This window comes from Methylobacterium komagatae, from assembly GCF_042661665.1.
GTDB lineage: Bacteria > Pseudomonadota > Alphaproteobacteria > Rhizobiales > Beijerinckiaceae > Methylobacterium > Methylobacterium komagatae.
This window is the reverse complement of sequence record NZ_JBHSWN010000001.1, coordinates 4199869-4256402: the sequence shown is the minus strand read 5'-3', so window position 1 is coordinate 4256402 and position 56534 is coordinate 4199869. Positions and strand designations below refer to the sequence as shown.

The window sequence follows — 56534 nt, the reverse complement described above, 5'->3', positions numbered from 1 at the left end:
GAGGAGGGCGCCCGCCGCCAGCCGACGCCGCAGCAACTCTGCGAATTGCGGTCGCGGATCGGCATGGTGTTCCAGAGCTACAATCTCTGGCCGCACATGACGGTGCTGGAGAACGTCATCGAGGCACCGATCCGGGTCCGGCGGATGCCGCGAAGGCAGGCGGTGGCGGAGGCCGAGGCACTCCTCCAGCGCATCGGCCTCTACGAGAAGCGGCACGCCTACCCGTCGAAACTCTCGGGCGGGCAGCAGCAGCGCGTGGCGATCGTGCGCGCCCTGGCCATGGCGCCCAAGGTGATGCTGTTCGACGAGGTCACTTCGGCCCTCGATCCCGAATTGGTCGGCGAGGTGCTGGCGCTGATGGGCTCCCTCGCGGCGGACGGGATGACGATGCTGCTCGTTACCCACGAGATGGCCTTCGCCCGGGACGTCGGGACCCGCACCCTGTTCTTCGACGGCGGGGTGATCGCCGAGGACGGCACGCCTGCGGAAATCATCGGATCGCCCCGGAGCGAGCGGCTTCGCCAGTTCCTCCGTCGGGTGCTGCACGAGCCGGCCGGGCTTGGGCAACCGGCATGAGCCGCCTTGAGGCCACCACGGAGTTCGGACGGCGATGAGCGGCACGGCATGGCAGGACTGGTGGCAGACTCTTACGGAGGAGTTCTTCACCTACGGCCCCGGTTTCGTCTCGGCGACGCTGGTCGTGCTCGGCGTCACGGTGGCGAGCATCTTGGTCAGTTGGGTCTGCGGCCTGCTTGGGGCGCTGGGCAAGCGCTCCACCTTCGCACCCTTCCGGGCGCTCGCGAGCTTCTACGTCTGGTTCATTCGGGGCACGCCAACCCTGGTACAGGTCTTCATCGTCTATTTCGGCATGCCGCAGATCGGCGTGAAACTCTCCCCCGTCACCGCCGGCATCATCGCGCTCGGCGTTAGCAGCGGTGCCTACGTGGCCGAGACCATCCGCGCCGGCCTCGCGGCGATCCCCCGGGGTCAGATCGAGTCGGCCCTCGCGCTCGGCATGAACCCGCGGATCATGATGGTCCGGATCGTCCTGCCGCAGGTCTTCCGCATGATCCTCCCCTCGCTGACCAACGAAGCGATCTCGGCGGTCAAGAACACCTCGCTCCTGTCGACGATCACGGTCGTCGAGTTGACGCTCTACGCGCAGCTGATGATTGCGACGACGTTCCGCCCGTTCGATTTCTACATTGCGGCGGCGCTGATTTACCTCGGCCTGACGTCGATCCTTTCGCAACTCTCCGCCTATTTCGAGCGGCGATACGCCCGCCTGTCGTGAACCTCCTCCGCCGCGGTACGGGCCGCGGCCGACACCTCCCGCCTCCTCGCCCGTACCGGAGATCGCCATGAACCGCCGCCACCTCCTCGCCCTTGCCGCCCTCTGCACGGGCCTTCTCGCCGCCCCGGCGCTCCGGGCAGCCGATGGCAAGCTGGAACTGATCGAGCCCGGCAAGCTGATCGTGGCCACCGACAGCACCTTCGCGCCCTTCAGCATGCGCACGCCGAGCGGCGAACTCGACGGGCTGGAAGTCCGGGTGATGCGCGAGATCTGCCGGCGGATCGGGCTCGAATACAACCCGGTCAACATCAAGTTCGACGCCTTGCTCGTGGGTCTGATGGCCGACCAATACGACATCACCAGCGAGTCGATGGACATCACCCCCACCCGGCAGAAGCAGGTCGCCTTCGCGGATGGGTGGCTCGAATCCGGCGCGCGGATCGTCACCCGCAAGGATACCGGGATCAAGGGACCGGAAGACCTGAAGGGCCGCAATGTCGGCGCCCTCTCGGCCTCGACCTTCGGCAAGCTCGCCGAAGAGCACGGCGCCAACCTCAAGAGCTACAAGACCGCCGCGGACGCCATGCAGGACCTCGTCGGCGGCAACATCGACGCGGTGATCAACGATGCAGTTGCCGGCAACTACGCGATCAAGGCGCGGAAGCTGCCGTTGGTGATGATCGAGACCCCGCTCAGCACTATCCAGAAGGGCTTCGCGATCAAGAAGGGCAAGCCGAACCTGCACGCCGCGGTCAACAAGGCGCTGGCGGAGATGGTCGCCGACGGTACCTACGCCAAACTGCTCACCCCTTTGATCGGCTACGACCCGGCGCCAAAGGAGCCGATCAAGACGTCCGCCATGTGAGCGGATAGGGGGAGGCCATAACAAGACATGATCGGGGGCGGCCCGGTGGGCCGCCCTGGGAGGAACCCCATGAAGACCCTCGACGCCTCGTCCTACACGACCGCGCTCGGCGCCCGTCGTGAGCAGAGCCTCGGCCAGATGGCCTATGATCGGCTGCTCGACCTGCTCGTGCGGCGCGACCTTCCGGCCGGGACCGTGCTGCACGAGCGCCGCCTCGCCGAGATGCTCGACATTTCGCGCACGCCGACCCGCGAGGCGATGTCGCGGCTGGAGACCGAGGGGCTGATCGAGCGGCAGCCCGGTGGGATGCTCGTGGTCAAGGAATTCTCTCTCCGCGAGCTGATCGAGATTCTGCACGTCCGCCGCCTGCTGGAACGGGAGAGTGTGACGCTCGCGACCGGACGGATACCGGCCGCCGCGCTCGAGGATCTGCGCGAGCAGAGCGAGGCACTGCTCGCGGCGGGCGATCCGGACGCGCCGGGCAACTGGGAGGTCGACCGCCGTTTCCACGAGCTGATCGCCGATAGCAGTCACAACGCGACGCTCGCCAAGACGATCAAGGATCTGCGGCTCAAGACGCAGATGTTCAATCTGAGCCGGATGCCCGAGCGGTTCGAGGCTGTGCATCGCGAGCACCTCGCTGTCGTCGCCGCCCTGCAGGCTGGAGACGCGGCGGCGGCGGCGGACGCCATCGCGACCCATCTCGAGAACTTCAAGCAGGGAATCATCCGTCGCCTGAGCGAGTTCTGAGGCAGGGGCGGCGCCATGCAAGAATTCGCGCATCTGCGCGGCGGCGAGGCCGCCTTCCCAGAGGAGGAATTCGCCGTCCGGCAGGCGGCGGCCCGGGCTGCGATCGCCGCCGCCGGCCACGATGCCCTGGTGGTGACGAGTCCGGAGACGATCTACTGGCTGACCGGTCGCCAGACGGCGGGATATTTCGCCTTCCAGGCCCTCCTCGTTCCCGCGGAGGGTGAGCTCTCCCTGCTGGTGCGCCAACTCGAACTGCCGGGTGCGGCGGCCAATACCTGGCTCAACGACATTCAGGCCTATCAGGACGGGACAGACCCTGCCGACGCCCTGGCGGCCCTCCTGCGCCGGCGCGGCTTCGTCCGGCCGGCGATTGAGCGGGACGGCTGGTTCGTCTCAGCCGCCCTCACTGCACGGATCGGCGGGGCGCTCGGAAGCGACCTCCTCCCCGACGGATCGGGGCTCCTCGGCCCCTTGCGCGCCGTGAAATCGGCGGCCGAACTTCAGGCGATCCGGGCGGCCGCCCGTTACACGCAGGCCGGGCTCGCCGCCGGCATCGCCGCCTGCGGCGCAGGCACCGATGAGAACGCCGTCGCCGCGGCCATGCTCGCAGCCGCGACGACAGCCGGGTCAGAAGCGATGGCGATGGAGCCTCTGGTCTCGTCGGGCCCCCGTAGCGGACTGCCGCACATGACGTGGCGTCGGCGGCGCCTGGAGTCGGGCGACGCGGTATTCCTCGAACTCGCGGGCAGCCATGCGCGCTATCACACGGCGCTGATGCGCAGCGTCTGGATTGGAGCGCCGCCGGTCGAGGCACAGCGGATGATGGATTGCGCCCTGCGCGCGCTGGACGCGGCCCTCGATGCGATCCGGCCCGGCCGCCCCTGCTCGGCCCCGCACGAGGCCGCGCAGGCCGTGATCGACGCGGCGGGCTACGGCCCGGCCTTCCGCAAACGCATCGGCTATTCGATGGGGATCGCCTTCGCCCCGGACTGGGGAGAGGGTGGTCTGTTGAGCCTGTTCACCGGGATCGACCGGCCGATCGAGCCCGGCATGGTGTTCCACCTGCCCGCGACCCTGCGCTGCTACGGGTCCTGGACGGTCGGCGCGTCCGAAACCGTGATCGTCACCCCACACGGCGCCGAACCGCTTTCCGATCTGCCCCGCGCTCTGACCCTGCGGTGAAGCGCTTCGAAGCCCATTCCAACTACGAGGATCGCGCGATGACCCGGACCGTCTACCTCAATGGCGACTGGCTGCCGGAGACCGCGGCGAAGATCTCGATCTTCGACCGCGGTTTCCTGTTCGCCGACGCGGTCTACGAGGTGACGGCGGTGATCGGTGGCCGTCTCATCGACTATCACGGCCACGCTGCACGCCTGCAGCGATCTACGGCCGAGCTCGGCATTCCCTGTGGCCTCGATCCCGAGGCGCTGCTCGCCGTTCACCGGGAGATCGTGCGGCGCAACGACCTCCGGGAAGGTCTGATCTACCTCCAGATCTCCCGCGGGGTAGCCGACCGTGATTTCGCCTATCCGAACGGTGCAGAGCCTACCTTGGTCCTGTTCACGCAATCCAAGCCGGTCTTGGAGAACCCCCGTGTGGCCGCAGGAATTACGATCGCCCTCGTGCCGGACCAGCGCTGGACCCGGCGCGACATCAAGACAGTGCAGCTCCTGCCAGCCTCCATGGCCAAGATGGAAGCGCTTCGGCGGGGCGCCGACGACGCGTGGCTCGTCGAGGACGGCTTCATCACCGAGGGGAGTGCGGCCACAGCGCATATCGTGACGCAGGCTGGAAGCTTGGTGACCCGGGGCCTCTCGAGCGCCTTGCTTCACGGCATCACCCGCGCGAGCCTCCTTGATATCGCTCGCTCCGAGGGTATCCCCGTGGAGGAAAGGGCCTTCACCCCCGATGAGGCGAAAGCCGCCGCGGAGGCCTTCATCAGCTCGGCGACGAACTTCGTTCTACCGGTTACGCGGATCGACGGGACGCCGGTGGGTGATGGGCGACCCGGACCGATCTCGATGCGGCTTCGGCAGCGATATTTAGAGGTCCGACTAGCCGATGCGGTCTAACACCCCACCGGAAAAGACGAAGGCGACGTCTGCTTCGACGGCTCCATGCTTTGAGAGCAGCCACTCGCTTTCGGCCAGGAGCGACCGGCAGCCGCGCGCCCATCCCCGGCCATTCGGCAGCTATTGCTATCCTCCCCAAAGCGGATATCGGCGTGGGGTAGATCGCATCGACGAAGATGCAGACGATGAACGGGAAAGCTGGCCCGCCAAGCGGACCAGAAACAGGACAGCAATCGATGTTCACATGCTGAGCGCTCGATAGCTTCGCTGTTTTCCGACCTCGTACGTCTCAGATTTACTATCAGAATAACTCAATATCCGGCAAAGCGTTCGCCATCGAAGCTTGTCTGCGTGCGAGACGATCATTGTCATGCTGAATCTGCGTGACGTAACCTGAGCGGATACGGTCCATGAGGATTGCCGGCGTTGCCGTGGGCGTCGTATCCAGCCCCGACAGCGCATCTCTCTGATCATCGAGTATCTGGTGCAGAAGGATTATGGCAGCACCGACGCCCTCTATTTGCTGACGCACGACATCCTGAAACTGAATTTTCCCGAAAGTCTCCATGATTTGAAGTGATATCGCGTGATTGCGCTCATCGATCGCGCCCAGCTCTTCCTGTGCCGCCCCCACCGCCGCGAAGGCCTGAGACAGCCCGCTGACCTCTTCGACCAGCTGCTCGATATGCGCTTGCTCGGCTTGGGCGCGGGCTTCGGTGCGGGAGGCCAGCAAGTTCACCTCGACGGACTCCTTGATCGCCAGCACCTTATGGCTCGCGTCGGTCACCGCACTGCGGGAACGCTGGGCCAGCGTTCGCAACTCGCGCGCGACGACGCCGAAGCCGAGCCCGGCCTCGCCCGCACGCGCCGCCTCGATGCTCGCGTTGAGGGCCAGCATGTTGGTCGCCTGACCGACCTGCTCCAGAACCTGGGTCAAGCCATCGAGGTCCTTCATCTGTTCGGCGATCGCGGCGAGATGCTCACGCTCGGAGCGCGTCTCGTCGAGACGGATTTTCAGATAGCCGTGCAGGGCGGCGGCGAGGGCGGAGTACGCCGTGTCGCCATGCGCCACCAGCCCGCCCATGCGCTGCCGCGTGGTTCCGATGAAGGCTGCCGCGTCGGAGAGGGCGTCGTCGAGCGCCCGTAGCTGGGTCAGCAATCCGGAGGCGGCCTCTTCGGTCTGTTCGACGATGCTGCGCAGCTGAACGTCGGCAATCGCGAAGAACGGTTCGAGTTCGGTCAGGGTGCGGCACGCCTCCGCGACGGCCCGCGGATCGCACGGCGAAGGCGCTTGGAAAATCTCGGCCGGAGCGACAAGGGGCGTCGGACGTGCTTCCGCGGCAAACGGCGCGACGGGCTCGGCGCGGTCGGCGGAACGCACGCGCCCCGCGATCTCGGCCGCGAGAGCGCCGAAGCCGGCGAGGAGGCCCGCCGCGACCCCTTGCGCTGGGGTCGCAAGCCCGAGGGCCCAGAGTACGCCGCCGACCGGCATGCCGGCGAGGGTGCCGAAGCGGGCGGGACGGAGAGCGGCGGCGTGGCGCATCGTATCTGACCGGTACGGGTGCTGTTGTTGGAAGGGGCGGGCCGGGCCGGCTCAGGCGGCCTTCGGCTGCACCGCCGGCGCGACCTGCTTGATCACCTGCAACAGCTTGTCGGCCTGAACGGGCTTGACCAGCCAGCCCGTGGCCCCGGCCTGACGGGCCGCGTCGCGCTTCTCCTGTTGCGACTCGGTGGTCAGCACGAGCATCGGGGTGAAGCGGAAGGCGGGGAGCTTGCGCAACTCGCCGATCAGCTGGACCCCGTCCATGCCGGGCATGTGGAAGTCGGTGATCACGAGCCCGGGGGCGAGGCCGGCGCGGGCCTTGTCGAGGGCGGCCTCGGCATGCGGCGCGCGCTCGACCGCATAGCCGGAGCGGCTGAGGATGTCGGACATGCTCGCCAGGATCGTCGGCGAATCGTCGACCAGCAGAACGGGCTTCATGGTTCCTCTCCGAACGGCATGTAGTTCTTGGGGGGAAAATCGCTGTCTAGTGCAAAATTTCACGACAGACGTGATTTGCGAGATCATCGAACTCGGCGACTGATCTTGTTCTAGGTCGATAATACTTTACGGGTTGTTGCTGTTCGAACGCTTCGGCGAGGGCAATATCTGGCCGGATCCCGGGGAGCATCCGTCCCGCTCCGAAGCGCGCGGTGAGCGGGCGCGCGTCTCACGTTGCATCGTCACGCGCAGATCGACCTGGACCGGCAGGAGACTCAGGCCCCTCAGGCGGGGGTTGAGCCCCGCCGCGACCCGGAAATAGGACCTCGCGAACTGTCCGACGCCGTCGACTGCCAGATGATGCAGGAGGGTCGGCACGATGACGTAATCGGCGGCCGCCAGGGCACTGACGAGGAGAGCATCGGCGGAGGGCGACGTGTCGATGATGATCGCGTCGTAGGCGGCAGCGAGCGGAGCGAGCGCACGGGCGAGGCCGAGGGGCGGCGTCGCCGTCGTCACGCCCGCGAAGCTGCGGTTGGCGGGCAGTACGTCGACATTCGCGAAGGCGGAGCGGCGTATCCCGGCGGCGAGCGGCGTGGCGGGATCCTGGAAATGGTCGTGCACCGTCGTATCCTTGGGCGCGGCGCAGATGCCGAACCCGAGCCCGGCATGCCCCTGGCTGTCGAGATCGACCATGAGGACGCGCGCGCCGTGGCCGCCGAGGGCTGCGGCGAGGTTCACCGCAGTGGTCGTCTTCGACGTGCCGCCCTTACGGTTCGACACCGCGATGACCCGCGCGGTCACGCCCGCTCCTCCCGACCGCATCCGGCGAGGCAAGCGGCAGCCACCGGATCGGCGGGAAGGCCGACGAGGCGCGCCGCACAGGCCATCAGCACCTGCAGGATCGCAGTGTGGGCGTGCTCCAGGCTGCGGACATCGACCGGGCGCGCCGGATCGGCCCGCAGGGCTTCCAGCAGCGGTTCCGCCTCCTCGATGGAACAGGCGCCGGCGAGCACGATGGGATCGGAGGAGAGATCGAGCGGCATCAGACCAGATCCGGCAGGTTGAGAACGAGGAGCACGCGGCCGTCGCCGAGCAGCGCCGTGCCGGAGAAGCCCGAGAGGCCCGACAGCAGCCCGTCGAGGGGCCGCACGATCACCTCCATGCGTTCGCGGAAGCCGTCGACCACGATGCCGACCCGCTCGCGCCCGATCCGGACCACCATCACGGCCTCTTCCTCGGGCGGCTCGGCGGCGCTGGGGGCGAGGCCGAGACTGTCGGAGAGCCGCACCAGTGGGATCACCGCGTCACGCAGCACGAAGGTCTCGCGCTGCTTGATCCGGTGGAGCTGGCTGCGGGGCACCTTCACGGTCTCGGCCACGGCCTCCATGGCGACGCCGTATTGCTGGCCGCGTACCTCGACCGTCACGATCCGCGTCACCGCCATGGTCAGCGGCAGCTGCACGGTCACGCAGGTGCCGTCGCCGAGCCGACTGGCCAGCCAGACGTCGCCGCCGGCCTTGCGCACGGCCGAGCGAACCACGTCCATGCCGACGCCCCGGCCCGAGAGGTCCGAGACCTGTTCCTTCGTCGAGAAGCCCGCCGCGAAGACGAGGTTGACGACCTCCTCCGGCGACATCTGGGCGGCCTGATCCGGCGTGATCAGGCCGACGCGCAGCGCCTTGTCCCGCACCGCCGCCGGATCGATGCCGCCCCCGTCATCGGCGACCTCGATGATGACGTTGTCGTTCTCCTGACGGGCCGAGAGCCGGAGCGTCCCCTGCGGCGGCTTGCCGGCCCGGCGGCGCTGCTCGGGCGTCTCGATCCCGTGGTCCAGCGAGTTGCGGACCATGTGGATCAGCGGATCGGCGAGGCTCTCCAGGACGTTCTTGTCGGCCTCCGTGTCTTCACCCTGGACGACCAGCTCCACCTCCTTGCCGAGCTTGCGCGAGATGTCGCGCACAAGGCGGGGGAAGCGCTGGAAGACCTGGCTGACGGGCATCATGCGGATGGCCATGACGCCGACCTGAAGGCTCTGGGCGATCCGGTCGATGACCGCGTACTGCTCCTTGATCTCGCGTCCGAGCTGGCGCGAGCCGCTGACCTGCTCGGCCCGCCCGGCGAGATAGGCGAGGCCGTTCTTGGCCACCGTCGAGCTCGGCCACGAAGTTCATGAGGGCGTCGACCTTGCCCTGCTCGACCCGCAACATGCGGGCCGGGCCCTTGCCGTCCGCGACCTCGGCGGGACCCGGCGCGGGCGGCGGAGGCGGGGAAGCCGGTTCAGGACGGGCGGCCGTCGCGGGCTCGGCCCGGCCCGTTTCCGGCACCGGGCGAGCGTCGGCGCTCCCGGCAAGCCGAGCCAGCAGCGCGGCCGCGTTCCCGTCGCGGGCCGCCGCCTCGATGGCGGGGGCGAGCCTCACCCCGGCCTCGCCGAGATGCGGGAGGCAGCGGCGCAGGACCGTCAGGGCGGATTCGAGGCGGCCCGCCGCGAGGCCCGGTTCCGCAGGGCTCGCGAGCATGTCGGTCTGGCTCGCGAGGATCCGCAGCGCGGTCTCGTCGGCCGAGCCCGGGACGGGCGCAGGCGCTTGCGCTGCCGTCGGCGCACCACCCTCCGCGATGCCGCCCCCTACCCCGGCGATGAGGCGGGCGAGCAGGTCCGCATCGCCACCGGCTTCGGCGACTTCGGCGATCCAGCGTAGGGCCGAGGCCTGCCGGGTATCGTCGGCGATGATCGCCAGAAGCGTTCCGGCCGTGCGGGCGAGGGCCGCCCGGTCGCCGGCGGCCAGCAGGACATGGGCTTGCGTCGAGAAGTCCGAGAACATCTCGGCCGGGTCGTCGCGTCCGGCCGGCACGGCGAGGTCGTCGGGGCGGATCGCCACGATTTCCACCTGGTCGGTGACGTAGCGCAGATGCTCCGTGAGCACTTCCGGGGTCGCAGCCGCCAGAACGTGGAATGTGAGGGCGCAGACGAAGGGATCGAAGGCCGAAGGATGCGGCCAGGGCTCGTGCGGCCGTGCGGCCACGGCGAGGAGGCCGGGCGACTGCGCCACCAGATGGGCTGGGTCGTCTCCCCGGAAGAAACACTCGGCATCGGGCCGGTAGCGCCACGCGGCGAGCGGCGCGCCGGAGGCCATGGCCTCGCGGTAGCAGGCCCGGCGCGCGGCCTCGGGCAGCATCGCGATCCAGGCCGGAGCGGCCCCAGCGGATCGAACCGCCTGATCGGATGCGCGCGCAGTGTCCTCGGGCGCCAGCCAGCGTCGCAGGGCCGCGACACGCGCGACCATCGTGGCCTCGGCATCCTCGGGCAGGCTTTCCCGGGTCTCTAACGCGTCGATCCAGTGACCGACGAGGTCGAGGCTGTCGAGGAGACCGTCGACGATCTCCGGGTCAAGGTCGAGGCTGCCGGCGCGCATCTCGACGAGAAGGTCCTCGGCCGCGTGGACGAGGTGCGTCAGCGGCGCGATGTCGAACAGCCCCGACGTGCCCTTCAGGGTGTGGACCGCCCGGAAGATGTCGTTGAGGGCGTCGGGGCTGCGCGACTTTTCCAGCTGCAGCATGCCGGTGCCGGCGAGCCCAGAAGTTCGCGTGCCTCGGGGATGAATTGGGCGAGAAGGGCGTTCATCGCGTGGCTCCCGCCATCAGGGTCGCGACCCGGGACAGGGTCTCCGGGCGCACGGGTTTGGCCAGGTAGAGGTTGGCGCCGACCGCGTAGGCGCGTGCGCGGTCCTCCGGGCCGTTCTCCGTCGAGATCATCACGACCGGCACCGCCTGGAGCTCAGGCATCGCCCGCCCCTGCCTGAGGAAGGCGTAGCCGTCCATTTTGGGCATGTTGACGTCGACAAGCACGAGGTCGAAGGCCTGCTCCATGGCCTTCTCCAAGCCCTCGAAGCCGTTGGCCGCCTCGTCCACCGCGAAGCCGGCGTCTTCGAGCACGTCGCGGTAGTACATGCGCACGGTCGTGGCATCGTCCACGACAAGAATACGGGCCATCTCAAGCCTCGGCGCTGAGGGGTTTCTGATACACGATCGCCTCCGGGAACTTGCGGATGGCGAACAGGGACGAGATCCGGCTCATCGATTCCGAGTGGCCGAGGCAGACGAAGCCACCCGGATCGAGCGCTTCGTAGATCGTCTGCGCCGCCTCGCGGCGGGACTCGTCGTCGAAGTAGATGAGCAGGTTGCGGCAGAACACGACGTCGAAGTTGCGGAACTGCCGGGTCGAGAGCGGATCGGAGAGGTTGACGCGGGTGAAGGCGATCGAGTCCCGGATGTCGGCGATCACCTCGTAGTCGCCGCGCCGCCGCCGCATGAACCGTTCGAGGGTCGGCTTGGGCACGTGCTGCACCGATCGGTCGCCGTAGACCCCCGACCGGGCCTGATCGAGCACGGTCGTGTCGATGTCGGAGGCGACGATCTCGACATCGTAGCGGTCGACGTCGGCCCAGTTGTCGAGAAGCTGGAAGGCGATCGAATAGGGCTCCTCGCCGGTCGAGCAGGGCACCGACCAGATCCGCACCGGATCGCCCTGGCGCTTGCGACGGGCGATCTCGGGAAGGATCGAGCGGACGAGGCAGCGGAACTGGTACTCCTCGCGGTAGAAATAGGTCTCGTTGACGGTCATCAGGTTGACGAGGGCCTGGAACTCCTCGCCGCTCGCCTGGAAACGCAGCATGTTGAAGTAGTCGCGAAACCCGTGCTGGCCGGCGGCCAGCATTCGTTCCTGCAGGCGCTTGTCGACGAAGTAGCGCTTGTTGTCGGCGAACATGATTCCGGTCTTGCGGTAGAAGAAGTCGCGGAACTTCGCGAAGTCGCCGTCCGTGACCACCGGGTCCGGCCGGTCCGGCTCGCGCCGGCTGGCTTGGGCGCTCATGGCGGAGGTCCCTCAGGCGATGCGGCGCAGGGCGGCCTTGGCCGCGAAGCGCAGGAAGGGCTCGTCGGGGAAGCGATCGACCGCAGCCGCGATCGCCTGCACCATGTCGGGCCTGCCGATCTCGGCAAGCACGTCGAGGGCGGCGGCGCAGACATTGACGTGCGCATCCCGCTCCAGCGCCCGCAGCGCGAGGTCGGCGGCGGCCGGGTGGCGCAGGCTCGTGAGCACGTTCACGGCGAAGATGCGGTGATCGCTGTCGGGATGATCGAGGTTGCGCTCCAAGGCCTCGAGCACGGCCGCATCCATGCCCTGAAGCGTCTCGATCGCGGCGTTGCGCAGCCAGACATCCTCGGAATCGAGGAGGGCGAACAGGTGGGCGACCGCCTCGGCGGTGCCGATCGCGCCGAGCGCTGCGAGGAGAGCCTCACGCACGCTGTCATCGGACTCGATCCGCAGGCGTTCGGCGAGCGCGTCCACTGCGTCCGGGTCGGTGGCGCGCGCGCGAGCCGCCTGCCGACGGACCGTCGCGCTAGCCGCATCGAGCGTCGGCTCTGATGGGGACGCTGTGGTCGCGGCGGGATCGAGTTTGGGGCGGACGAGAGCCATGGGAACCTCGGAAGGGCCGCGTCAGGACAGCCAGGACAGGATCTGGGCGGGGACGGCGCGGGCCGGCAGCGTGAGCGTGGCGCCGCCGAGCCGGATCAGCTCGGCCGGCATGCCGAAGACGACCGCCGTCTCCTCGGACTCGGCGATGGTGCGTCCCCCGCCTTGCGGAGCTCGGCCATCGCCGCCGCGCCGTCATTGCCCATGCCGGTGAGCTGGACGGCTACGAGCGCTTCGGGCGGGAAGGCGGCGCGGGCCGAGCGCACCAGCCGCTCGACGCTGGGGTGCCAGCGCATCTGCGGATCGGTGGGCACGCAGGTGACGACGTGGCGCCCGAGCCTGCGCTCGATCACCACGTCGGCATCGCCCCGGCCGACATAGACGCGCCCGGGCGTCAGCGGCATCGGCCCGGCGACCTCGGCGACGTCGAGGGCGCAGATCCGGTCGAGGCGCTGGGCGAAGGGCCCGGTGAACGAGCCCGGCATGTGCTGGGCGACGACGACCGGCCAGGGCAGGTCGGCCGGCAGCTCGGGCAGGATCTCCTCCAGCGTGCGCGGCCCCCCGGTCGAGACGCCGATAAGAATGAGCCCCTCGGTGCGGCCGAGCGCGGCCGCCCGGCGCGGTGCGGCGGACGGGGCCGTGCGAGCGCGGCGCACCCGGTCGAGGAGCCCACGGGCGCGGCGCGGCTTGGCACGCGCCGCGACCCGGACCTTCTCGACCATCTCGCGGCGGATCGCGTCGATGTTGAGGGAGACCGTGCCGCCGGGCTTCTCGACATAGTCGACCGCCCCGAGCTGCATCGCCTCCAAGGTCACTGCCGCGCTCTCGCTGGTGAGCGAGGAGACCATCACCACCGGGCGCGGGGCGCTGGTCATGATCTCTCCGAGGCAAGTCAGGCCGTCCATCTCGGGCATGTTGACGTCGAGGGTCACCACGTCGGGCTCGAAGGTGCCGATCTGCTCGAGCGCATCGCGCCCGTTGCGGGCGGTGCGGATCTCGAACGTGCCGGCCTCCTCGAACACGGTGCGCAGATGCTTCCGCATGAGGGCGGAATCGTCGACGATCAGAAGCTTCGTCATTGCGGGTCCGCTCTCGCTCAAGCCGCCTGACGCAGGTCCGCCACCTCGCTCCGGCTGAGCAGGCGCGCGACGTCGAGCAGCATGATGATGCGCTTGGACTCGGCGAGGTTCGCGATGCGGTCGACCGCCCCGCCTCCGTCCTGGCCGAGATCGGGTGCAGGCCCGATCACCGCGCGCGGGATTCTGAGGACTTCCGAGACCGCATCGACGATGAAGCCGGTGCGCACGCCCTCGATCAGGAAGACCATGATCCGCTGCCGGTCGTTGCGCTCCGTATCCGGTAATTGGAAGCGGCGCCGCTGATCGACCACAGGGAGCACCGCGCCCCGCAGATTCACCACGCCCTCGATGAAGGGCGGGGTCCTCGGCACGCGGGTCAGCTGCTCGGGCACCCGCACGATCTCATGGACCGCGTCGATCCGTACGCCGTATTCCTCGCTGGCGAGGCGGAACACCACGAACTGCTCTTCGTCCTCGGCCTTCTGGCTCATGCGCTCGTCCTTCGCCGTACCCGTTTGATCCGTGGTCGTTCCCTCGAGCCGCGTGGCCGCGTCGAACAGGCGCTCGGCCGAGAGGATCGAGACGAGGCGCTTGCCCTGGTCGATCCGGCAGATCGCCTCGACCTCGCGCAGCGAGCCGCCCCCCGAGAGCAGGTCGGGCAGCGGGTCGACGATGGCGCGAGGGACGCGCAGAACCTCCTTCACGGTGTCGGTGACGATGCCGACCGAGCGCGCGGCCCCCTGGCCGCCCCAGGAGACCACGACGATGCGGCTCTGGTCGCACAGACCGGTCTCCGCGAGCCCGAACAGGGTGCGCAGGCTCACGAGCGGCAGCAGCCGGTCGCGCAGGTTGATCACGCCGATCATGGAGGCGTCTGCACGCGGGACCGTGTTCACGACGTCCGGGACTTGAACGATCTCCTGCACGTGCTCGATGGGCAGCGCGTATTCCTGGCCGGCAAGCCCGAAGGACACGAGCTGGATCTCGTCCGAGACCGTCGTCTCGGCGCGCGCAGCGCCGGCCTCGGCGGGGATGTCGGTTCGCTCCCCTTTGCGGTCGGCCGGGCGGGAGGGCGCTCCGCTCTGCATGAGCCGCGTCGGATCGATGATCATCACCATCCCCCCGACCCGGCGGATGATGCCCGACAGCATGTCGGTGTCGACGGTGCTCTGCAGTCCCTCGGTGCCGTCGATCTCGGAAGGCTCGCTCGTCACGACGCTCGCCATCCGGTCGACCACGAAGCCGAAGGGCGTGCCCTGGCTGACGACGACGACCCGGGTGGCGTCGTCGTGCGCGCGTTCGGGCAGGCCGAAGACGCGGCGCAGGCTCGTGACCGGCAGCACCGTGCCGCGCAGGTTGGCGAGCCCCGCGAGGTTCTGGGGGGCCAGCGGCACATCGACCATCTCCGGCAGGCGGATGATCTCCTGCACCTCGGCCAGCGGCACCGCATAGGTCTCGCGATCGATCAGGAAGGTCACGAATTGCCGCGCGGTGGCGGATGCGGCGGACCGGTCGCCCGACTCGGACGGGATGTGGGGATCGTGGGACATGGCGGTTTTCCGGACTGAACGGGACGGGGCTGCGGCGGGGCCGCCCGGCAGGGGCGGCCCCTCGGTCTCACGGCGCGTCGCGCTCAGTCTTGGTTCTGCAGCTCGTCGGCGAGGGAGGCGATCTCCTCGATCGCGGCGGCGAGCTCCTCCGCCCCCTTCGACTGCTCGCGGGCCGCCTGCTGCGCCTCGACAGCGGCCTGCCCGGCCTGCTGGGCGGCCGCCGAGATCTGGTCGACCCCCTTCTTGGCCTCGCCGAGATTGTCCACGATCAGGCTCGACCCTTCGAGGATCTGGCGGTTGCCGGAGAGCACGGCGCCCATGTCCTCCGCAGCGGTCAGGAGGTTCTGGGTGATGGCCTTGTTCTTCTCGACCTCCGCCGCAGCGGCCCCGGAGATCTCCTCCAGGTCGCGGCGCACGAACACGATCTGGTCCTGGATCGCCTTCACCAAGTCCTTGATCCGCTCGGCGTTCTCGGAGGAATCCCGGGCGAGGTTCCGGATGTCGGTCGACACCACCATGAAGCCCTTGCCGAACTCGCCAGCCCGGGCCGCTTCGATCGAGCCGTTCACCGCCAGCATGTTGGTCTGGATCGCGACCGTGGTGATCGCGTCCACGATCTTGTCGATCTTCCGGCTCACGCCTTCGAGGGCGTTGATCTGCTCGCGGCTCTTATTGGTCTCGTCGAGGGAGTGACCGACGCCGCGCACCAGCTCGTCCACGGCCTGACGGTTCTCCTGCAGCTGCGTCGTGATCAGGTCGCCGCGCTCCAGGGCTTCCTGCGCGCGCTCCCGCGAGAACAGCGCCCCCTTCTCGATCTGGGCGATGGCGGCCGCCGATTGCTGTGAGGCGGCCGATTGCTGCTGCGCGCCGCGGTTGATCTGATCGAGCGCGGTCATGATCTGGGCGGCGGCGCGATTGATCTCCTCCACGGCGGAGGACAGCTCCTCGGCGGCGGAGGCGACCTCCTCCGGCTCTTGGCGATGTCGGTGGAGTTGCGCAGTTCCTCGGACAGGGCGGACAGCTCGCCCGAGGCCTGCTCGCTCTGGCCGAGCGCCGTGGTCTGCTGCTCGACGGTCTTCAGCGATTCCTGGCAGGCCGAGGATTGCTCCTCGGCGGCGGCGGCGATCGACTCGGCGCCCTTCTGGGCCTCGATGGCGGCCTTTTCGGATTCGACGGCGGTGCGCGCGATCGCCTCGGCGCCCTTCATCACCTCGACCATGGTCGAGCGCACGCTGCCGAGCTGCGCCGTGATGGCCTTGCCCTTCTCGACCTCCTGCAGGGTCCCTTCGGCCGAGCGGTTGATGCCGTCCGCGATCACCTTCACATCCGTCTGGATGCGACCGATGAGTTCCTGAATCTCCTGGGCGCTCTTCTCGGAGGTCTCGGCGAGCGTGCGGACCTCGTCGGCGACGACCGCGAAACCCTTGCCGTGCTGGCCGGCGCGGGCGGCCTCGATCGCCGCGTTCAGGGCGAGCAGGTTGGTCTGGTCGGCGATGCGCGCGACGGCGCGGACGATATCGCCGATCGTGGCGGCCTGACGCTCCAGTTCGACGATCATCGTCACCGAGGCCGCCTGCCGGTCGGAGGCGGTCGAGATCGACATGATGCTGGCCGCGATCTGCTGGCCGACGCCGGCGATCAGTTCCTGCAGGGCCTCGCTCTTCTGCCGCGATGCTTCCGCCTCACTCCGCGCCGTGCCGATCGCGTCGGAGACCACGGTGACGGCGCGCTGCGACTGCTCGGAGGCGCTGGCAGCCTGCTCGGCGCCGCTCGCGATCTGCTCCATCGCCCGGCGCAGCTCCTCGGCGGCCAAGGAGGCCTCGGCCACGCCGCTCGAAAGCTGAGCGGTGGCTGCGGCGATGCGCTCGGCCGCCTTCTGCTGCTTGGCGAAGGTCCGCGCCTTGCGTCGGTTCTCCTCGTTGAGGCGGCCGAGCTGCTTCATCGCAGCCTGTTCACCGCCGCGCGCCAGCGACTGCGGCCCTGGCAGAGCCGCCTTCTTCACGAGAGCCATCAAGTCTATCCTTGGAAAAAGCGATCTCGATCGTGACCTCGAAGGATCAGACCAAGGTGAGCGGCGTCTCAGTGGGGAGGCGCGTGTGTAATTTGGGCGCCCAATCGCTTAATGCATTCCTAAGATGCTGGCTCGGACGTTAGGGCTAACAGTTAGCTGCAGAGCGCGTCGGTTTCTGCTCTTGGACCTGCGGAGATCGTGCGTCTGCATGGCCCAAGATCACGCCCGCGTCCCGGAGTTGCGTGGAGAGGGCGATGAGCACGCCGGTGCGCAGAGCTTGTCGCTGATCGGTTTCCAGAATGGCCGAGTGCGCAACATCGCGGATTCGCCCGGCGAACTCGGCCTTGAGATCCAAGGCCTCGCGTATCGCTCCAGGCTCGGCGTCAGCCTGTCTTTCAGGCGTCGGTGGATGATCAACGATCGTGCCGACCCAGCCGCGGCAGGTTCCATCCGGCCGTTCGAGTGGCACCGCCCGCGCCAGCATCGCCTGGTAGCGGCCGTCCTGCTGCCGGACCCGGAAGCTCAGTTCGAAGGCGGCGCCCGCTCGGCAGCGCGTCGTCCAGCTCTGTGAGACACGTTCCCGATCCTCGGGATGCAGCGCTCCCAGCCATCCTGTCCCCCGGTACAGATCCTCCTCCTGCCCGGTTCGCTCGCTCCAGCCCAGACTCTGTGTGAGGTGGCCGTCAGGCTCTGCACGCCACTCGATGACCGCGCTCGCCTTGACCAGCGCGGCATAGCGTTCCTCGCTCTCGCGCAAAGCGGCAGCGAGAAACTCATCGGGCGCGCCGGCCGGGCCGGTCTGGTTCTGCGAAGGAGGCTGACGGAAGACGGGTTCGTAGCAGCCGACAGGAAGCTCAACGACGACTTGGCGCGGCTCAGGACCAGCATAGATCCGCTGCAAGGTGGCCCGAAGGCGGCGAATTTCGACGCGCACGATGGAATCGGTGACCGGATCGAAATCGTCCGGACGGCCCAGCGCCTCGGTCGCGATCGTGTAAGCCTTCAGGCGCTTACCGCGTCCGGCCAGGCTCTCGCGAACGAGATAGGCGAGGAGTTGGGCCAGCTTGGGCGATTTGCGGAGATGCGCATGCTGCTGGAGACGCGTGAGCTCAGCCTCGATGGCGGCTTGTCCGAGAGAAAGACGATCCATAATTCGACGAGGCCAAGCAAGATCGGTTGCCTACCGCATGAAAGCTGCCGAGAGAGACAACCGTAGTTGAGAGTGCGGGTTCACTCTCGATCACGCCACCGAGGCTTTGCGGGTGGTAAGTTGCACAAAGCTCGTTGGGTCATTGACTAGCGGTGCGCGATTGCTTTGCGTGGATTATTGCGCCCGCCTATCGCGCCCAAACCTGTTGCTTTGGCGATTTGCGAACGATGCTCGGCGTAACCTTGGGCGACCATCGGGTAGTCGGCGGGCAAGCCGTAGCGTTCGCGGTAGCTGGCCGGGTCGAGACCGTGGCTGGTCAGGTGTCGCTTCAGCGTCTTGTACGCCTTACCGTCGATGAAGCTGATCAGCGCATCCGGCATGATCGATTGGCGGATCTGCGCAGGCTTCGGCTTGCCGTAATTTTCGTCTGAAACGTCCGCCCCTGGATTCAGCGTCTTCATCAAGACCTCATGGACGCGCTGAATGAGGCTTGTCGAGCTCGGACATGGGAACCGGATTGTGCAAGACATACGCAGATACAAGTTCGGCCGTTAGCGCTATCGAGCGGTCTTTGTCCTCAATGTTTTCCGGCATCGTATTCTTTTTCTCCAGCAAATCGAGTCTATTTCTGCTGTCCATTCAAATGAATAGCGTGTAACACTGCCGCTCAGTTTTGAAAGTCGACAATATATTTCCTGAGTTGATGTCGTCGTGCGCCCGCTTTACATTGGCGTTGGGGCACCCAACTGCAACTCTTGCGCATTTTGGCATGCGGGCCCTCGATCGCGCAGAACTGCCTTGCGTCATAACCACAGCCCTCCTCGTTTTTGATGCAAACCGTGTAAGTTTGCATCTCGTCATTAGACACGTGTCTGGCCTCGATAATCCTGCAAATGTAGTCGGCGTCGTCTGCTTTGAGGTCGGATGCAGATAAGTTTTGGTTGCAAATCGGCCCTATGAATATGAATAATGAGACCAGCGTCGTTAATTTTGATAATTTCTTCATATCACTAGACGCCAGCAAGATGGCGTGAGTATCCGGAGATCTTCTTTGTTTCGACCTTGGCGATATGTGAGATATGCTGCGCAGGGCCCGATTTGAGTCTCATTTCCGGGTTAGGACACACGCGCCGGGGTGAGCGCGTACACATCGTAGTCAGGCGCAAGCACGGCCGAGGTCAGTGAAGCGACCCCTTTCGCTCTTGTGCGTGATCATCAGGCGTGCTTCGAAGAATTACCTACGCCATGCGAGCTTTCGCTCCTGAACCGGCCGAGATGAGAGCCACCGGTCTCTTGACGGGCGAAGAAACCATGACGATCAGGCTTCGGATCGGCCGGAACAGTGCTCATTGTCGGCTTTTTCGGACAGGCTGAGATCAGGTGAAGACGATCTTCTCGACCGATCACGTCCATCCGCGTGACCGGTTCGACTTTTGGCACGACGTGGCGCGAAAGGATGTCGCCGACCACGCATCGACACCGAGATGTCGGCAGACGTTCCGAGCTCAGCTCCGCTCAGGCTCGATCGGCGCCATCGGCTTGGTCTTGTTCGAGAATTCCGAAATGTCGGTGTCTCACACGCGCCATCATATTACGCACGCCGACACCGACGAGCTTTTCGTCTGCCGACAGTTCGCGGGCAGCGTGTCTCTGGAACAGGACGGACGTGAGGTCCTGCTAGGGGCCGGAGATATCACGCTGATCGACCCGCGCTTGCAGTATCAAGGGCGTTTTTCGGACGATTCCGAGCTCCTTGTGTTGAAGATCCCAAGGCAGCTCATGGAGGCCCGCCTCGGGCAAACGCGGGAGCTGACGGCGCGTGCGGTCAAACCATTGGGTGGCGAGAATCGTCTCCTGTCCGCGAGCCTCGCGATGCTGCCGTTTCAGACGGATGGTCTAAGCCCCGCTGCCGAAGCGCTGATGGAGCCGCACATCCTCGATCTGATCACTCTCTCGTTCAACGGAACGAGGGAAGAGACTGGCGTGCACACGTCGTCAGCCAGAGCACTCGTCCGCGTCAGCCTGCGCGCTGCCGTCGAAGCGCGCTTGGCCGACCGGACGCTCGACGTCGGCACGGTCGCGCGCGCCGCTGGCGTCAGCGTACGATACGCCAATGAGGTGCTGGCCGAAGAAAGCACGTCCATCGCGCAACTCATCCAAGCCCGGCGTCTCGCACGATGTCGGCAAGCACTGGAGGATCCCCTGCAAGCGGGTCGGACGGTCAGCGAGATCGCCTATGGCTGGGGCTTTTCGGACATGACCCATTTCGGCCGACGGTTCAAAGCCGCCTACGGCGTCTTGCCCAGCGAGTACCGCCGTCGCGCCCGGGCGAAGTAGCGGAACCGGGGTAAGGCCCCGGCACGCACGGTATCAATCCCCATACCCGCAAGCGGGGGCCCCTCGTAGCGACTGCTAGTCGAGGGAGGAGTGACCGACCTCGACACCATCGTCCTCCGGCGCGGATTAGGCCCGAAACTCATGGCGGCGAGAGGCCATCAAGGGCGCCGGGGTGGCAGGTCCCCGCCGTCGTGTGCGTCGAGCTCCTCCGAGAGATACGGTGCCGTGCGGCTCCCCCGCGCCCTGGCCACGATTTCGGGACGGCCGGCCGCCACGATCGTGCCGCCCAGGCTTCCGGCACCGGGACCCACATCAATGACGTGATCCGCCGCCGCGACGACGCGCATGTCGTGTTCGACCATGACGACCGTATTGCCCGCATCGACCAAGCCGTTGAGCTGGACCATGAGGCGATCCACGTCGGTCGGGTGCAATCCGGTCGTCGGCTCGTCGAGGACATAAAGTGTCCCCCCACGCTGCCCCCTCTGCAACTCGGTCGCGAGCTTGATGCGCTGTGCCTCCCCGCCGGAGAGTTCGGTCGCCGGCTGGCCCAGGCGCAGGTAGCCGAGGCCGAGATCCCGCAGCACGAGGAGCGGCCGCAGCACGGAGGGTTCGTCCGCGAAGGCCTCGCAGGCCCGCTCGACGGTCAGCCCGAGCACCTCCGCGATGGTGAGGCCGTTCCACGTCACCGCCAGCGTCTCCGGCGCGTAGCCGGAGCCATGGCAGGTCGGACAGGGGGCGTAGACGCTTGGCATGAACAGGAGTTCGACGCTGACGAATCCTTCGCCTTCGCAGGCCGGGCAACGGCCCTTCGCGACGTTGAAGGAAAAGCGGCCCGCATCGTAGCGGCGGCGGCGTGCCTCGGGGGTGGCGGCGAACAGTTTACGGACGCCGTCGAACAGGCCGGTATAGGTTGCGAGGTTCGAGCGGGGCGTGCGCCCGATCGGTTTCTGATCGACCTGCACCAGACGCCGGATACCGTCCATGCCGCCGACGATGCGCCCTTCGGTCGGGGCCGGCGCCTCGTCGAGGGGATCATCCGGCTCGTCGTCGGTAGGAACGGGTCTGCCGAGGTGGTCGCCGACGAGTTCCAGCAAGGCTTGGCTGACCAAGCTCGACTTACCGGAGCCCGAAATGCCCGTGACGGCGGTGAGGCATCCAAGGGGGAATGAGGCCGAGACGCCGTGAAGGTTGTTGCGGGTGACCCCTTCCAGGCGCAGCCATCCCGAGGGCTCGCGCCGTGGATGCATTACCGGCTCGGCCAATCCGAACAGGTGAAGGCGCGTGCGCGACGCCTCCACCTCTCGCAGTCCCTCCGGCGGGCCGCTGTAGAGCACGGTGCCACCATGCTCGCCCGCCGCCGGGCCGACATCGACCAGCCAGTCGGCGCGGCGCATCGTGCCGATGTCGTGCTCGACGACGAACAGCGAATTGCCCGAGGCGAGCAGCCCGGCGAGGGCGTCGTGCATGGCATCGCCGTCGGCAGGATGCAGTCCCGCCGTCGGCTCATCGAGCACGTAGGCCACGCCGAAGAGCTGCGAGCGAAGCTGGGTGGCCAAGCGTAGGCGCTGCAATTCGCCCGATGACAGCGTCGTGGTGACCCGGTCCAGCGAGAGGTAGCCGAGGCCCAGCTCAGTGAGTGTCGCGATCCGGTCGATGAGATCGGCGGCGAGGCGCTGGGCGGCGAGCCGCTTTTCGATGGAGAGGTTCGGGGTCGCGCGCACGTCCGGCGCCCCGGCATGGGCCGACGCCCCGGAGGCGGCACGCCGGGCCCGATCCTGACGGCCCGCGTCGCGATCCAGCGTCCCGGGATCGGGGCTCGCGGCTGCGGCATCCTCGGGCAGCCGGTCCTCGGCGGCCGCCCGCATCGCCTCGGCGAGGTCGGAGAGCGGCATGCGCGACAAGTCCCCGATATCGAGTCCGGCGAAGGTGACGGAGAGCGCCTCGGGCTTCAGGCGCTTGCCGTGGCAGGCGGGGCAATCCTCGCTGACGAGGTAGCGCGCCGCCCTTCGGCGCATGAGGGCGCTCTGCGAATTCGTGAAGGTCCCGAGCACGTGGCGGCGGGCACTCGTGAAGGTACCCATATAGCTCGGCTCCATATGGCGCTTGCGCGCGAGCCGTGTCTGTTCGGGGGAGAGTCCGGCATAGACGGGCTCCTGCGGCTGGTCGTCTGTGAACAGGATCCAGTCCCGGAGCGCCTTCGGCAGGTCCTTCCAGGGCGTGTCGACATCGACCCCCGGCTCACCAGGATGTCCCGCAGATTCTGCCCGCCCCAGGCCTGCGGCCAAGCCGCGACGGCGCGCTCGCGGATCGTCAGCGACGGGTCGGGCACCATGGAGGCTTCCGTGGCCCGGTAGACCCGCCCGAGCCCGCCACAGGATGGGCAGGCGCCCTGGGGCGTATTGGGCGAGAAGTCCTCCGCGTAGAGCATCGGCTGGCCCGGCGGGTAGGTGCCGGCGCGCGAGTACATCATCCGCACGAGGCTCGACAGGGTGGTGACGCTGCCGACCGAGGAGCGGGCGCTGGGTGTGCCGCGCTGCTGCTGCAGGGCGACGGCCGGGGGAAGGCCCTCGATGGCGTCGACATTAGGCACGCCGACTTGGTCGATCATGCGTCGCGCGTAGGGTGCGACCGACTCGAAGTATCGCCGTTGGGCTTCGGCATAGAGCGTGCCGAAGGCGAGGGAGGATTTGCCGGAGCCTGAGACGCCCGTGAACACCACGAGGGCGTCGCGCGGTAGCTCCACGTCAACGTCGCGCAGGTTGTGCTCCCGGGCGCCCTTCACCGTGACATAGCCCGCCCGCCCCGCACCGGATCGGGCGATCCTGACCGGTTCCCTGGGCGTCGGTTGGTCCATCCCATCGCCCTCTTGGTCAGTGCTCTCCGTAGGACGGCAAACGCTGCTGCGCCGAGGAGAGATTCAAACGAGGAGACCATCCTTAGGGACACCCCGTATCAAACCGAGGGCTACGGCCGACGTTTCCCCATCACCAGGGAGTCGAGACATGGCGGGGCCGTTTGGCGCTGCTCGCTCCGCATCCCCTACGCCGCCCAACCCTGACGCGAGTCCGCCTGTCGCAGCATTTTGACCAAGAGGGTGATCCATGGCTGATCAATCCGGCAACGGCAGACCAGCCGAGGACAGGCAGACCCGTCGCGTCTCGGCTGGCTCGCGCGAGCACGCGGGGTCCAGCCTCAGTGGCGTCGGTTGGGCGCTCGCCGGTGTCGCGGGAGTGGCCGCCCTTGCTGCCCTCGGGGCGCAACGGCGCGATGCGCCGAACCGAGGGCCCAGGCAAGAACCCGGCTCTGCGAATGGCTGGAGCGATGAGCCCGAGGTCAAATACTCCATCACCATCGAGCGCCCTGCCGAGGAACTCTATCGGGTGTGGCGAGATCCGCAGACCCTGCCGCGCATCATGGCGTTCCTGGCCGAGATCCGCCCGAGCGGAGACGGTCGGAGCGAGTGGCGCGCCGACGGCCCACTCGGCCAGAGCCATGCCTGGGTCATGCAGATCAGTGAAGAGCGGCCCGGCGAGCCATCCGCGCGACATCCGATGGCAACGGCGCCCTCGTCACCGAGAGCGAGATCCGCTTCCGCGCAGCGTCGGGCAAACGCGGCACGGTCGCCACGCTGCGTGTCCGCTTCGATCCGCCCGGGGGCATGCTCGGCGACGTCGCGGCGCGCTTCTTCAATGGCGTCGTGCCGAAGGAGCTGGCCTCGAAAGCGCTGCACGCCTTCAAGAGCCTCGTCCTGACAGGCGAGATCCCCACCACCGATCGTCAGCCGGCGGCCCGGCGCGACACCCGCTGAGGAGCTTATGCCATGCGCGCGCTCTATTGGAATGGCGTCAACGATCTGCGCGTCGGAACGGTCAAGGATCCCGAGATCGTCAACCCGCACGACGCGATTCTGAAGGTCAAGCTATCGACGACCTGCGGCTCAGATCTGCACTTCATCGACGGTTATATCCCGACCATGAAAGCCGGGGACGTCATCGGCCACGAGTTCATGGGCGAGGTCGTCGAGGTCGGGCCGAAGGTGAAACGGGTCAAGAAAGGCGACCGGGTCGTCGTCCCCTCCTTCATCGCCTGCGGTGAATGCTGGTATTGCCAAGAAAAGCTTTTCTCGCTCTGCGACTGCACCCACCCGAAGCCGGAACTGCAGGAGCCGCTGCTCGGATACCCCACCGCCGGTATCTACGGTTACACCCATGCCTTCGGCGGTTATGCGGGCTCCCACGCCGAGTATATCCGCGTGCCCCATGCCGACGTGGATTGCTTCAAGGTGCCCGATGGCGTCGCGGACGAGACCGCTCTGTTCCTCTCCGATGCCGCGCCGACGGGCTACATGGGCGCCGATTTCTGCAGCATCCGGCCAGGCGACACGGTCGCAGTCTGGGGCTGCGGTGGTGTGGGGCTGATGGCGCAACAGAGCGCGCGGCTGATGGGTGCCGAGCGAGTGATCGCGATCGATCGATACCCCGAGCGGCTCCGGATGGCACGGGAGCACGCCGGCTCGGAGACGCTCGATTACACGCAGGTGCACAGCGTCCTGGAAGCCTTGAAGGAAATGACCGGCGGTCGCGGGCCGGATGCCTGCATCGATGCCGTCGGAATGGAGGCCCACGGTACCGGCTCCCAATACGCCTACGACCGCGTGAAGCAGGCGCTGCGCCTGGAGACGGACCGCGGCCAAGCGCTCCGCGAGGCCATCATGGCCTGCCGCAAGGGCGGCACGCTGTCGGTGCTCGGCGTCTACGGGATGATCGACAAGTTTCCGATGGGCGTCATCATGAACAAGGGGATGACGGTGCGCACCGCCCAGCAGCATGGCCAGGCCTATATGGACCGGCTGCTCGCGCATGCCGCGAAGGGCGAACTCAACCCGGCCTACCTCGCCACGCACCGCTTCAGCCTCGAGGACGGACCGCGCGGCTACGACATGTTCAAGCACAAGACGGACGGCTGCGTGCGTGCGGTGTTCGCCCCGTGAACGCCGGCACCCCCGCGGCGGCGGCTGCCTCACGGCTTTCGCGCGGGCGGTGATCAGGCCCGCCTCCGGCGACCGGGGGCGAGCCTGCCGTGGGGGACCTGCGGCGCACGAAGACGCGGGGCAGGATGATGATGGTGTCCGTCCTCGAACGCGCGTCAGGCGTCCTCGTGATGGGTGTCGTCCTTCTCGACGTCTTCCTCACCGTCCTCTACGCGCGCATCGGCACCGGCCTGATCGCCGACCGTGCCGCCCATCTCACCTGGAGGGTCTTTCGCCGCGCTGCCGATGCGGCCGGGACGCATCGCGGGGCAGTCCTGTCCTTCTGCGGGCCCGTCATCCTGCTGCTCTACGTCCTGCTCTGGGCCGTCGGCCTGACGCTCGGCGCCGGGCTCATCATCCATCCCGCCCTCGGGTCGGGCGTGCAGGCAAGCAACGGCCAGACCCCCACGGACCTCCTCACGGCGCTCTATGCCGGGGGCAGCAGCATGGCGATCGTCGGGGCCAGCGATTTCAAGCCGACGACCGATGGCTATCGGCTCGTCTACCTCGCAAATTCGCTGATCGGGATGTCGGTGACGTCGTTGGTCCTGACCTACGTCATGCAGGTCTATGGCGCCCTACGGCAGCGCAACGCCCTCGGCCTCCAGCTTCATATCCTTTCGGCGGAAACCTCGAACGCGGGTGAGTTGCTGGCACGGCTCGGCCCAAGCGGGCAGTTCAGCGCCGGCTACAGTCACTTGGTTTCGCTGGGGGCCGCGATGGCCGAGATGAAGGAGACCCATCACTTCTACCCGGTGCTATTCTACTTCCGCTTTCAAAAACCCTACTACTCAGTCTCGGCGCAGGCTCACCTTGCTCTCGATACCGTGTCGCTCATCCGCAGCACGCTCGCGGGCGAGGATACCGCATGGTTGAAGGAATCCGCAGCGGTCGAAGGGCTGTGGCGCGTGGCCCAGATGCTGGTCATCACCCTCGAAACGACGTTCCTGCCGGGCAATCCCCCGGACACGGACATCGCCAATTCGAATGACCGGCAGCGATGGCGTGTCCACTGGGAGCGGGCTGCAAGCCGGCTTGCCGAGATGGGAATCTCGGTCGACCGCGACGAGGCGGCGGCACAGGCCTACATCGATCTGCGCGCAGCCTGGTGGCCGCACATCGCCCGGCTCGCCCCCGCGATGGCCTATCGAAGCGAGGAGATCGAAGCATAGGGATCGGAGCTGTTTTGAGGAATGGGCCGAGGAAAGCGCTGGGCGGGGTGGCTGAAGGGGTCCCTTTTCTCCGCGCGGGTGAGGGAATGCGCTTTAATGGCCCTGGTGACTGGCGGGGCGCACGCCGGCGGCCGTCGCGATCAGCACAGCCTCCGGCAGAGTGTGAGCGCCGAGCGCTTCCATGACCCGGGCCCGATGGATTTCCACCGTACGCGGGCTGAGGCCCAGCGTTCGGGCGATGGCCTTGTTGGTGCCGCCAGCGAGCAAACCCTCCAACACCTCGCGCTCGCGTGCGGAGAGCAGCGCGATCCGGCTGCGGGCTTCGTCGCCACCGCGCACCCGATCCGCCTCGGCGCGGATATCGGCAAGCGCCGTTCTCACTGCGAACAGCAAAGCCTCCGGAGTCCACGGGGCTTCAAGAAAATCGGCCGCTCCGGCCTTCATGGCTCGGACCCCGAAGCCGACATCGCCACTGCTTGAGCCGAGCGCGACCACGGGAAAATGCCCACGTGCCGCCTTCAACTCCTTCAGGGCAGCAAGGCTGCTGGCGTCCCTGAGGGAAAAGACCACGCAGCCTGGAATCAGAGAACCCACTATGTCCAAAAAGGCTTGACCACTTGCAAAGGCGCGAACGTCGTAGCCTGCAGCTTGCAGAGCACCAAGGAGGTCGCGGCGGGCGCCATCCCCGGCCCCGACTACATAGACAAACAAGCCCATATCGACGGTGACGTCCTGCGCGATCCCACCCGCCGACCGGATCCGGCCGTCGCGGCTTCGGATCGGGAAAAAGGTATCGCGGATACGGCGCACGGCTTGGTCGGTGGCGCGTTGGATACGGTACTCCAGCAAGAGCGTCTCGCCTTCGCTGACGCGTTTCAGCGCCAGTACGGCGTCGTCGCGGTCCTCGGGATGGACGCTCGCGAGCCAGCTCGCGAGATCTCGCATATCTTCGGGGCGCTTTCCCCAGACCTTTGTAAATGCTGGGTTGAGATAATCGAGTTCTCCGCTCTCCAGATTGGCGAGCCAGAGCACGTTTCCCGTATTTGCGGCGAAGCACCGAAAGCGTTCCTCTCGTTCGCGCAGCGCCTTGTCCTCGGAGCGCTGTTCGATCCGGTTCGCGGCTTGCTGGTGTTGCGCGATGATGAGCGCGGCGGTCCTGGACAGAGCGGCGGCGAGTTCGTGATCGCGCGGTGTAGCCTCACGCGGATCGCGAAAGTACAAGGCGAAGGTGCCGACGACCCGCCCCGCTGCGGTTTCCGCCGGGAACGACCAGACAGCGCGGAAGCCATGCTGTTCCGCCAACCACAGCCATGGCTGCCACCGTCGCTCTTGTCTCACATCGGCTGTGATCACCGGCTGGCCGGTAAAAACCGCTAGACCGCATGCGAGCGAGTCCGGCCCGATCGTGATGCCGGTCACGGCCCCAGCATAGTGCTCGGGCATGCCGATGACGTGCCGCAGTCCGGTGCCCTCTCGGTCGGTCAGGTAGAAGGCGGAGCGAATGCCGCCGCCGGTCTGAGAGCAGGCGATATCCACGAGTATGCCCAGCGATTCGGCAAGTGGCGCACCATCGACGGCGGCCTGAAAGGCCGCCTGCTGGGCCGAAAGCCATACCGTGTGTTCGACCAGACTTCCGAATGCGTCGGTGCCATCAGCGGGTCGCAATAGGTCGTCCGATACGTTACCCATGGTTGTTCAAGGCATATCGAGGAGCCAGCGACGTGTACCAAATGCCGGCGCGCGCCGGATGCGCGGATGTCTCACTCAGGATGTCATAGACCTCATCACCAAGACTGAATAGAACTTGGATCAATATTTTGTCGTCACTTCCGAGAATCGCTCCCCGGTCTCGCTCTGGTCAGAGGCGCATGAGATGATGCGCCTCTGTTGAGCTGGCCGCTATCGACACAACGATCGCTTCGCTGGTCGAAGCCGGCCTCTCGAGGAGCGAGGCTTTAACCCGGACAGGGCTGCCTCATGCGGCGGACGTGCTCGGCGACACCGCCGCGAGTGTTGGAGCATGCCGCAGATCGGCCGGCGTCTTGAAGTCCCGGGCGGCGCCGCGGGATGCCTGGACGCCGCGCGGGAAACCGCTGCGATCCCGGTAGGATCGCTTCCGGCCGACCGCGCGGCTGTGCCGTGCCGTGCTGGCCTGGGCATCGATCAGATCGATCGCGGTCACGCCGAGCAGGACAGCCAAGGCAATGGTGACATTGCCGCGCTTCGGATTGTCCGACCGGAGCGCCGTGAGCACGGTGGCGATGTCGAGGCCGTCCCCCGCGACCCGACTCCACAGGCCGAGATTCTTGTCGACCGAGAGCGAGAGGACGCCGCTGGCGATCTCACGAGCGCCGTACACACGCACGAGGGTTTCCTTGCCCTCCATTCCGAGCGTGCGCGTGATGCGTTGGGGCGCCAAGAGTTCAGTGAGGCCAAGGCCGAGGCTGAACCAGCCGAGCGCCTTCGCGAGGCCGTCAGGGACGCCACTCGAACTCGGCCCGGACTGGAGGACCTTCGGATCGCCCTCGGATCGCGTGATGTGCGAAAGACGCGCAAAGCTTGCGATGTTCGTCATAGTCTTTTTCCCGCAATGTCAGGGTTTGAGAACGACTTTGATGCAGCTGTCCTGCTTGTCCCGGAACATCCGGTACATCTCGGGCCCCTTCGTGAGCGGAACCTCATGCGTGATGACGAAGGAGGGGTCGATCTGCTCCTCCTCGATTCTCCGCAGCAGGTCGGCGGTCCATCGCTGGACGTGAGTCTGCCCCATGCGGAAGGTCAGGCCCTTGTTCATGGCCGCACCCATCGGGATCTTGTCGACTAAGCCGCCGTAGACGCCGGGAATTGAGATCAGACCGCCCGGGCGGCACACGTAGATCATCTCGCGCAGTACGTGCGGCCGGTCGCTCTCGGCCAGGAGGATCTGCTTGGCCCGGTCATAGACCGTATCGGGCATACTGGGTGAGACGTGGCTCTCCATGCCGATGCAGTCGATGCACTTCTCGGGTCCCTCGCCCCCGGTCAGATCATTCAAGCGCTCGACGACATTCTCTTCCTCGAAATTGATGGTGATGGCGCCCCCCGCCTCGGCCATCTCCAGACGCTCCGGGATATTGTCGATGGCGATGACCTGCTCCGCGCCGAGGAGAACGGCCGAGCGGATCGTCATCTGGCCAACGGGACCGCACCCCCAGATCGCCACGGTGTCGGTCGGCTGAATGTCCGCCTGCACGGCGGCCTGCCAGCCTGTCGGGAAGATGTCCGAAAGGAAAAGCAGTTTCTCGTCGGGGATGCCCTCGGGCACCTTCTGCACTGTCGTATCGGCGTATGGCACGCGCAGGTATTCGGCCTGCCCCCCGGATAACCGCCGGTCAGGTGTGTGTAACCGAACAGACCCGCCGTCGTATGACCGAAGACCTTGTCCGCCAGGTGCTTCTTGCGGTTGCTCTTTTGGCACACGGAAAAGTAGCCGCGTTTGCACTGGTCGCATTCACCGCAGACGATCGTGAAGGGCACCACGACCCGGTCGCCCTTCTTCAGCTTGTTCTTGAGCCCCCGCCCGGTCTCGACGACCTCGCCCATCGTCTCGTGGCCCATGACGTCGCCGGGAAGCATGGCGGGGACGAAGTTGTGAAACAGATGAAGGTCGGAACCGCAGATCGCGCAGCTCGTGACCTTGATGACGATATCCCGCCCATCCTCGATTTCAGGATCGGAGACGGTATCGCAGCGGATGTCTTCTTTCCCATGCCAAACCAGGGCTCGCATGCCTTGTTCTCCCATCTGCTGAGGTGCGGGAGCCAGATCCGGGCTTTGCAGCCTTCCCGGATCGGGTCCTCGCGAGGATGGTGGTCGGGTGTGCAAGGGGGTGAACCGGACCTGGGGCAGGACCGTTTCTGCGGACGATCCCCTAGGAAACATCCGGCGTGGGCGGAGCGCTCGAGAGGATCCAGCACCGTCTCCGCGTGATCAGGGCACTCGATCAGTCAGCCAAGATCCATGTCAGGCCGCCGCACTACTTCTATTATTATTTACTGATATTATTAAGATATAATGTTTGCTTTTTCGACCGATCGGCGCCGCACAGCAACAATATTCACAAAATTTACTTGCGGGATTTTTGACATGTGTAGATTTCACTACGTCCTGTTTTGGTTGCAAATTCTAACCTGTTTGATTTCTGCCGGCCCCGAATAAGCCTCCAACAGCGTGGCGGACGACGGAAAGAGTGGGCTCGAACGCCGATGGGACTTCGAGAGTGTAATCGCGGACAGACCTGATGGCCGACGCAACCTTGTCGCCGCCCTGCAGGCGGCTGGATATGAGGTCAAAACCTTCGCGAGCGGGCGCTCCTTGCCATGGCGAACGCCCTCATGCCGGGCTGTACCGTGCTCGACCTAAGAGGCGGTGACGGACCAATGGCCATCAGTGAACTGAAAGCCCATCGGGAGCGCCTGCCCATCGTGGCGATCGGTAGTAGCGGCAGCGATGTCGCCGTCGGTGTTCGTGCGATGAAGGCGGGAGCGGTCGATTGTCTCGAAGCGCCCTGGACAGCGGAGGTCCGGCTCTTCGCGGTGAGGACGGCGTTGGCTGAAGTTCGCGACGCCACCGAGCGGACGCGTTCACGCGATGTGTCCCGTGAGCGGATCGGAACACTGACGGTGCGAGAGAGCGCAGTGCTGGAGGGTTTGCTGGCGGGCGGCACCAACAAAACCATCGCCTGCACGCTCGGTCTGAGTCTACGAACTGTGGAGATTCATCGGGCTCGAGTCATGGAGGCGCTGGGCGCTCAGATTCTCCTCGAAGCTGTCCTTATTGCAGCGGGAGCCGGCGTGCGCTCTGCAAGCCCCGACGGCGAATAGATCTTGGTCAAGAGGGCGAGAGCTGAGATCCGCCCCGGGCCTTGCGAGTATCCGGCAGGGGTTAGAGATACCTCGCCTCGAATTCTCCGAGCTCACTCAGCCGCCGTGGCGCGAGGATTCGTAGGCGACGCCCGCGTAGCGCAATCAGTCCATCCCGCCGCAGCGCCTGCAGCACGCGGTTCACGTGAACACTCGTCAAGCCGAGCGCGTCAGCCAGATCCGCCTGAGTCAAAGGGAGATCGAATTGATCATTGGTGACTTGGCCGATGGACCCGTGACGCTCGAGCAGTTCGCACAGAAGATGGGCCATGCGCTCCGGACCAAGGCGCATGCCGATATTGGTCATCCATTCGCGGGCCGTTGCTTCCTCGGCGAGTTTCGCACGTTGGAATGCAAGCGCGATACGAGGATGGCCTTCGAGCATATCGAGATAGTGCCCGCGTGGAACCTTCGCGATCTGGCCGGGGGTCAGCGTCTCGATCGTGTGGTCGAGCGGATAACCATAGAGTGCGCCCCGATCACAGTGATCACCCGGGATGAGGTAGGCAAGGATCAGGCGTCGGCCTGAGATGCGGCGCTTATACCGGCAGGCGAACCCGGAACAGACGATGAGGGCGTGGTCGGCCGCGCATTCCTGCTCCACAAGGACGGTGTACCGTCCCACCGAGCGGACATAGCTCGCCAACCCCGCGAGCGCCTTTCGATCCTCATCCCTGAGCACGGCATAGCCGTCGAGCTTGCGGACCAGTGCCCCGATAGGTCCGACGGCCTCCGACGGAAGGCTCCACTCACGGCAATCCGTTCTGGATTTTACGGGGTCCAATGCGATCTTGAGGGTGGAAGACGCCATAGGGCTTACTCCGGAATGAGTGCTCTATTGATCCGCCTCGGCCAGGCGCGTGCATCAGGCCCCTTCCTTAGGATCGCTCCGGTTCACACGCTTCGATAGCCCACCCGGGACGCTATCGCGGGGTACGACGCGTGAGCTGCGCTCACCTCCGCCTCCGTATGACGAATTCGGGACAGCCCCTACCGAGGGCTGGCAGGGCATCGATCGGCGAGGTTCACCCCCGGCGCGGCGGGCGGCCCTTCATCGGGCTCGGTGTTCCGCCGGTAGTATCTCTCGACGGCGCGCCAGAAGGCCAACTTCAACTCCGGGCACCGCTGATCGAGCACCACGTCGATCGCCGCAGCGGCTTCGCGTGCACAGACATCGCAGCCTTCATCCTGGAAGACATCGGTCATGGCGCCCCTCCGGATCGACTACTCACTCTTTCCACAAGCGCGGAGGTGGCAGGTCGTGGCGCATGTGATGACCCGGGCGTCCCCTCAGGTTCGATGCAAATTCTAGCGGCGCGACCAGTAAGCTCCGCGATTATCTAATGAATTTGCGCGCGACGGACAATTCCTAGGGATTGCTCCTGAGGAAACTCATGCAATCCGGTCCGGTTCGTCCCTACGTTCCTAGAAGGAGGTCTTGATGAGACTCAAAGAATTCTTCCTTGTCGGCACGATGATCACTGCACTGGCCGGTGGTTACGCTCAAGCCCAGCAATCGGCCGTCAGCAATCAGCGTGTGACCCAGGATCAAGCGGATGGGCAGGGCACGCAGATCTACGTCAGTTCGGCCGGCGTACGTCAGATCCAGCAGGCTTTGACCCAGAAGGGCTACAGCACCGGCACCGTCGATGGGCGCTGGAACCCGCAGACCGCGGCGGCGGCACGCAGCTACCAGCAGGCTCAGAACATGGAGCCGACCGGTACTCTCACCATCCCGCTCGTCTACGGGCTCGGTCTCGATCGGGATATCATCCTCGGCAATCGGGATGAGCGCGGGGCTGGCCAAGCCGGCGATCAAGGGACCAAGCAAGCCGACAATCAGCGCATCGTCGTCGAGCGTGCCGATAGCCGCGGCACGCCCCTCTATGTCAGCCCGGCGGGCATCCGGCAGATCCAACAGGCTTTGAACCAGCAGGGCTGGAACACGGGACAGGTGGATGGACGCTGGGGACCGGCGACCGTTCAAGCCTCGCGCAGCTACCAGCAGGCGCATGGGCTCGAGCCCACGGGGCGGCTCGAAGTCGGCCTCGTCGCCGCCCTCGGTCTGACCGATGCGATCTTCTCGGCAGCACACGGAACGGGGCCGCAGGCTGCCAACGCGGCGCGGCCTCAAGGGACGCAGGCGGCCGGCCCCGGGGGCGATCGGCAAGTCGACAATCAGCGGATCGCCGTGGAGCGCACGGACACTCCCGGCGAGCCGATCTGGCTGAATGCCGATGGCGTGCGGCAGATCCAGCAGGTGCTGAACCAGCGGGGCTATGCTGCGGGCCATCTGGACGGCAACTGGAACAACGACACGGCGATCGCCGCCACGCTCTTCCAGCAGGCTCAGGGGCTTGAGCCTACCGGCACCTTGACCACGAACCTGCTCGCCACTGTCGGGATGTCGCGCTGGGAGCGGGGCGAGTTCCTGGGCGGCATGACGGCCCGGGCGAACACCCCGGGCAATCCGAACGCGGAGACGACGGGGTCCTTCACGTCAGCCAGCGGCCGAGACACCTCCGCATCGAGTGCTTCGGACGGAGGCAGCGCCACAAAGTCCGACACATCAGCCCCGCAAGGCACGCGCGACACGCCCGCCGCAGGCACGCGATAGTCGAGCCCTGAGCGGCAGGAGCCCGTTCTGTCGCTCCCTGGCCCGCTCGGCACTTCGGCCGGGCGGGCGTTCCGAGGACCCTACGCGCTTGCCGCCGCATCGCGCTCGGCGCCGTTCGAACGAGGAGTGGCGCTGAATGCGCGATCCGCCGATCCCCACCGCTGATCCGATGATGCGGAGGCTGGTCGCCCTTGTGGATGAGCAATTGCCAGACTCGACGCATCACGCCCGCCTCAGCCTTCTGGCGCAGCTCCATGCGCTGGAACAAGAGGCTGTGAAGGACAACTCGGATCCAAGCACCCTGCGCTCAATCCACGCCGTGCAGGATTTCGTCCAGAGATGCGATGGAATGAAGAGCTTGGCATGACGCCGGGACAATTTAATTCTAAGGTATAGCCATGGATATGCCGGCAAGCAAGAGATAGACAGAGATTATCGCTCTACTTTGCTATATATATAAGCAATCATTTACTGCCGCGGCGCCGGCCGGCCTAAGCTGGGCAGGTGCAGCCCGTCCGTTCTTTCGGCAGATCATATTCGAACTGGAAGAGCTCCTCTCGGCCGCTTCCAGCCTCGCTGGCTAGAGCCACTGAACGGCTAGGTTGGATGGGCTTTTGCCCGTCCGCTTTTGGATGGAAAGTGGTGAGAGTCGACATGGGATGAGCAGCGGGAGTTCGGCGATTGGCCGTCACTGCGTCAGCGTCCGAAGCTCCCCACGAGCTAAGCCGATCAGGGTTCGGACGAACAGCCAGCCAATGACGAGCGTGGCCAGCCCGAGCAGGGCCAGGGCGAGGCCGTCGGTCGCCAGAGCCCACTCCGCTGTCGCGATGCGCAGTGCCGCGACGGCGACTGCGGCGAGCGGGAAGCTTACACCCCACCAAGAGACGCGGAAAGGACAGGCGCGACCGAACCGGGCCAGCTTCGGCAGCAGCACGGTGAGCAGGAACAGTGCGACCGCGAAAAGTGACTCCGCGAAGAGATCAAGTGTGCCCGTTGTGGCGACATACGATGAGAAGCCGACCGCGAACGGCGCGGCGAGGATCAGGAGTGACGGCTGCAAGGCGGCGGGCAGCGGCGCCTCGAACAGAAGGCGGGACAGGATCAGCGTGAACAGAGGCACGGCGAAGAAAAGCCCTACCGCCAGCGCGAAGATCATCACCCCCTGCATCGGCGGCAGGCCGAGTCCCGGAAGGGCCAGGGGCACATCGAGCAGGCCGACCACCGGCACGATCCAGGCCGGTGTCGCATGCGCCGCCTGCTGCCGGTCGCTGAGCCAGCGCGTCACTATCAGCCACGCGAACAGCATCATGCCGAGGGCGCCGGCGATCCACAGCACACGCGCCAGCGTGAGGCTGAAGGGCGCCAGGGTGATCGGTAGCAGGAGGAGGCTGATGAGAGGCGTGCCGAACAGGTTGCCGGCGATAGGGTGGCGAAACTCCGCCCGCACGGCCTCAGGAGCGATGATGGCCTTGGCGGCATAGGCCGCCATGAGAGCGAGGAAGGCCGCTGCGGCGATCAGCCCGATGGCCTCCCCGAGCCAGGGCGGCACGCCATACCGCACATGGGCGAGCCGCCATGCGACGCTCAGTCCCGTCAATCCCATCACCGCCGCGAACAGGCCGACCGGCAACGCCTCGATATGCCGCCAGCCTCCCGGCAGAGGGGGCTGGTCCGGGACACGATGGGCAGTCAGCGTGGCTTCGCTCGGCTCGCCTTCGACGACCTGCAGCATCGACGAACTCCCACTCAACGAGGCATCGAATCCTTCGCGATCTCAGCCGAGACCATAGCGGGAGGCCGGTATGCTGCGGGAGAGGTTGGGACCAAGGCGGAAGCGGGCGGCTTCGAGGGACTGCCAGTCACCGAGATCGGGGAGCGAGGGAATCGTGACGGTCTCGCCCGCATCGAGGCCGGCCAGTGCCGCCGCCACAAGGTCGCTCGCCTCCATGATCATCTCGGAGGGAATCTGCCCGATATCCGCGCCTGTCCGGTCGAAGAAATGGGTTCGGGTGACGCCGGGCAGCACCGCCTGGAACCGCACGCCCTTGCCGGCGAGTTCGGCCCCGAGCCCCTGCGTCAGCGCCAGAACGAAGGCCTTGCTCGCCGCGTAGGAAGCGTTGAAGCGCTCAGGGATGATGGCGACGGCGGAGGAGATGTTGATCACCGTGCCCGCTCCCCTCTCGCCGAATGCCTTCGCCGCCGCGAGGGACAGGGTCTGCAGCGCCCTGACGTTGAGGTCGAGCAGCCCGTCATAGAGGCTGACGGGGCTGTCGAGGGCGGGGCCGAGCGGCCCGAGGCCAGCGCAGTTCACGAGGACGCGCAGGGCGGTATCCGTGGCGACGCGGTCCCGCACCGACGCAAGATCCTCTGGTCGGGTCAGGTCGGCCGACAGGACCTCCACAGTCACGCCGGCCTCTCGGCCGAGACGCTCCGCCGCTGCCCGCAGCCGGGCCTCGTCGCGCGCGACAAGGATGAGGTCGTGGCCCCGGGCAGCCAATTGGTTGGCATAGGCCGCGCCGATCCCCGAGGAGGCGCCCGTCACGAGCGCCGTGCCTGTGTGCTGGGTCATCGAGGTATCCTTGTCAGACGCCGGAGAGCTTGGTGTTGGCGACCGGCAGCGCGCGGACCCGCTGGCCGGTGAGCGCCGCGATGGCGTTGAGGACGGCGGGCGGCACGCCCGGCAGACCCGGCTCGCCGACCCCGCCCATCGGCGCGCCGCTCTCAACGATGCGCACATGGACCTTCGGCATGTGCTCGCGGCGCAGGACCGGATAGGTGTCGTAGTTCTGCGATTGCCGCACGCCGTCGCGGTAGACGATCTGCTCGAACAGGACCGAGGACAGGCCGAGCGCCGCCGCCGATTCCACCTGCGCCTTGACGATGGCCGGGTTGACGATGCTGCCGGGATCGAAGGCGATCCAGAGGTTGTGGACGCGAGCCTCGCCACCCTCAACCGAGACCTCCGCGATGGTCGCCGTCTCCGAGCCGAAGGGCGAAGCCATGGCGAGGCCGCGGGCGCGCATCGCGCCCTCCGCACGGTAGGGCCCGCGCCGCCAGCCGCCGGACATCTCTGCCACCGTCGTGAGCAGCGTCCGGTGCCGGGCGCTGCCCTGGAGAAGCGCCATGCGCAGCGCGAACGGGTCCTGCCCGCCGGCCTGGGCGATCTCGTCCAGGAAGCTCTCGTAGAACGCATCGTTCATCGAGTGTCCGACGGAGCGCCAGAAGGCTATGTTCACCGGGTGGGCGACCTTCGTGAAGGTCATGCGCCGGTTCGGCACCGCGTAGGGCTTCTCAACGATGCCCTCGACCGCCGAGGGATCGACGGGGGTCTGCATCATCACGCTGAAGTAGCGGCCGATCGGGCCCTCCCCCACGGTGCGGACCTCGATGGCTGTCGGTTGCCCTGCTGCGTTGAGGGCCGCGCGGAAGCGGCTGAAGCTCAAGGGGCGCACGGCGTCTCGAGCGAACTCCTCCTCCCGCGACCACAGCACCTTCACGGGCCGCCCGGTCGCCTTGGCGAGGAGGATCGCCTGCGGGAACGGGTTACCCGCCTCGTAGGTGAAGTGGCGGCCGAAGAAGCCGCCGAGCATCGGCGAATGGATGCGGACCTGGGCCGGCTGCAGTCCGGCGACCTTGGCCGAAACCGCCTGGAACACCTCAGGCATCTGGTTCGGGAGCCAGACGTCGAGGGTGCCGTCGCTGTCGAAGCGGGCAATGGAAGAGGGCGGCTCCAGCTGGGCGTGGGCGAGGTAGGGGGCCTCGTAATCGGCCTCCACCACCTTGGAAGCCTGGGCGAAAGCCGCGGCCACGTCGCCCTGCTCCTCCGCCACGTGTCCCGGTTCGGTCGAGGTCTTGAGGGCTGCGAGCATGCCCTCGGACGAGAAGTCGGCCGCGACCGTGTCGATGCCGCTAGCCTTGGGCGCCGACCACTCGACCTTGAGGGCCTCGACGGCCTTGCGCGCCCGCCACCAGCTGTCGGCGGTAACCGCCACCGCACCTGGCAGGCGGTGCACCGAGTGGACACCCGGCATCGCCTTCACGTCGGCCTCGTTGGCGAGGCTCGTGGGCTCCGTGCCGAGGCGCGGGGCGTGCTGCACGGCGGCGTAGAGCATCCCCTCGATCGTCTGGTCGATGGCGTAGACCGCCCTCCCCGTGGACTTGTCCCGCACGTCGAGGCGGGGGACCGGCTGGCGGATGTAACGGAAGGTCACCGGGTCGCGCAGCGGAACGCTCTCGTTCGGCTTGAGCTTCAGGGCGTCGACGGCGAGGTCACCATAGGAGAGCGATCGGTTCGTGGCCGCGTGCAGCACCATCCCATCGTGGGTGGTGAGTTCGCCGTCCTGAACCTTGAGCCGGGCGGCCGCCGCGCGGATCATCAGATCGCGGGCGGTCGCACCGAGGCGGCGCATGGTCTCGTAGCTCGACCGGGTGGAGAAGCTGCCGCCGGTCATGCGGATGCCGTTGACGACGGCATAGTCGGGGCCCGGCGGCGCGCATTCCACGACGAAGCGAGAGGGCGGAACGTCGAGTTCCTCCCCGACGATCTGCGCCATGCCGGTGGCGATGCCCTGGCCGCCCTCCACGAAGGGGCTCAAGAGCTTGATGGTGCCGTTCGGGTGGATCTCCAGGAAGGCGGCCACCCGCGTTCCGGGCTTCGGCGCGAGGGCACCCGCCCCCTCGCCGGGGCCCTGCGCCTCGGCGCGGGCCATGCGCGCCGGCAGGAATACGCTGAGGACGAGGGCGCCTCCCGCACCGGCGAGGAAGCGGCGGCGGGAGGGGGCTACGGGGCGGAGGAGCGGATGCATGGCAGGCTCCTCAGGCGGCGGCCTGCCGCACGGCGGCGGCGATGGCGTTGTAGGTTCCGCAGCGGCAGAGATTCGTCATCGCCTCGGCGATGTCGCCGTCGCTCGGGTGCGGCGTCTGCTTGAGCAGGGCGGTGGCGGCCATGACCTGACCGGACTGGCAGTAGCCGCATTGCGGCACCTGCAGCGCAACCCAGGCCTCGACGACCTTCCGGCCGACCGCGTCCTGCTCGATCGCCTCGATGGTGGTGATGGCCTGGGTGCCGACGCTGTCCAGCGGCACTTGGCAGGAGCGCGTCGCCTGGCCGTCGAGATGCACTGTGCAGGCCCCACACTGGGCGATGCCGCAGCCGTATTTCGTCCCGGTCAGGCCGAGCGTGTCGCGCAGGACGAAGAGCAGCGGAGTATCGGGCTCGGCATCGACTGAATAATGGCGGCCGTTGATTGAAAGGTTCACCATGTTCGCGAACTCCCGCCAGTAAGCAGCCCCCAAGGTCATGCTTAAGCAGAGGTCTCGGAACGACCTACGTCATATTTGCCACGTTTCCGGCCATGTCGGCGGATCAGACGACGGCAAGTGGCCCAGCCGCCCGGCGGATCGCCCGTGGGACCTCTCCCTGGACGCGGAGGAACGCCCGACGCATCCGCTCGCGATTGGCGAAGCCGGTGGCATCGGCGATCTCCTCAATGGGCAGGCGGCTCTGCTCCAGCATATGCTTGGCCGCCTCGACGCGCATCACCTCGATGGCCTTGGCTGGTGAGACGCCGGTCTCCGCGCGGAAGGCCCGGGTAAACTGGCGCGGGCTCAGGCAAGCAATCGCCGCAAGTTCCTCGGTTGTCAGCGGAAGCCGCAGATGTTGCCGCGCATAGGCGAGCACGCTCTGGATGCGGTCTGACGGAGCGTCGAAATCGAGCAGGGCCGAATGCTGGGCCTGGCCCCCGGCGCGGCGACGTTCCATCACCAGCCCGCGCGCCACAGTCTGAGCCAACTCCCGGCCGTGATCGCGCTCGACCATGCCGACGGCGAGATCGATGCCTGCCGACATGCCGGCGGAGGTCCATATGTTGCCGTCCGCGACGTAGATCTTGTCGATGTCGAGGTGACAATCGGGATAGCGCGCGCGGAACTGGGGCGCGTAGTGCCAGTGGGTCGTGGCTCGCCGTCCGCTCAAGAGGCCGGCATCCGCGAGGATGAAGGCCCCGAGGCACAGGCCCGCCAGACGGCGCGCGGAACGGGACGCCTCCCGGAGGAAGGCGAGAAGGTCCTGGCTCGGCTCCGGTACGCCGATCCCGGCGGCGACCAAGATCGTGTCGAAGGAAGATGGGTCGTGGAGCCGTTCGGTCCTGACATCGGGTCCTAGGCCAGAGCGAACGAGGCCGCCGGCTTCGGACAGGAGGTGCATGTCGTAGGCCGAGCCGCCGGCGTATTTGTTGGCAACGGCGAAGGGTGATGTCGCCGCCAACCCCATGAAATCGAAATCCGCGCAGATCACGAGGCCAATGCGACGGACGCCAGCCATCACCGATCACTCCCCATCAACTTTCGCGACTCTGGATTCTACATCAAGCTTTGGTCGATCCGAGACAAGCGGAGTGGCCGAAAACGAAGGTGGCAAAGTGGGTGCGCGAGACGGCCAAGTTGGGCCCAGACGTGGCCCCGAACCACAGCTGGCGGCACACGTGAAATACGAGAACATACGGTTCAAGACGACGGCGCGCGAAGACATGTGCCGGCCCAACTGGGTCTCTCCATCCTGAGACACCCGACGCTGGATCGCACTGGTGACCTCGGGTGGTGCATGAAGCACGGCCCGTCACGCAGGGCGCTTGCGGGTGTGATGGGCCGAACTGTGTCAGTGTCGGGTGGCAATCTCTCCCGAACCCCAGACGGCCCGGAAAGAATCGGCCTTTCCGAGGGCACTCCAGCCCCACCCGGACGCCGACCAGACATCCCCTACGCGCTGGAACTGCGTCGCACGGGCTATCATCAAGCCCGGCAGACCGAGAAGCCAGACGGCGCCGCTCTCAACGAACCAATGTCCGATGAGCGACTGGCTCTCCGACGCCAGCACGCCGCCCTCCAGGAATATCACATTCTCGACACCCCGGATCGTGTCGATCCGGCAGGATCCGACAAGATTCTCAGCCGACAAGGCAATCTCCGGCCTCCTCGCGTCGGCCGTGGGCCAGGACTCGCGGCACTCGGCAGAGGCCCGCCCCCAAACCCAGACAGCCCGGCCGTCCGCGAAGCTCACCGAATGAAGGCGACTCAACACCGGATAGGCATCCACGGCACACAGAGCCATCCCCTGCCCGGCATCGCCGCGAAAATCGATCACCTCCACGCCGGGCCGCGAGAACGCCGCCGGGTAACCGTGGGGATCCCTGCGCTCTAGGCTTGCGAGAAGCGCGATCTCCCAAGAGCGCGACGCCACCCATGACGTTTCCGCCGAGGGGTGCAGAGTGTTATCGAGGACAAGGCGGCTGGCGCGGCGCGCGAGCAAATCCGCCAAGTCGATCTCCATGAATAGGCTCCAGCCGTTGCGAACGGAGACGATCTCGGAGGGCGGCAGAATCAGAACAGAGCCGTCAGTTGCGATCTGCTCGTAAATCTTGGTTCCCCATGGGAACGTGATCGATAGACTCGAATCGGTGACCGACCAGGTTCCATCCGCAACCGTGCCGTCGGCGTGGACGAGGCGGCCATCCGGTCCGAAATATCCCAGGAAGTGCGGCGTCCCGCGCAGATCCCGGAGGCGAATGCGCAGATTCGCCAGGTCGGATCCCAACAGGTCCAAGAGGGTGGGCGGCACGCACGCCCGCACCGACGGGTCTTCGGCCGAAGTGGCAAGGAACGACGTTGCAGCTCCCCGTTCCTCGTTGCACCGTTCGGCGAAGTTTTGAATGAAGGGCCCGGACAGGTCCGGCTCCATCTTGCGCATGAAGAGAAGCTTTTGGACGTCGGCCGCGAACGTCGCCGCAGGAATATCCTTCTCCGCTCCGACGTTCGTTTCAGTTCTGAAGTAATGATGAAGTATTTCATTTCCCATATCATACTCTGGCGTGTATGCGATGGTATCGAAAAATTCATCTCCGGGGCAAATCCAAGGTCGCTCGCCGCGAACAATTCATTGCAATTCGAATTGTGCAGGATGGTGTCGACGAAGCGGCGACTCATCAGCAGGAATGGGTCTCCGGTCCGCATCTTGTGCTTGACCAGGACCGAGTGAGCCCATTGCATCACGCGCGGATGCATGCGCCGCGAATATGTGCTCCCCGCTTCATTCATCAGATCGATAAAGTGGGTGAGGCGACCAAAGGACATCCAGCGCATGTCGGCGGAGTGCCCCGCGATCATGTACTGCTGTCCACCGCCCTTGTACTGGCCCTCGAAGGTTTCAGCCCGAGGAGAAAAGTTGAATGCAGACATATTCAAGCGAAAATCGCTCGAATCATAAATCATCGGGAATTTTGCCAGGTCCGAGAAGCGATCGAGCTTCGCGTTCCGGAAGACATCGTCAAGGGCTTGATTATAGACAGTCGGAAGCTCCGCCACCACGGCGTCCGGCCACTCCATGTGCCATGCGGGCGGCGGCACAGAGTAGCGACGCTTCGCGTAGATCGCCCGATGACCGGGCTGACCCATCAGCGTGGCGAACTCGATCGGGCCGGTGAGCGGATATGTCTTGTTGCAGATGATCTGGAAGACCGCGTCGTCATTCGTGCGGGCGCTAAAGCATTCTAGGATGTCGAAGACATTCTGGAACAAAAGTTTCTGGCCGCCCCAGCTCGACGGATGGGCGATAATGCAAATTTACATTGCCCGCCAGCATGAGCGCCGACACCTGAGGGAAGCGCTCGATCGGCTCGCTGCCACCGACCGAGATAACATAGGTGTTCGCAGCGCGGGACAGGCTTCCAAACAGACGGAATAGACGCTCGACCTCGGCGTGCCACGTTATGAAGTACCAAACGGCCGGGCCGTTGTCGGTCGGAACTCCAAGACTTGAGACTTCAAAGGCTGCGTGCCAACGGTCATGCAACGGATCAGATGCGTGCCGGGACAGGGGATCGTCATGCCGTCCACATGGCGCATGGGCCAGGAGCCGTTCGAAATCCGCTGCTTCGTAAGACGCATGCCAAACTGCTTCGGCAGTCTCCAGCGTGGGCCTTGCGCCAAACGTCTTCAACGATGCCGCAAGATCGTCGGATCCAGCAGCCGGCTCCAGGAAATCGGCCTGGGAACGACGCAGGACTGCAAGGTCATCACGCCGGTACCCGGACACCACGTCCTTCGCCATCGCGCCGGTCAGAAGGGCATGTAGAACAGGGCCCGAGGCGTTCGATGCCTTCAAGCGCAGAGTGGCCGCTTCAACATCGCGAGTGGAGGCGAGAAGCCGGGAAACCAGACGACAGGCGGCCCGATAACCCCGCCCCCATCGATGCGCCGCGGCAACCTGCGCCGCGACCCATGCCAGTTGAACGGCCCTTGTGCCGACCCCATCGGTCACCGAGCGCTCGGCTTGAGCGACCCCAGTCATGAGATCATACTCGTCGAGGGCGAACAGTGCCCCGATCAGAAGGGGCTCCGTTCCGCCCTGATCGTACGCCAAATTAACATCTACGAGGTCGGACGCGGCAAGCGTCTTGAGCAGCTCGAGGCGATCCAGAATGGCAATCGCACTCTCGTCACCTCCGTCGAGCAAACTCTGAGACGATCCGACAGCCTTGTAGATGGCAAGCGCAGAACCGAAATCATGGCGTACGAAGGCATGGCGACAATAATGACCTAGGATTCTCCCGTGCAAGACGGGATTTTCCAAGAGCATTGGTATGGCGGGCGTCAGTAAATTGGCAAACGTATCGTGGTCGTGACTTTGCAGCGCGTAGTCAGCAAGCACCGCCCGCACGTTGTAGTCGGATGGCACATGTCGAAGAATGCGCTCGAAAACTGATTTTGCTTCTGCGTGTTGCCCCTGGCCACGATATTCATTGGCTGCCGTATGCAGGAGGGGGAGTACCGTCTCAAAATCGAAGCCAACATCGCCCTTCAGCAAGCTATCGCTTTGATGGATGGCTCTGGAATCCCGACCCTCTTCAAAAGAGCGATTGCTTCCGGGCTGTTAGCTATGATCGACAACGTATCTCTCGCAACTTTGGGTGAGAATCTCACGATCTCAACCAAGAGACATTTCAGACTGTGTCGTCGTCGGAAGCCTGCTGCCGAGCGACGGTAACCAATTGCCGCAGCCCCGAATCAAGGTCGACCTTGGGCGACCAGCCGGGCAAGGTAGCATGGGTATCCCAGGGCTTCATGACCTCACGGTCACGGTAGGGACGCCCTCCAAATTTCGCATCGACCGTCATGCCCAAGGCCGTCGCGATCCGGTCCACCAAGTCACGGACCGAGACGACCTCACCTGAGCGAACCGGGAAAACTTCCATGCCCCGGGCACTGGTCAGGAGCCGCTCGGCGGCTGCAAGGAAGGCGGATGTCACATCGCTGACGTGGACGAGATCGAGCGTCTGCAGACCGGGAGAGAGGACGACGGGTTCGTTCCGCAATGCGGCGCCGACGAGGTAGGGCAGCAGCTTCCGCCGTGGATCGGCGGGGCCGTAGACATCAAACAACCGCAGTGTCAGGACGTTAAAAGCTTTTGCCTCGACGTAGTAGCGAGCGACATCTTCAAACGCCTGCTTCGTGGCGGCATAAAGATTGGTCGGACTGTATGTGTCAGTCCCGTCGAAATGCTGCCATGACGTGCCGGTGTTGACGAAGCTGCGGCACCCGAGGGACGCCATGGCTTCTAAAATCAGCGTCGGGAACGTGATGTTGGCTGCCAGGATCTCGGCTACGCCGTCGGCCGTATGGTCGATGGCGACGGCGGAGGCGAGGTGGAAGACGACGTCGGGGGCGGCGGCTTCCACGGCGCACGAGACCGAGGCGATGCCGCCGTCGTAGAGATGGGTGACCACGCCAGGGTGATCACATGCCCGCCGTCCCAATGTGTGAACGCTCCACCCGCCGCGAAGGAGTTCGGCGAGCAGCCATCCCCCTACGTAGCCAGTCGCCCCTGTGAGGAGAGCCCGCCGCTGGTGCGGCGGGACATTCTTCGGACGTGCGGTGTTGAGGGGCATTCGAGGGATCAGCGACTCGCTCTGGCACCTTGCCGAAAGAACGCGGTGAACATGTCGGCCATGTAGTCGATGTGGTCGCGGCCGAGGCCTGGGTAGACGCCCACCCAGAAGGTCCGGTTCACGATGATATCGGCGTTGGTGAGATCCCCAACGACCCTATAGTTCCGGCCTTCCATGTACGGCTGCCGAATAAGATTGCCGCCGAACAGGAGCCGGGTCGCAATCTTCCGCTCGTTGAGGAACTTCACCAGATCGTCGCGGTCGAAGGGCGCATCCTCACGAAGAGTCAGGACATAGCCGAACCACGACGGCTCGCTGCGCGGCGTTGCCTCCGGCAGGATCAGGTACTCTTGGAACTGCGCCATGACTTCGTTCAGGTACGCGAAATTGCGCCGACGAATGTCGATGAAGGAGTCCAGCCGGTCCATCTGTGCGAGACCGACCGCCGCCTGCATGTCGGTGATCTTTAGGTTATACCCGAGATGGGAATATGTGTACTTGTGATCATATCCATGGGGCAGGGTGCCGAGCTTCCAGCCGAAACGCTTCTTGCAGGTGTTGTCCACGCCCGGCGGGCAGTAGCAATCACGGCCCCAATCGCGGATCGATTCCATGGCGCGAAGCACGAGCGACTGACCGGTGAAGACAGCACCACCCTCGCCCATCGTGATGTGGTGAGCGGGATAGAAGCTCAGGGTTCCGACATCGCCGAACGTCCCAACCGGCTTGCCATCGTAGGTCGCGCCGAGCGCGTCGCAGCAATCTTCGACCACCCAAAGATTGTACTTCTTCGCGACTCGCATCACCTCGCCCAGGTCGAACGGGTTACCCAGGGTATGGGCCACCATGATCGCCCGGGTCCGGTCAGTCACGGCCTCCTCGATGCGCGAGGGCATGATGTTGTAGGTCGGGATATCGACATCTACGAACACCGGAACCAAGCCGTTCTGCAGCGTCGGGTTGACCGTTGTCGGAAAGCCCGTCGCGGTGGTGATGACTTCGTCGCCGGGCTTCAGGGCACGGTCGCGATGCAGGTGCGAGGTCAGGGCGGTCAGCGCGAGGAGATTCGCGGATGACCCCGAATTGACTGTGAGCACCTTGCGGCGCTCGCCGATGAAGGCGGCCAAGCGGCTTTCGAACGCGTCGTTGAAGCGTCCGGTCGTCAGCCAGAAGTCGAGCGACGAGTCCACGAGGCTCATCATCTCGGCTTCGCCGTAGACCTTGCCCGACACCGGCACAGCGGACACGCCCGGCTCGAAAGCCTTGGTTGCATGGGCAATCCGAGCGTACTGCGCCGTCAGCTCAAGAATCTTCGCACGCAGGGCGTCGGCGTCGAGTGCGGTAGCGTCGTCCGTCTGCATTGACTTTCCTTAGATGCCAGGGGCCGCAAGGTAGCTCGTGATCTGATGCCGCGTCACGTCCCGCATGTTGCGACCCTCGGTCCGAGCCTTGTACCACTCCGTCGTCCGGGCGATCGTGTCCTCGAAATCCCATCGCGGTCGCCAGCCGAGCCTGAGGCGAGCCTTTGAGGAGTCGAGTTTCAGGTAATGGGCCTCGTGCGGCTGGGCTGCCTCGTCGCGTTTCCAGGCCCCCGCCCCCCAGTGGCGATAGAGGGCCTCCGTCACGTCGCCGACGTTGCGATCACCGCTCGAACTCGGACCAAAATTCCAGCCTTCGGCGAATGCGGCGCCGTCGGAAGCCGCCAGACGCTCGGCCAGCATCACATAGCCCGACAACGGCTCCAAGACATGCTGCCAGGGCCGAATGGCGCTAGGGTTGCGGATCTGTGCGCTCTCGCCCACCGCGACCGCGCGGATGAGGTCAGGCACGAGCCGGTCCTCGGAGTAGTCCCCTCCGCCGATGACGTTGCCGGCCCGCCCGGAGCCGACATTTATATGCGCCCCGCGCAGGAAAGAATCGCGGTACGCGGCGGTCACAAGTTCGGCGCACCCCTTGCTGTTGCTATAGGGGTCATGGCCGCCCATGGCCTCATTCTCGCGATAGCCCCACTCCCATTCACGGTTTTCGTAGCACTTGTCGCTGGTGACAACGAGCACAGCCTTGACATGCTCGACCCGACGGCAGGCTTCGAGGAGATGGACTGTACCCATGACGTTGGTGGAATAAGTGTCCACCGGATCCCGGTACGAGAGGCGCACGAGGGGCTGCGCGGCCATATGAAACACAACGTCCGCCTCGCTCCGGCGGAGCGCCGCCGTCAGGGCTTCGGCGTGGCGAATATCCGCGATTTCCGACGAGGCCATGACATCCTCGATGGCGCCATGGCGGAACAGCGATTCTTCGACGGCTGCGAGGGCGTAGCCATGGACCTCGGCGCCCCAATCCGACAGGAGGAGCGAGAGCCAGGAACCCTTGAATCCGGTGTGCCCCGTCAGGAAGACTTTGCGGCCGTGCCAGAAATTAGGGTCCATGATCACCACACCTTCCATGGGGCCTTCCCGCCCTCCCACATACCCTCGAGCGTGATCTTGTCACGTAGCGTATCCATCGGCTGCCAGAAGCCTTCGTGCAGATACGAGTGCAATTGCTGGTCCATGGCGAGGCGCCGGAGCGGCTGCTGCTCCCAGACGGTCTCATCGCCCTCGATATAATCGAACACGCCTTGGCCGCAGACGAAAAAGCCGCCGTTTATCCAGGATCCGTCACCGACCGGCTTCTCCTCGAAATGGTCGACGAGCGTGTTCCGGAGGGTGAGCGCGCCGAAGCGCGCCGGCGGGCGGACGCCCGTCAGCGTCGCCATCCCGCCGTGCTGCCGGTGGAAATCGACCAGCGCCGTCAGGTTCAGGTTCGATACACCGTCGCCGTAGGTCATGCAGAAGATGTCTTCGCCTTTCAGATAAGGCTTCACCCGCAGAAGGCGGCCACCCGTCATGCTGTTTTCGCCGGTATCGACCAGCGTTACACGCCACGGCTCCGAAGTATTGTGGTGGATCGTCAGATTATTATTGGCCAGATCGAACGTCACATCCGACGTATGGAGAAAGTAATTAGCAAAGTATTCTTTGATCACGTAGCCCTTGTAGCCCAGGCACACAACAAAATCATTGATTCCGTAGGCGCTGTAGATTTTCATGATGTGCCAGATGATCGGCCTGTCGCCAATCAGGACCATCGGCTTGGGACGCGATCCCGTCTCCTCGCCCAACCGCGTTCCCAGACCACCCGCCAGTATGACTGCCTTCATCGTACGTCTCACGGTTGGATGAACAGGGTGGACCGGATCGAACAGGCCGCACGAGCGGCGACCAGACGAGTTTCACAGCGAGGCCGAATGCAGGAATTTGACGGGCGAAGCAAGCAATACAGCACCGCTGCTACAGGCAGATTCAGGGCCTACCCCGTATCGACCGACCGCCAACGACGGCGCGAGATCTACACATCGGAATCGCGCCAATCAAGGCTTACGAACACAACTCGAAGGTCATCGGGAACGGCCCGGCCGACGATACGCCAGTGCATGCAAAATCTTGAAGGTGTAGAGTGATTTGAACCCCGCCTGGTTTAAGCGCCTCGATTGGCAAGGGAGGCACGAACGGGGAAGCGATAGCCTCATTTTTGTCAGATTATCACAAGATTGAGGCAAAAGACGGCCACAGCCACATGTCTAGGAATTATTTCTAAAGCGGGCGGCGTTAGCGGCGAGCGCATCGGGATTGAATGAACCAGACCACAATCCAAGTGCCGTCATCGCGCGCGTGCGTCAGCCAACTTGCCCTCAGAAACAGTAGGATCATGACCGTTGTGTGAGCGCGCAACAGAAGTGGCGTACAAAATACATGGCTCCTCCGGTAGGCGCCGGACAAAGGTTGATTTCTCCATACCAAAGCGGCATCATGGGCCATCTCAGTGAATTTGTGCATCAACGATTGGCCCTAAACTGTGGTCAAGCGTCAAACTTTGGCGCGCTGGCTGTGAGTAATCTCTGATTATTCATAAGGTTATTGGATTGCGTGAATTGTAAGTTCGAACTCTTCATAAATCCATTGCAGCACGATGTTTCGCTTGAAGGTGGAGATCAGTATGGCAGACGTACTCGTGACTGGTGCCGGCGGCGTGCTAGGGAATGCGCTCGTCCAGGCACTTGAGGCGGAAGGTACGGATTTTGTCGCGGTAGCATCTCGCCGGGATTGCAATCTGGAAGATTATTCGGACACGCTCAAGCTGTTCGAATCCTGCCAGCCAAAGCAGGTCTATCACTTGGCGGGTGCGGTATACGGCGTGGGCGGCAACATGGCCTACCCCGGCGACATCTTCCGGCGCAACACACTTATTAATTGCAACGTGGTCGAGGCAGCGCGAACGGTTGGCGCGACGCGATTCCTCGGCATGGGTACGGTGGCGATGTATGCCGATGGCCTGCCCATGCCCCTGCGTGAGGACGACGTTCTAACCGGCCAGCCGCACAGTTCCGAACGGTTCTATGCCTTCGCCAAGCGAGGCCTGCTGATGCAGCTGGAAAGTTACCGGTTGCAATACGGTATGGACTATGTGATGGCCCTGTCGACCAATTTGTACGGGCCCGGTGATCGCTTCGACCCGGAGCATGGCCATGTCATCCCCTCCCTCATTCACAAGTTTGTAGCGAGCCGGAACAAGGAGCCTGTTTCCGTGTGGGGGGACGGCAGCCCGACACGCGATTTCTTGTATTCGCGCGATGCTGCGGATGGCCTTATTCTGCTGATGAAGTCCGGGTCGGGCGTGTATAACCTTGCTTCGGGGCGTTCTATTACCATCCGTAGCTTGGTCGAGACGATTGCGGGGCTTGTCCCGGAGGCAACCTACGCGTGGGATGTCGATAAGCCGCTCGGACAATTGCGCCGTGCCTATGACATCAGTCGCCTTTCCGACCTTGGATTCGTGGCGCGAACCGAATTGCAGGACGGCCTGTCTGAGACGCTGAATTGGTACCTTGAAAATTTGGGCCACGTTCGGAGCTGATTCTCGCGATCAGACGCACCACGACGGCCGCATCCTGAGTACGGAGTTTCGATGATTTCTGCGCCCCCCTGTCGCGGGCAACTTTCGCGGTCATTTTGACCTGGCCGGAAGTCAAAAACGCGGAATATGAAGTCGTTCAACGGCTGTGCGTCGCTTCCGCGAACATCGGCGCACGGGCGACCATCGTGGACAATGACGGATATCCGATCTGGTCAACGTTCAAGAACATCGATCCATCCGACCCGCGGATCGATCGGGACGAATACGACTTCGTTATTTCTCTGCATTTCGAGTCGCCGCGACTTTTTGATATACCTTCATATTCTGCACTCTGGAACCCTCTAGAGTTCTATTTCATGTTCGGTTACGAAAAATCGATCATGAAGCTTGTGAGTCACAACTACGCCCTATCGTGTGACTCCGACTTGGCCGACAATCACGCGCTCAATCTCTTCCAGGGACTTGGGAGGCCGGTCACGGACCTGCCGAAGCTATTTCACAGCCCCCCGAACCCTACCTTCCTCCCGCCATCACCGAAACGTCCAAACTTTTCTACATCGGCATCAACTGGGAACGGCTCGGTGGACCTAAGGGCCGGCATCACGATCTTCTCGAGACCCTCGACGAAGAAGACTTGATCGCCATCTATGGCCCGGACGTCTTCCAGGGCGGCCGTCCTTGGGAGGGTTTCAAGACCTACCGGGGGCCGATCCCCTTCGACGGAAGAAGCGTCGTCAAGCGCCTTAACGAGGCCGGCATCTGCCTCGCGCTGTCGTCGAAGGCCCACCAGCAATCCGGCATTATGAGTAACCGACTGTTTGAGGGCCTCGCAGCCGGCACGGTGGTGATCGCCAACAAGCACCCGATCATCGACAAGTACTTCTCGGATTGCGTCTACGTCATCGACGATGATCGTCTCGATTCGGGCGAGTTAAGGGATTTGGTTCGGGATCTCATCATCAGCATCCGGCGTAATCCTGAGGAGGGACAGCGTCGCGCTCGGATCGGCCAGCAGCGGCTGGCCGAGATGTTCAGCCTCGAGCGCAGCCTCGAAACGCTCATCGCGACGCACGGCGAGCGAAGCAAGCGCGACGCCCTGCTCCTAGAGACCGGGGAAACACCGACGGTCACCGTAATCTTGCTCTATACGCAGACTAGTCGGAAAGAATTTGACGCCGTTCTCAAGAACGTGCTGCGCCAGCAGGGCGTTTCGATCGACCTCGTTTGCGTCTGCGACCGGAGACTAGCCGAGGACGTGGCCGGCCTGATCGAAAAGCACCGGCCGCGCTTGCGGTCGGTTCGTATGGAGGCCAGGGACTTCTACGGACTCGCAGACTTCCAGACGAAGTCCGCGCAGCGTCTACGGGGGACCGGCCCCGTGCTGCATACCCTCCTCGGCATGATCGAGTCAGAGTTCTTCGCCGTGTTGGGCCGCGACGATCACTGGTTCAGCGATCATCTCGTGACCACGGTCGCCGCGTTGACCCGAGTACCGGGAGCCACGATGGCTGCGGCCGGCCTCCTCGTCGAGGAGGCCGCAGAGAACGGCCGCACGGCGCGGCGACTCGAGGAATTGGCCTTCACGCATCATGAGGCGATCCTGAACGTAACGGAAGGCATCCACGGCGGACGCTTTGTCTTCCGTCGCGAGATCGGTCGAAATATTCGCCCCGAGACCATGGCGCTGCTCGATGGCGAGGAACCTGGCCTTCTTGCGCTGCAGGCGGTCCTGGCGGGTCAGGTGGGCCAGACCAATTACGCCACCTACGTGTCGCTTGCGCACGAACGCTGGAAGCGTCCGCAACCCGTCATCCCGGCGGAGCAGCAGCGCCAATTCATCCGTGATTCGGTCACGGGGGATCAGACTTGGCAAGCGATGCGCGTCCGCGCCGTCCCGATCTCGGCGACGCTCGCCGCATCGCCGGTTCGGTGGGAGCGCTATGCCCTGCCGACAGCGGCGGCGCCCCTGTTGCAGCCCAACCGCCTCTATCGCGTTGTGGCGGAAGGCAACGGCCGGCGCTTCCTCGGAAAAGGCTTCTCGCAGCCGGAGCAGCAGCAGGTCTGGATCGAAGACGATTCCGCCGAGATCCGTTTCCAGCTTGCCGATTACCGCGAGAATATGAGCCTCCGCCTGACCTGCTGGGCGCGCCCTGTCGTCGGCGCGTACCAGCGTCAGGGCTTCACCGTTACCCTGAACGATCTGCCGCTCGCTTATGCGGAGATCGACCAAACCCGCCGGACATTGAGTTTCCCGCTGCCGCCGAAGCTGGTTGGCGCGAGCGAGGACTTCAAGATTGCGATCGTTCCGGATTGGCCGGAGCCGATCAAGGACGCAACTGGCGCTGTTGTCGACCCACGACGCCTCAGCGTCGCCCTAGCCGATTTCGCCCTGGTTTGCACCGCGCCGCGGGTCAGGCTCGACGAGGTGCTGGAAACCAAGGCCGGCGCCGCCGGACTGCGACCGCTGCTCAACGGATTCTCGAGTGCGGAGCCGGAGGCTATCTGGATCGACGGGACGCACGCCTCGCTCGCTCTCCAGATCGATGGTGCGGAAGATGGCACGGCCGAACTCGTCCTGGACATGACGGGACGGACCGCGAACGATGGACAGGCTCAGCGCTGTACTGTGTCCGTCAACGGCGTCCGGTGCAGCGAAATTACTCTCACGGGCAATCGCCAGATGGTCGTGGTACCCTTGCCGGCGGCGGGCTATTCCGACGCGTCCTGGCACGTCGAACTCGATTTCGCGTCCGCGGACCCGGTGTTGGCCGCCGACGGCAGCATTCTCGATCCGAGAAAACTCTCTGCGCTCCTGCACAGCATCATGGTGCGCCGGAGCAGGCCGGGCTAAGTGTGGCGCTGCATTCCAGTGTTTCAACATTTCATCCGGCGCTCGCACGGCGGATTTTGCTGGCCGAACGGAGAACGCAATCGCTCTGTGAGGCCGCGGGCTCGGCCATTCACGGAAGGCGTTATCGATGCTGGGTTTTCTCAAGTCGCTGCGACGGAGGTCGTCTGCCCCCGACACGACGCTTCCCGGTTTTGATCGCGCGTATTACTTGGCCAACAACCCGGACGTGAAGGCGACCGGCCGCGATCCGCAGGCACATTTTCTCGAATACGGCTGGAAGGAAGGGCGCGACCCATCCTGGGGCTTCCGCCTTTCACGATACCTGCAGGCCAATCCGGACGTTCGCGACGCGGGAGTGAATCCCCTGGTGCATTTCCTAGAATTCGGCTTGGCTGAAGGGCGGGACTACGGCGCGCCTGGGGCACATGGCGAGAGCGCGGTGGTGAAGACCGCCGTGCTTGCCGGAGTGACGCCGTCCTCGCGCCCGCTCCTCACGACGGCGGATGAGAGCGGCCCCGCGATAGATCGTCTTTGGCGGCGCAAGGGCTCGTTGCAACGGATGGCGAAGACCGGAGTGGTCCTAGGCTACGATCCTCCGGCCCCATTGTCCTGAAGCGCCCTTCTCGGTTTGATCGGCACGGGTCTACCGATCGGGCCAAGCGATGCCTTCCGACCTTACAAGTGCGTCTTTGACGGGGCTCTGGCTCCTTGGCTCATCACGTTTCGCGCATCATGGACGTCAGGGGCCTCGATTGAGGCGAGGCCGGAGCCTTGGGCCTCGTCCTTGCGGGCGGTGAAGGAAAACAGGCGCCCGCTATTCTCTCAGAAGCGGGTAGTGGACCCGGCGGAGCGTTCCTAGACGGGCTGCTCGGCGCGGAGCGGCGCAAGGCCGGTTGGATGTGGCTAGAAGCGGAGGGCGATCCTAAGCCCTGGCGTCAGCAGACCGTACTCGGTCTCGGACGCTCGAATGCCGGCGTCCTGTGTGGCGAAGCAGGATCCGGCAACTGAGCACAGGAGGATCGAACTCAGCGCTCGGGCCTTCGATGGCCCTCCCTGAGCCGGTCGACCGCGAATTCTGCTGCGATGCCGATGGCGGCGCCTGCCAGGACATCGGCGGGGAAATGGGCCCCGCGTAGGACCTGCGCCGTGATGACGCCCGTCGCGACGGCGTAGGCAGGAGCCTGGATCTCCGGGTAGGCGCGGGCGGCGGCGCACGCGACGGCGGCGCTCAGGGCGGAATGGCCGGACGGGAAGGATTGCCAGGGCCCGACGCTCGTTCCCGACCACCCCCGAGCGTAGAAACCCTCATCCATAAGGACGTTGGGGCGGGTTCGGTGGACCGTCCTCTTCAAGCTCGTCTTTACGACGCCGGCCAGAATACCGGCTTCAAGCATGTGGCGGCCCGCTCCCGCGAGCCGGCGATCCCGCGCGAGGAGGCCGAGAGCGTAGGTGCCGGCCGACAGAGCGAGCAGCGATTTCCAACTCCCTATCTCGCTCGCCGTACCCAGAGCCCGGACCAAGGGCCGATCCTTGGCGCGCGCCAGATGAAGACCGGCGGCGACATCCACCGCCTCCGCCCCCTTGGCCGGGGCCACGGTCTTGGAGTGAGGCGGCAGGCGGGGGGTTCGCGCAAGCATGGCCGGAAACGCGCACAGTGAGATTTCGTTCGCATGAGCCCGATGCCCAGGACACGACACGGCCGAATTGGACTATCGGCGGATCGGCCCTTTCAATCTCGGCCGATGATCGAACCCATCTTCCACCTTGAGCGTTCATGGGGCGCTACAAGGAGGAATGAGACATGAAGGTGGTTTCGGCGACTGTGTTGGGCTTGGCTCTCCTCAGCGGACTGACACCCGCACTGGCGCAGCCCTATGGAGCGCGCGATTACGGATATGACCGTCGCGACTACGACGACCGCGACTACGACGACCGTGGCCGTCGTGGGTATGGACGGGATTACGATCGAGGCGGGCGCGGTGGCTACGCGTTCGATGAGCGCGAATATCTTCGCTGCAATCCCGACGTGCGCCGGGCGGTCATGCGCGGGCAGATGCCATCCGGCCTGACCCACTATCAGACGTATGGACGACGGGAAGGTCGTCGCCTCGAGCTGCTGACGGAGCCGCGGGGCATCCACGATGGGCGTGTACGGCCCGCTCTCGGTGAGCGGGCCGTCGCTGCCGTGACGCGTCGCCGATCGTTCGGATGACCGGTTCGGCCTGCCTCTTTTGGAGGTCCGATCGAGCCTGGAGGCAGACAGCCTTAGCGTTTGACGAAGCCGATATCGGCGGCGACACCCTTCAACCGATCCGGCTCGCGCTCCTTGCGCTCGCTGTAGCGGTCCACGAGGTGATCGGCCCGTTCGCGGGTGAGAAGCGTGAACTTCATCGAGCTCCTCGCACACATCCACGACCCGCTCGTAGAGCGGCCCGGGTCTCATCCGTCCGGCGTCGTCGAACTCCTTGTAGGCCATCGGCACACTGGACTGGTTCGGGATGGTGATCATCCGCATCCAGCGGCCCAGGATGCGCAGGGCGTTCACGGCGTTGAAGCTCTGCGAGCCGCCCGACACCTGCATGACGGCGAGGGTGCGCCCCTGGGTCGGCCGCACGCTGCCTTCGCTCAGCGGCAACCAGTCGATCTGGCTCTTCATCACGCCGGTCAGGGTGCCGTGCCGCTCGGGGGACACCCAGACCTGTCCTTCGGACCAGATCGACAGGTTGCGCAGCTCCTGCACCTTCGGGTGGTCGGCGGTGGTGTCGTCGGGCAGGGGCAGGCCGTCCGCGTGGAAGATCCGCACCTCGCCTCCCATGGCTTCGAGGAGCCGGGCCGCCTCGTAGGCCAGGAAGCGGCTGAAGGATCGCTCGCGCAGAGAGCCGTAGAGAATCAGGAATCGCGGCGCGTGCGAGAACGGCGCCACCGTCAGCAGGTTCTCGCGGGTCGGCACCGCAAAATGCGCTTCGCTGAGATTCGGCAGGCCATCGGTGAAGGGCTGGGCGGGCTTGTCCACGAACAGTTCTCTTCGCTCCCTCACACTCTCATTCGACGGTCATAGCGAAACCGGACGAACTTGGCAGCGAGGCGGCCGGGCGTCTCCCGTGTGGATGTCACTGCGTTGCCCCGCAAGAAGCCCGCGTCTTCCGCCATTCCGCGACCGTGAAGCGTCCGCAGCCCCCTGCCTTCCTTCGAGCGAGACCTCTATTGGCGCTATAGGGGCATGACCCCCGTGACCTCCAAGGCATCGATCTGTCGTAAATCGCCCGATTCATCCTCAACGATGATCATTCCACTGAAGATATAGTCAGGATCGGATTTGATCTGCGATGATGTTCCCCTGACGAAACCCCTGACGACATCCCCGTTTCTCATGACGAAGACGAGATGTCTTCTTGTATCTAAAACGCAAGTACAAATCACATTTGCTGCGTAAGCTGCACGTGCCGTGTCAGATGTCGCGGTCTGCAACATGGGCGCTCCAGCCTAGTATTAAAGTA

The 56534-nt window shown here is 65.3% G+C and carries 50 protein-coding genes and 5 pseudogenes (1 of these 55 running past the window's edge); 20 read left to right on the top strand and 35 right to left on the bottom strand.

The genetic code is table 11. The features are described from left to right. The 6 genes from ACFQE0_RS21195 to ACFQE0_RS21170 all read left to right on the top strand — a co-directional run. Positions 1-576: the 3' portion of an amino acid ABC transporter ATP-binding protein gene (locus ACFQE0_RS21195; protein WP_378973150.1), read on the top strand. It extends 231 nt beyond the left edge of the window; only the last 576 of its 807 coding nucleotides appear in the window; its start codon lies off the left edge, out of view; its stop codon occupies positions 574-576. 34 nt (positions 577-610) lie between these two features. After that, the gene (locus tag ACFQE0_RS21190) at positions 611-1294 is read left to right on the top strand and encodes an amino acid ABC transporter permease (protein ID WP_378973148.1); all 684 of its coding nucleotides are present in this window, start codon (positions 611-613) and stop codon (positions 1292-1294) included. A 67-nt stretch (positions 1295-1361) separates the two neighbouring features. Next, positions 1362-2159 carry a transporter substrate-binding domain-containing protein gene (locus tag ACFQE0_RS21185; protein ID WP_378973146.1) on the top strand — a complete coding sequence of 266 codons (798 nt, stop codon included), beginning with the start codon at positions 1362-1364 and terminating at the stop codon, positions 2157-2159. A gap of 69 nt (positions 2160-2228) precedes the next feature. Continuing rightward, positions 2229-2909: a GntR family transcriptional regulator gene (locus ACFQE0_RS21180; protein WP_378973144.1), complete on the top strand. Its 681-nt coding sequence runs from the start codon at positions 2229-2231 to the stop codon at positions 2907-2909. A 15-nt stretch (positions 2910-2924) separates the two neighbouring features. Beyond that, on the top strand, positions 2925-4091 hold the full coding sequence (locus ACFQE0_RS21175; protein WP_378973142.1) for a M24 family metallopeptidase: 1167 nt from the start codon (positions 2925-2927) through the stop codon (positions 4089-4091). A 38-nt stretch (positions 4092-4129) separates the two neighbouring features. Beyond that, positions 4130-4984 (top strand): D-amino-acid transaminase, encoded by an 855-nt coding sequence (locus ACFQE0_RS21170; protein WP_378975611.1) that lies wholly within the window; start codon positions 4130-4132, stop codon positions 4982-4984. 301 nt (positions 4985-5285) lie between these two features. Here the strand turns inward: ACFQE0_RS21170 and ACFQE0_RS21165 are convergent, their stop codons facing one another. From ACFQE0_RS21165 to ACFQE0_RS21090, 16 genes and pseudogenes are all read right to left on the bottom strand, one after another. After that, entirely contained in the window at positions 5286-6527 is a 1242-nt protein-coding gene (locus tag ACFQE0_RS21165) for a methyl-accepting chemotaxis protein (protein WP_378973140.1), read from the bottom strand. 51 nt (positions 6528-6578) lie between these two features. After that, positions 6579-6965, bottom strand: a complete 387-nt coding sequence (locus ACFQE0_RS21160) for a response regulator (RefSeq protein WP_378973138.1) — start codon at positions 6963-6965, stop codon at positions 6579-6581. Between the two features lie 126 nt (positions 6966-7091). Further along, positions 7092-7769, bottom strand: coding sequence for a ParA family protein (locus ACFQE0_RS21155; protein ID WP_378973136.1), 678 nt, complete (start codon positions 7767-7769; stop codon positions 7092-7094). After that, positions 7766-8011, bottom strand: coding sequence for a hypothetical protein (locus ACFQE0_RS21150; RefSeq protein ID WP_378973135.1), 246 nt, complete (start codon positions 8009-8011; stop codon positions 7766-7768). Before ACFQE0_RS21150 ends, ACFQE0_RS21155 begins: the two co-directional genes overlap by 4 nt. Further along, entirely contained in the window at positions 8011-8982 is a 972-nt protein-coding gene (locus ACFQE0_RS21145; protein WP_378973133.1) for a chemotaxis protein CheA, read from the bottom strand. The genes ACFQE0_RS21150 and ACFQE0_RS21145 overlap by 1 nt, the downstream gene beginning before the upstream one ends. After that, positions 8873-10522, bottom strand: coding sequence for an Hpt domain-containing protein (locus ACFQE0_RS21140; protein WP_378973131.1), 1650 nt, complete (start codon positions 10520-10522; stop codon positions 8873-8875). Before ACFQE0_RS21140 ends, ACFQE0_RS21145 begins: the two co-directional genes overlap by 110 nt. Positions 10523-10583: 61 nt before the next feature. After that, entirely contained in the window at positions 10584-10955 is a 372-nt protein-coding gene (locus ACFQE0_RS21135) for a response regulator (protein ID WP_378973129.1), read from the bottom strand. Position 10956: 1 nt separating this feature from the next. Continuing rightward, complete coding sequence (locus ACFQE0_RS21130) at positions 10957-11835, bottom strand: CheR family methyltransferase (protein WP_378973127.1); 879 nt, start codon at positions 11833-11835, stop codon at positions 10957-10959. Between the two features lie 12 nt (positions 11836-11847). After that, positions 11848-12441: a HEAT repeat domain-containing protein gene (locus tag ACFQE0_RS21125; protein ID WP_378973125.1), complete on the bottom strand. Its 594-nt coding sequence runs from the start codon at positions 12439-12441 to the stop codon at positions 11848-11850. A 21-nt stretch (positions 12442-12462) separates the two neighbouring features. Then, a pseudogene (gene cheB, locus ACFQE0_RS21120) lies at positions 12463-13481 on the bottom strand (chemotaxis-specific protein-glutamate methyltransferase CheB). Between the two features lie 53 nt (positions 13482-13534). Further along, complete coding sequence (locus ACFQE0_RS21115; protein WP_378973123.1) at positions 13535-15067, bottom strand: chemotaxis protein CheW; 1533 nt, start codon at positions 15065-15067, stop codon at positions 13535-13537. 83 nt (positions 15068-15150) lie between these two features. Beyond that, complete coding sequence (locus tag ACFQE0_RS21110) at positions 15151-15996, bottom strand: methyl-accepting chemotaxis protein (protein ID WP_378973121.1); 846 nt, start codon at positions 15994-15996, stop codon at positions 15151-15153. Next, on the bottom strand, positions 15960-17078 hold the full coding sequence (locus ACFQE0_RS21105; protein ID WP_378973119.1) for a methyl-accepting chemotaxis protein: 1119 nt from the start codon (positions 17076-17078) through the stop codon (positions 15960-15962). The genes ACFQE0_RS21110 and ACFQE0_RS21105 overlap by 37 nt, the downstream gene beginning before the upstream one ends. 145 nt (positions 17079-17223) lie before the next feature. Next, positions 17224-18228: a PAS domain-containing protein gene (locus ACFQE0_RS21100; RefSeq protein ID WP_378973117.1), complete on the bottom strand. Its 1005-nt coding sequence runs from the start codon at positions 18226-18228 to the stop codon at positions 17224-17226. A 146-nt stretch (positions 18229-18374) separates the two neighbouring features. Then, positions 18375-18689: a Ros/MucR family transcriptional regulator gene (locus ACFQE0_RS21095; protein ID WP_378973115.1), complete on the bottom strand. Its 315-nt coding sequence runs from the start codon at positions 18687-18689 to the stop codon at positions 18375-18377. Positions 18690-19443: 754 nt separating this feature from the next. Then, positions 19444-19698, bottom strand: a complete 255-nt coding sequence (locus ACFQE0_RS21090) for a hypothetical protein (protein ID WP_378975763.1) — start codon at positions 19696-19698, stop codon at positions 19444-19446. On the opposite strand from ACFQE0_RS21090, the gene ACFQE0_RS21085 reads away from it, so the two are divergent. After that, positions 19609-20565 (top strand): AraC-like ligand-binding domain-containing protein, encoded by a 957-nt coding sequence (locus tag ACFQE0_RS21085; RefSeq protein WP_378973113.1) that lies wholly within the window; start codon positions 19609-19611, stop codon positions 20563-20565. The genes ACFQE0_RS21090 and ACFQE0_RS21085 overlap by 90 nt on opposite strands. A 158-nt stretch (positions 20566-20723) precedes the next feature. On the opposite strand, the pseudogene ACFQE0_RS21080 reads toward ACFQE0_RS21085, so the two are convergent. Then, positions 20724-23422, bottom strand: a pseudogene (locus tag ACFQE0_RS21080) (excinuclease ABC subunit UvrA). Positions 23423-24226: 804 nt separating this feature from the next. Between ACFQE0_RS21080 and ACFQE0_RS21075 the strand changes: the two are divergent. From ACFQE0_RS21075 to ACFQE0_RS21065, 3 genes are all read left to right on the top strand, one after another. Beyond that, positions 24227-24376, top strand: a complete 150-nt coding sequence (locus ACFQE0_RS21075) for a hypothetical protein (RefSeq protein WP_378973111.1) — start codon at positions 24227-24229, stop codon at positions 24374-24376. Positions 24377-24388: 12 nt separating this feature from the next. Then, positions 24389-25558, top strand: coding sequence for a zinc-dependent alcohol dehydrogenase (locus tag ACFQE0_RS21070; protein ID WP_378973110.1), 1170 nt, complete (start codon positions 24389-24391; stop codon positions 25556-25558). Between the two features lie 131 nt (positions 25559-25689). Then, positions 25690-26769, top strand: coding sequence for a two pore domain potassium channel family protein (locus tag ACFQE0_RS21065; protein ID WP_378975609.1), 1080 nt, complete (start codon positions 25690-25692; stop codon positions 26767-26769). A gap of 93 nt (positions 26770-26862) precedes the next feature. Here the strand turns inward: ACFQE0_RS21065 and ACFQE0_RS21060 are convergent, their stop codons facing one another. The 3 genes and pseudogenes from ACFQE0_RS21060 to ACFQE0_RS21050 all read right to left on the bottom strand — a co-directional run bounded on the left by ACFQE0_RS21060 (position 26863) and on the right by ACFQE0_RS21050 (position 30537). Further along, the gene (locus tag ACFQE0_RS21060; protein WP_378973108.1) at positions 26863-28458 is read right to left on the bottom strand and encodes a LuxR C-terminal-related transcriptional regulator; all 1596 of its coding nucleotides are present in this window, start codon (positions 28456-28458) and stop codon (positions 26863-26865) included. Between the two features lie 286 nt (positions 28459-28744). After that, the gene (locus ACFQE0_RS21055) at positions 28745-29344 is read right to left on the bottom strand and encodes a hypothetical protein (protein WP_378973106.1); all 600 of its coding nucleotides are present in this window, start codon (positions 29342-29344) and stop codon (positions 28745-28747) included. An 18-nt stretch (positions 29345-29362) separates the two neighbouring features. After that, positions 29363-30537, bottom strand: a pseudogene (locus tag ACFQE0_RS21050) (zinc-dependent alcohol dehydrogenase). Positions 30538-31127: 590 nt separating this feature from the next. Here ACFQE0_RS21050 and ACFQE0_RS21045 point away from each other — a divergent pair. Continuing rightward, a complete protein-coding gene (locus ACFQE0_RS21045; RefSeq protein WP_378973105.1) occupies positions 31128-31631 on the top strand; it encodes a response regulator transcription factor in 504 nt (167 codons plus the stop codon). A gap of 61 nt (positions 31632-31692) precedes the next feature. Here ACFQE0_RS21045 and ACFQE0_RS21040 read toward each other — a convergent pair whose 3' ends face one another. Continuing rightward, the gene (locus tag ACFQE0_RS21040; RefSeq protein ID WP_378973103.1) at positions 31693-32481 is read right to left on the bottom strand and encodes a Crp/Fnr family transcriptional regulator; all 789 of its coding nucleotides are present in this window, start codon (positions 32479-32481) and stop codon (positions 31693-31695) included. A gap of 179 nt (positions 32482-32660) precedes the next feature. Continuing rightward, positions 32661-32876 (bottom strand): hypothetical protein, encoded by a 216-nt coding sequence (locus ACFQE0_RS21035; RefSeq protein WP_378973101.1) that lies wholly within the window; start codon positions 32874-32876, stop codon positions 32661-32663. A 235-nt stretch (positions 32877-33111) separates the two neighbouring features. On the opposite strand from ACFQE0_RS21035, the gene ACFQE0_RS21030 reads away from it, so the two are divergent. Next, positions 33112-34287 (top strand): peptidoglycan-binding domain-containing protein, encoded by a 1176-nt coding sequence (locus tag ACFQE0_RS21030; RefSeq protein WP_378973099.1) that lies wholly within the window; start codon positions 33112-33114, stop codon positions 34285-34287. Positions 34288-34423: 136 nt separating this feature from the next. Next, positions 34424-34654: a hypothetical protein gene (locus ACFQE0_RS21025; protein WP_378973097.1), complete on the top strand. Its 231-nt coding sequence runs from the start codon at positions 34424-34426 to the stop codon at positions 34652-34654. Between the two features lie 321 nt (positions 34655-34975). On the opposite strand, the gene ACFQE0_RS21020 is transcribed toward ACFQE0_RS21025, so the two are convergent. The 6 genes from ACFQE0_RS21020 to ACFQE0_RS20995 all read right to left on the bottom strand — a co-directional run bounded on the left by ACFQE0_RS21020 (position 34976) and on the right by ACFQE0_RS20995 (position 42139). Beyond that, the gene (locus ACFQE0_RS21020; protein ID WP_378973095.1) at positions 34976-36019 is read right to left on the bottom strand and encodes an SLAC1 anion channel family protein; all 1044 of its coding nucleotides are present in this window, start codon (positions 36017-36019) and stop codon (positions 34976-34978) included. A gap of 42 nt (positions 36020-36061) precedes the next feature. Then, a complete protein-coding gene (locus ACFQE0_RS21015) occupies positions 36062-36856 on the bottom strand; it encodes an SDR family NAD(P)-dependent oxidoreductase (protein WP_378973093.1) in 795 nt (264 codons plus the stop codon). Between the two features lie 13 nt (positions 36857-36869). Beyond that, positions 36870-39092: a xanthine dehydrogenase family protein molybdopterin-binding subunit gene (locus ACFQE0_RS21010; RefSeq protein WP_378973091.1), complete on the bottom strand. Its 2223-nt coding sequence runs from the start codon at positions 39090-39092 to the stop codon at positions 36870-36872. A 10-nt stretch (positions 39093-39102) separates the two neighbouring features. Continuing rightward, the gene (locus ACFQE0_RS21005; protein WP_378973089.1) at positions 39103-39549 is read right to left on the bottom strand and encodes a (2Fe-2S)-binding protein; all 447 of its coding nucleotides are present in this window, start codon (positions 39547-39549) and stop codon (positions 39103-39105) included. 103 nt (positions 39550-39652) lie between these two features. After that, on the bottom strand, positions 39653-40609 hold the full coding sequence (locus ACFQE0_RS21000; RefSeq protein ID WP_378973087.1) for a GlxA family transcriptional regulator: 957 nt from the start codon (positions 40607-40609) through the stop codon (positions 39653-39655). A 333-nt stretch (positions 40610-40942) separates the two neighbouring features. Beyond that, positions 40943-42139 carry a hypothetical protein gene (locus ACFQE0_RS20995; protein WP_378973085.1) on the bottom strand — a complete coding sequence of 399 codons (1197 nt, stop codon included), beginning with the start codon at positions 42137-42139 and terminating at the stop codon, positions 40943-40945. 17 nt (positions 42140-42156) lie between these two features. Between ACFQE0_RS20995 and ACFQE0_RS20990 the strand changes: the two genes are divergently transcribed. Then, positions 42157-42834 (top strand): hypothetical protein, encoded by a 678-nt coding sequence (locus tag ACFQE0_RS20990; RefSeq protein ID WP_378973083.1) that lies wholly within the window; start codon positions 42157-42159, stop codon positions 42832-42834. Here the strand turns inward: ACFQE0_RS20990 and ACFQE0_RS20985 are convergent. The 5 genes from ACFQE0_RS20985 to rfbF form a co-directional block, all read right to left on the bottom strand. Next, entirely contained in the window at positions 42821-44146 is a 1326-nt protein-coding gene (locus ACFQE0_RS20985) for a hypothetical protein (RefSeq protein WP_378973081.1), read from the bottom strand. The genes ACFQE0_RS20990 and ACFQE0_RS20985 overlap by 14 nt on opposite strands. 136 nt (positions 44147-44282) lie before the next feature. After that, positions 44283-45227, bottom strand: a complete 945-nt coding sequence (locus ACFQE0_RS20980; protein WP_378973079.1) for an NAD-dependent epimerase/dehydratase family protein — start codon at positions 45225-45227, stop codon at positions 44283-44285. 8 nt (positions 45228-45235) lie between these two features. Then, entirely contained in the window at positions 45236-46588 is a 1353-nt protein-coding gene (rfbH, locus tag ACFQE0_RS20975; RefSeq protein ID WP_378973077.1) for a lipopolysaccharide biosynthesis protein RfbH, read from the bottom strand. A 9-nt stretch (positions 46589-46597) separates the two neighbouring features. Next, complete coding sequence (gene rfbG, locus ACFQE0_RS20970) at positions 46598-47659, bottom strand: CDP-glucose 4,6-dehydratase (protein WP_378973075.1); 1062 nt, start codon at positions 47657-47659, stop codon at positions 46598-46600. A gap of 2 nt (positions 47660-47661) precedes the next feature. Continuing rightward, on the bottom strand, positions 47662-48432 hold the full coding sequence (rfbF, locus tag ACFQE0_RS20965; protein ID WP_378973073.1) for a glucose-1-phosphate cytidylyltransferase: 771 nt from the start codon (positions 48430-48432) through the stop codon (positions 47662-47664). An 824-nt stretch (positions 48433-49256) separates the two neighbouring features. Between rfbF and ACFQE0_RS20960 the strand changes: the two genes are divergently transcribed. The 5 genes and pseudogenes from ACFQE0_RS20960 to ACFQE0_RS20940 form a co-directional block, all read left to right on the top strand. Next, positions 49257-50186, top strand: a complete 930-nt coding sequence (locus ACFQE0_RS20960; protein ID WP_378975607.1) for an NAD-dependent epimerase/dehydratase family protein — start codon at positions 49257-49259, stop codon at positions 50184-50186. Between the two features lie 185 nt (positions 50187-50371). Continuing rightward, complete coding sequence (locus ACFQE0_RS20955; RefSeq protein WP_378973071.1) at positions 50372-50824, top strand: hypothetical protein; 453 nt, start codon at positions 50372-50374, stop codon at positions 50822-50824. After that, positions 50821-53037, top strand: a complete 2217-nt coding sequence (locus tag ACFQE0_RS20950) for a glycosyltransferase family protein (RefSeq protein ID WP_378973069.1) — start codon at positions 50821-50823, stop codon at positions 53035-53037. The genes ACFQE0_RS20955 and ACFQE0_RS20950 overlap by 4 nt, the downstream gene beginning before the upstream one ends. 127 nt (positions 53038-53164) lie before the next feature. Further along, positions 53165-53650: a hypothetical protein gene (locus ACFQE0_RS20945; RefSeq protein WP_378973067.1), complete on the top strand. Its 486-nt coding sequence runs from the start codon at positions 53165-53167 to the stop codon at positions 53648-53650. A 102-nt stretch (positions 53651-53752) separates the two neighbouring features. Then, positions 53753-54018: pseudogene (locus ACFQE0_RS20940) on the top strand (IS701 family transposase); the annotation flags it as partial. A gap of 44 nt (positions 54019-54062) precedes the next feature. On the opposite strand, the gene ACFQE0_RS20935 reads toward ACFQE0_RS20940, so the two are convergent. Further along, the gene (locus tag ACFQE0_RS20935) at positions 54063-54674 is read right to left on the bottom strand and encodes a phosphatase PAP2 family protein (protein WP_378973065.1); all 612 of its coding nucleotides are present in this window, start codon (positions 54672-54674) and stop codon (positions 54063-54065) included. Positions 54675-54838: 164 nt separating this feature from the next. On the opposite strand from ACFQE0_RS20935, the gene ACFQE0_RS20930 reads away from it, so the two are divergent. Then, entirely contained in the window at positions 54839-55249 is a 411-nt protein-coding gene (locus ACFQE0_RS20930) for a hypothetical protein (RefSeq protein ID WP_378973063.1), read from the top strand. 53 nt (positions 55250-55302) lie between these two features. Here ACFQE0_RS20930 and arsH read toward each other — a convergent pair. Next, positions 55303-56050, bottom strand: a pseudogene (gene arsH / locus ACFQE0_RS20925) (arsenical resistance protein ArsH). Between the last annotated feature and the right edge of the window lie 484 nt (positions 56051-56534).

Coding starts and splice junctions, on each gene's coding strand:
- ACFQE0_RS21175 (WP_378973142.1), top strand. CDS start 2,925: ATGCAAGAATTCGCGCATCTGCGCGGCGGCGAGGCCGCCTTCCCAGAG.
- ACFQE0_RS21025 (WP_378973097.1), top strand. CDS start 34,424: ATGCGCGATCCGCCGATCCCCACCGCTGATCCGATGATGCGGAGGCTG.
- ACFQE0_RS21170 (WP_378975611.1), top strand. CDS start 4,130: ATGACCCGGACCGTCTACCTCAATGGCGACTGGCTGCCGGAGACCGCG.
- ACFQE0_RS20945 (WP_378973067.1), top strand. CDS start 53,165: ATGCTGGGTTTTCTCAAGTCGCTGCGACGGAGGTCGTCTGCCCCCGAC.
- ACFQE0_RS21140 (WP_378973131.1), bottom strand. CDS start 10,522: ATGCTGCAGCTGGAAAAGTCGCGCAGCCCCGACGCCCTCAACGACATC.
- ACFQE0_RS20990 (WP_378973083.1), top strand. CDS start 42,157: ATGCGATGGTATCGAAAAATTCATCTCCGGGGCAAATCCAAGGTCGCT.
- ACFQE0_RS21150 (WP_378973135.1), bottom strand. CDS start 8,011: ATGCCGCTCGATCTCTCCTCCGATCCCATCGTGCTCGCCGGCGCCTGT.
- ACFQE0_RS21065 (WP_378975609.1), top strand. CDS start 25,690: ATGGTGTCCGTCCTCGAACGCGCGTCAGGCGTCCTCGTGATGGGTGTC.
- rfbF (WP_378973073.1), bottom strand. CDS start 48,432: ATGAAGGCAGTCATACTGGCGGGTGGTCTGGGAACGCGGTTGGGCGAG.
- ACFQE0_RS21115 (WP_378973123.1), bottom strand. CDS start 15,067: ATGTCCCACGATCCCCACATCCCGTCCGAGTCGGGCGACCGGTCCGCC.
- ACFQE0_RS20930 (WP_378973063.1), top strand. CDS start 54,839: ATGAAGGTGGTTTCGGCGACTGTGTTGGGCTTGGCTCTCCTCAGCGGA.
- ACFQE0_RS20935 (WP_378973065.1), bottom strand. CDS start 54,674: ATGCTTGCGCGAACCCCCCGCCTGCCGCCTCACTCCAAGACCGTGGCC.
- ACFQE0_RS21165 (WP_378973140.1), bottom strand. CDS start 6,527: ATGCGCCACGCCGCCGCTCTCCGTCCCGCCCGCTTCGGCACCCTCGCC.
- ACFQE0_RS21180 (WP_378973144.1), top strand. CDS start 2,229: ATGAAGACCCTCGACGCCTCGTCCTACACGACCGCGCTCGGCGCCCGT.
- ACFQE0_RS21015 (WP_378973093.1), bottom strand. CDS start 36,856: ATGACCCAGCACACAGGCACGGCGCTCGTGACGGGCGCCTCCTCGGGG.
- ACFQE0_RS21105 (WP_378973119.1), bottom strand. CDS start 17,078: ATGGCTCTCGTGAAGAAGGCGGCTCTGCCAGGGCCGCAGTCGCTGGCG.
- ACFQE0_RS21045 (WP_378973105.1), top strand. CDS start 31,128: ATGGCGAACGCCCTCATGCCGGGCTGTACCGTGCTCGACCTAAGAGGC.
- ACFQE0_RS21095 (WP_378973115.1), bottom strand. CDS start 18,689: ATGAAGACGCTGAATCCAGGGGCGGACGTTTCAGACGAAAATTACGGC.
- rfbG (WP_378973075.1), bottom strand. CDS start 47,659: ATGGACCCTAATTTCTGGCACGGCCGCAAAGTCTTCCTGACGGGGCAC.
- ACFQE0_RS21000 (WP_378973087.1), bottom strand. CDS start 40,609: ATGGCTGGCGTCCGTCGCATTGGCCTCGTGATCTGCGCGGATTTCGAT.
- ACFQE0_RS21030 (WP_378973099.1), top strand. CDS start 33,112: ATGAGACTCAAAGAATTCTTCCTTGTCGGCACGATGATCACTGCACTG.
- ACFQE0_RS21035 (WP_378973101.1), bottom strand. CDS start 32,876: ATGACCGATGTCTTCCAGGATGAAGGCTGCGATGTCTGTGCACGCGAA.
- rfbH (WP_378973077.1), bottom strand. CDS start 46,588: ATGCAGACGGACGACGCTACCGCACTCGACGCCGACGCCCTGCGTGCG.
- ACFQE0_RS21010 (WP_378973091.1), bottom strand. CDS start 39,092: ATGCATCCGCTCCTCCGCCCCGTAGCCCCCTCCCGCCGCCGCTTCCTC.
- ACFQE0_RS21060 (WP_378973108.1), bottom strand. CDS start 28,458: ATGGGTAACGTATCGGACGACCTATTGCGACCCGCTGATGGCACCGAC.
- ACFQE0_RS21145 (WP_378973133.1), bottom strand. CDS start 8,982: ATGGCCATCCGCATGATGCCCGTCAGCCAGGTCTTCCAGCGCTTCCCC.
- ACFQE0_RS21185 (WP_378973146.1), top strand. CDS start 1,362: ATGAACCGCCGCCACCTCCTCGCCCTTGCCGCCCTCTGCACGGGCCTT.
- ACFQE0_RS21135 (WP_378973129.1), bottom strand. CDS start 10,955: ATGGCCCGTATTCTTGTCGTGGACGATGCCACGACCGTGCGCATGTAC.
- ACFQE0_RS21160 (WP_378973138.1), bottom strand. CDS start 6,965: ATGAAGCCCGTTCTGCTGGTCGACGATTCGCCGACGATCCTGGCGAGC.
- ACFQE0_RS21020 (WP_378973095.1), bottom strand. CDS start 36,019: ATGCTGCAGGTCGTCGAAGGCGAGCCGAGCGAAGCCACGCTGACTGCC.
- ACFQE0_RS21125 (WP_378973125.1), bottom strand. CDS start 12,441: ATGGCTCTCGTCCGCCCCAAACTCGATCCCGCCGCGACCACAGCGTCC.
- ACFQE0_RS21190 (WP_378973148.1), top strand. CDS start 611: ATGAGCGGCACGGCATGGCAGGACTGGTGGCAGACTCTTACGGAGGAG.
- ACFQE0_RS20995 (WP_378973085.1), bottom strand. CDS start 42,139: ATGGGAAATGAAATACTTCATCATTACTTCAGAACTGAAACGAACGTC.
- ACFQE0_RS20980 (WP_378973079.1), bottom strand. CDS start 45,227: ATGCCCCTCAACACCGCACGTCCGAAGAATGTCCCGCCGCACCAGCGG.
- ACFQE0_RS21075 (WP_378973111.1), top strand. CDS start 24,227: ATGCTCGGCGACGTCGCGGCGCGCTTCTTCAATGGCGTCGTGCCGAAG.
- ACFQE0_RS21100 (WP_378973117.1), bottom strand. CDS start 18,228: ATGGATCGTCTTTCTCTCGGACAAGCCGCCATCGAGGCTGAGCTCACG.
- ACFQE0_RS21130 (WP_378973127.1), bottom strand. CDS start 11,835: ATGAGCGCCCAAGCCAGCCGGCGCGAGCCGGACCGGCCGGACCCGGTG.
- ACFQE0_RS21005 (WP_378973089.1), bottom strand. CDS start 39,549: ATGGTGAACCTTTCAATCAACGGCCGCCATTATTCAGTCGATGCCGAG.
- ACFQE0_RS21070 (WP_378973110.1), top strand. CDS start 24,389: ATGCGCGCGCTCTATTGGAATGGCGTCAACGATCTGCGCGTCGGAACG.
- ACFQE0_RS21055 (WP_378973106.1), bottom strand. CDS start 29,344: ATGACGAACATCGCAAGCTTTGCGCGTCTTTCGCACATCACGCGATCC.
- ACFQE0_RS21040 (WP_378973103.1), bottom strand. CDS start 32,481: ATGGCGTCTTCCACCCTCAAGATCGCATTGGACCCCGTAAAATCCAGA.